58 protein-coding genes (2 of these 58 only partly in view) are annotated in these 56,200 nt (G+C 57.9%); 20 read left to right on the plus strand and 38 right to left on the minus strand.

From position 1 onward, the window contains the following. The 18 genes from EP166_RS20390 to EP166_RS20475 form a co-directional block, all read right to left on the minus strand. A protein-coding gene (locus tag EP166_RS20390; RefSeq protein WP_164744039.1) for an EAL domain-containing protein crosses the window boundary here: on the minus strand, positions 1-5 show its 5' end (the start). It extends 2,692 nt beyond the left edge of the window; the window shows 5 of its 2,697 coding nt (coding positions 1-5); its start codon is at positions 3-5; its stop codon lies off the left edge, out of view. Positions 6-94: 89 nt separating this feature from the next. After that, positions 95-1,123 (minus strand): tripartite tricarboxylate transporter substrate binding protein, encoded by a 1,029-nt coding sequence (locus EP166_RS20395; protein ID WP_127560589.1) that lies wholly within the window; start codon positions 1,121-1,123, stop codon positions 95-97. 99 nt (positions 1,124-1,222) lie between these two features. After that, the gene (locus tag EP166_RS20400; protein ID WP_127560591.1) at positions 1,223-2,458 is read right to left on the minus strand and encodes a type II secretion system F family protein; all 1,236 of its coding nucleotides are present in this window, start codon (positions 2,456-2,458) and stop codon (positions 1,223-1,225) included. After that, positions 2,451-4,202, minus strand: coding sequence for a GspE/PulE family protein (locus tag EP166_RS20405; RefSeq protein WP_127560593.1), 1,752 nt, complete (start codon positions 4,200-4,202; stop codon positions 2,451-2,453). The genes EP166_RS20400 and EP166_RS20405 overlap by 8 nt, the downstream gene beginning before the upstream one ends. Further along, entirely contained in the window at positions 4,203-5,036 is an 834-nt protein-coding gene (locus EP166_RS20410; RefSeq protein ID WP_127560595.1) for a tetratricopeptide repeat protein, read from the minus strand. A 6-nt stretch (positions 5,037-5,042) separates the two neighbouring features. Continuing rightward, entirely contained in the window at positions 5,043-6,158 is a 1,116-nt protein-coding gene (locus EP166_RS20415) for a tetratricopeptide repeat protein (RefSeq protein ID WP_127560597.1), read from the minus strand. Continuing rightward, positions 6,155-7,069, minus strand: a complete 915-nt coding sequence (locus tag EP166_RS20420; RefSeq protein ID WP_127560599.1) for an ExeA family protein — start codon at positions 7,067-7,069, stop codon at positions 6,155-6,157. Before EP166_RS20420 ends, EP166_RS20415 begins: the two co-directional genes overlap by 4 nt. A gap of 15 nt (positions 7,070-7,084) precedes the next feature. Then, positions 7,085-8,689, minus strand: coding sequence for a pilus (MSHA type) biogenesis protein MshL (gene mshL, locus EP166_RS20425; protein ID WP_164744040.1), 1,605 nt, complete (start codon positions 8,687-8,689; stop codon positions 7,085-7,087). A 4-nt stretch (positions 8,690-8,693) separates the two neighbouring features. After that, positions 8,694-9,047: a hypothetical protein gene (locus EP166_RS20430; RefSeq protein WP_127560602.1), complete on the minus strand. Its 354-nt coding sequence runs from the start codon at positions 9,045-9,047 to the stop codon at positions 8,694-8,696. Beyond that, positions 9,040-9,681, minus strand: a complete 642-nt coding sequence (locus tag EP166_RS20435) for a hypothetical protein (protein ID WP_127560604.1) — start codon at positions 9,679-9,681, stop codon at positions 9,040-9,042. Before EP166_RS20435 ends, EP166_RS20430 begins: the two co-directional genes overlap by 8 nt. After that, the gene (locus EP166_RS20440) at positions 9,678-10,307 is read right to left on the minus strand and encodes a hypothetical protein (RefSeq protein ID WP_127560606.1); all 630 of its coding nucleotides are present in this window, start codon (positions 10,305-10,307) and stop codon (positions 9,678-9,680) included. The genes EP166_RS20435 and EP166_RS20440 overlap by 4 nt, the downstream gene beginning before the upstream one ends. After that, positions 10,304-11,248, minus strand: coding sequence for a type IV pilus biogenesis protein PilM (locus EP166_RS20445; protein WP_127560608.1), 945 nt, complete (start codon positions 11,246-11,248; stop codon positions 10,304-10,306). The genes EP166_RS20440 and EP166_RS20445 overlap by 4 nt, the downstream gene beginning before the upstream one ends. Positions 11,249-11,616: 368 nt before the next feature. After that, a complete protein-coding gene (locus tag EP166_RS20450) occupies positions 11,617-12,081 on the minus strand; it encodes a tRNA (cytidine(34)-2'-O)-methyltransferase (RefSeq protein ID WP_127560610.1) in 465 nt (154 codons plus the stop codon). A gap of 27 nt (positions 12,082-12,108) precedes the next feature. Continuing rightward, positions 12,109-13,323 carry a UbiH/UbiF/VisC/COQ6 family ubiquinone biosynthesis hydroxylase gene (locus EP166_RS20455; protein ID WP_127560612.1) on the minus strand — a complete coding sequence of 405 codons (1,215 nt, stop codon included), beginning with the start codon at positions 13,321-13,323 and terminating at the stop codon, positions 12,109-12,111. Beyond that, a complete protein-coding gene (locus EP166_RS20460; protein WP_127560614.1) occupies positions 13,323-14,564 on the minus strand; it encodes an FAD-dependent monooxygenase in 1,242 nt (413 codons plus the stop codon). The genes EP166_RS20455 and EP166_RS20460 overlap by 1 nt, the downstream gene beginning before the upstream one ends. Positions 14,565-14,641: 77 nt before the next feature. Next, on the minus strand, positions 14,642-15,487 hold the full coding sequence (locus EP166_RS20465; protein ID WP_127560616.1) for a carbohydrate ABC transporter permease: 846 nt from the start codon (positions 15,485-15,487) through the stop codon (positions 14,642-14,644). A 10-nt stretch (positions 15,488-15,497) separates the two neighbouring features. Next, positions 15,498-16,412 (minus strand): carbohydrate ABC transporter permease, encoded by a 915-nt coding sequence (locus tag EP166_RS20470; RefSeq protein WP_127560618.1) that lies wholly within the window; start codon positions 16,410-16,412, stop codon positions 15,498-15,500. Positions 16,413-16,539: 127 nt separating this feature from the next. Further along, on the minus strand, positions 16,540-17,793 hold the full coding sequence (locus EP166_RS20475) for an ABC transporter substrate-binding protein (RefSeq protein WP_127560620.1): 1,254 nt from the start codon (positions 17,791-17,793) through the stop codon (positions 16,540-16,542). Positions 17,794-18,131: 338 nt separating this feature from the next. Here EP166_RS20475 and EP166_RS20480 point away from each other — a divergent pair, with 338 nt between their 5' ends. From EP166_RS20480 to EP166_RS20495, 4 genes are all read left to right on the plus strand, one after another. Continuing rightward, a complete protein-coding gene (locus EP166_RS20480) occupies positions 18,132-19,349 on the plus strand; it encodes an ABC transporter substrate-binding protein (RefSeq protein WP_246026369.1) in 1,218 nt (405 codons plus the stop codon). After that, positions 19,346-20,098 (plus strand): response regulator, encoded by a 753-nt coding sequence (locus EP166_RS20485; protein ID WP_127560624.1) that lies wholly within the window; start codon positions 19,346-19,348, stop codon positions 20,096-20,098. The genes EP166_RS20480 and EP166_RS20485 overlap by 4 nt, the downstream gene beginning before the upstream one ends. After that, on the plus strand, positions 20,095-21,564 hold the full coding sequence (locus tag EP166_RS20490; protein ID WP_127560626.1) for an ATP-binding protein: 1,470 nt from the start codon (positions 20,095-20,097) through the stop codon (positions 21,562-21,564). Before EP166_RS20485 ends, EP166_RS20490 begins: the two co-directional genes overlap by 4 nt. A 130-nt stretch (positions 21,565-21,694) precedes the next feature. After that, complete coding sequence (locus tag EP166_RS20495; protein ID WP_127560628.1) at positions 21,695-22,177, plus strand: YbhB/YbcL family Raf kinase inhibitor-like protein; 483 nt, start codon at positions 21,695-21,697, stop codon at positions 22,175-22,177. A 21-nt stretch (positions 22,178-22,198) separates the two neighbouring features. On the opposite strand, the gene EP166_RS20500 is transcribed toward EP166_RS20495, so the two are convergent. The 7 genes from EP166_RS20500 to EP166_RS20530 all read right to left on the minus strand — a co-directional run bounded on the left by EP166_RS20500 (position 22,199) and on the right by EP166_RS20530 (position 29,682). Continuing rightward, a complete protein-coding gene (locus EP166_RS20500; RefSeq protein ID WP_220432663.1) occupies positions 22,199-24,418 on the minus strand; it encodes a beta-glucosidase in 2,220 nt (739 codons plus the stop codon). Between the two features lie 24 nt (positions 24,419-24,442). Then, positions 24,443-25,315: a phytanoyl-CoA dioxygenase family protein gene (locus EP166_RS20505; RefSeq protein WP_246026368.1), complete on the minus strand. Its 873-nt coding sequence runs from the start codon at positions 25,313-25,315 to the stop codon at positions 24,443-24,445. A gap of 20 nt (positions 25,316-25,335) precedes the next feature. After that, complete coding sequence (locus tag EP166_RS20510; protein WP_127560630.1) at positions 25,336-25,995, minus strand: glutathione S-transferase family protein; 660 nt, start codon at positions 25,993-25,995, stop codon at positions 25,336-25,338. Then, positions 25,988-26,371, minus strand: coding sequence for an MmcQ/YjbR family DNA-binding protein (locus EP166_RS20515; protein ID WP_127560632.1), 384 nt, complete (start codon positions 26,369-26,371; stop codon positions 25,988-25,990). The genes EP166_RS20510 and EP166_RS20515 overlap by 8 nt, the downstream gene beginning before the upstream one ends. 128 nt (positions 26,372-26,499) lie before the next feature. Beyond that, entirely contained in the window at positions 26,500-28,386 is a 1,887-nt protein-coding gene (gene dxs, locus EP166_RS20520; protein WP_127560634.1) for a 1-deoxy-D-xylulose-5-phosphate synthase, read from the minus strand. Between the two features lie 165 nt (positions 28,387-28,551). Then, complete coding sequence (locus EP166_RS20525; protein WP_127560636.1) at positions 28,552-29,436, minus strand: polyprenyl synthetase family protein; 885 nt, start codon at positions 29,434-29,436, stop codon at positions 28,552-28,554. A 12-nt stretch (positions 29,437-29,448) separates the two neighbouring features. Continuing rightward, positions 29,449-29,682, minus strand: a complete 234-nt coding sequence (locus EP166_RS20530) for an exodeoxyribonuclease VII small subunit (RefSeq protein WP_127560638.1) — start codon at positions 29,680-29,682, stop codon at positions 29,449-29,451. Between the two features lie 294 nt (positions 29,683-29,976). Between EP166_RS20530 and pomA the strand changes: the two genes are divergently transcribed. From pomA to EP166_RS20545, 3 genes are all read left to right on the plus strand, one after another. Beyond that, positions 29,977-30,729 (plus strand): flagellar motor protein PomA, encoded by a 753-nt coding sequence (gene pomA, locus EP166_RS20535; protein ID WP_127560640.1) that lies wholly within the window; start codon positions 29,977-29,979, stop codon positions 30,727-30,729. 18 nt (positions 30,730-30,747) lie between these two features. Continuing rightward, on the plus strand, positions 30,748-31,713 hold the full coding sequence (locus EP166_RS20540) for a flagellar motor protein MotB (protein WP_127560642.1): 966 nt from the start codon (positions 30,748-30,750) through the stop codon (positions 31,711-31,713). A gap of 433 nt (positions 31,714-32,146) precedes the next feature. Beyond that, positions 32,147-33,220 carry a TRAP transporter substrate-binding protein gene (locus EP166_RS20545; protein ID WP_127560644.1) on the plus strand — a complete coding sequence of 358 codons (1,074 nt, stop codon included), beginning with the start codon at positions 32,147-32,149 and terminating at the stop codon, positions 33,218-33,220. Between the two features lie 50 nt (positions 33,221-33,270). Here EP166_RS20545 and pfkA read toward each other — a convergent pair whose 3' ends face one another. The 4 genes from pfkA to EP166_RS21205 all read right to left on the minus strand — a co-directional run bounded on the left by pfkA (position 33,271) and on the right by EP166_RS21205 (position 36,027). Beyond that, on the minus strand, positions 33,271-34,233 hold the full coding sequence (gene pfkA, locus EP166_RS20550; RefSeq protein ID WP_127560646.1) for a 6-phosphofructokinase: 963 nt from the start codon (positions 34,231-34,233) through the stop codon (positions 33,271-33,273). A gap of 350 nt (positions 34,234-34,583) precedes the next feature. Then, the gene (locus tag EP166_RS20555) at positions 34,584-35,288 is read right to left on the minus strand and encodes an SDR family oxidoreductase (protein ID WP_127560648.1); all 705 of its coding nucleotides are present in this window, start codon (positions 35,286-35,288) and stop codon (positions 34,584-34,586) included. Continuing rightward, on the minus strand, positions 35,285-35,710 hold the full coding sequence (locus tag EP166_RS20560) for a DUF3429 family protein (protein ID WP_127560650.1): 426 nt from the start codon (positions 35,708-35,710) through the stop codon (positions 35,285-35,287). The genes EP166_RS20555 and EP166_RS20560 overlap by 4 nt, the downstream gene beginning before the upstream one ends. After that, on the minus strand, positions 35,707-36,027 hold the full coding sequence (locus tag EP166_RS21205) for a DUF6482 family protein (protein WP_164744042.1): 321 nt from the start codon (positions 36,025-36,027) through the stop codon (positions 35,707-35,709). The genes EP166_RS20560 and EP166_RS21205 overlap by 4 nt, the downstream gene beginning before the upstream one ends. A 116-nt stretch (positions 36,028-36,143) precedes the next feature. Between EP166_RS21205 and EP166_RS21210 the strand changes: the two genes are divergently transcribed. The 7 genes from EP166_RS21210 (at position 36,144) to EP166_RS20590 (ending at position 40,842) form a co-directional block, all read left to right on the plus strand. After that, positions 36,144-36,893 carry a ParA family protein gene (locus EP166_RS21210; protein WP_164744043.1) on the plus strand — a complete coding sequence of 250 codons (750 nt, stop codon included), beginning with the start codon at positions 36,144-36,146 and terminating at the stop codon, positions 36,891-36,893. A 166-nt stretch (positions 36,894-37,059) separates the two neighbouring features. Next, a complete protein-coding gene (locus EP166_RS20570; RefSeq protein WP_127560654.1) occupies positions 37,060-37,686 on the plus strand; it encodes an RNA polymerase factor sigma-70 in 627 nt (208 codons plus the stop codon). Between the two features lie 26 nt (positions 37,687-37,712). Then, complete coding sequence (locus EP166_RS21845) at positions 37,713-37,913, plus strand: hypothetical protein (RefSeq protein WP_484336711.1); 201 nt, start codon at positions 37,713-37,715, stop codon at positions 37,911-37,913. A gap of 320 nt (positions 37,914-38,233) precedes the next feature. Continuing rightward, entirely contained in the window at positions 38,234-38,599 is a 366-nt protein-coding gene (locus EP166_RS20575) for a BufA1 family periplasmic bufferin-type metallophore (RefSeq protein WP_127560656.1), read from the plus strand. A gap of 72 nt (positions 38,600-38,671) precedes the next feature. Then, entirely contained in the window at positions 38,672-39,538 is an 867-nt protein-coding gene (bufB, locus tag EP166_RS20580) for an MNIO family bufferin maturase (protein ID WP_127560658.1), read from the plus strand. Beyond that, positions 39,531-40,298, plus strand: a complete 768-nt coding sequence (locus EP166_RS20585) for an HvfC/BufC N-terminal domain-containing protein (RefSeq protein ID WP_127560660.1) — start codon at positions 39,531-39,533, stop codon at positions 40,296-40,298. Before bufB ends, EP166_RS20585 begins: the two co-directional genes overlap by 8 nt. 4 nt (positions 40,299-40,302) lie before the next feature. Continuing rightward, positions 40,303-40,842: a DoxX family protein gene (locus tag EP166_RS20590; RefSeq protein WP_127560662.1), complete on the plus strand. Its 540-nt coding sequence runs from the start codon at positions 40,303-40,305 to the stop codon at positions 40,840-40,842. Here the strand turns inward: EP166_RS20590 and EP166_RS20595 are convergent. Beyond that, a complete protein-coding gene (locus tag EP166_RS20595) occupies positions 40,817-41,614 on the minus strand; it encodes a class II glutamine amidotransferase (RefSeq protein ID WP_127560664.1) in 798 nt (265 codons plus the stop codon). The genes EP166_RS20590 and EP166_RS20595 overlap by 26 nt on opposite strands. 141 nt (positions 41,615-41,755) lie before the next feature. On the opposite strand from EP166_RS20595, the gene EP166_RS20600 reads away from it, so the two are divergent. Further along, positions 41,756-42,439: a TVP38/TMEM64 family protein gene (locus EP166_RS20600; protein WP_342775667.1), complete on the plus strand. Its 684-nt coding sequence runs from the start codon at positions 41,756-41,758 to the stop codon at positions 42,437-42,439. Between the two features lie 120 nt (positions 42,440-42,559). On the opposite strand, the gene EP166_RS20610 is transcribed toward EP166_RS20600, so the two are convergent. Next, the gene (locus tag EP166_RS20610; RefSeq protein ID WP_220432664.1) at positions 42,560-44,539 is read right to left on the minus strand and encodes a family 14 glycosylhydrolase; all 1,980 of its coding nucleotides are present in this window, start codon (positions 44,537-44,539) and stop codon (positions 42,560-42,562) included. Positions 44,540-44,768: 229 nt separating this feature from the next. Here EP166_RS20610 and EP166_RS20615 point away from each other — a divergent pair, with 229 nt between their 5' ends. Beyond that, the gene (locus EP166_RS20615) at positions 44,769-45,674 is read left to right on the plus strand and encodes a DMT family transporter (protein ID WP_127560666.1); all 906 of its coding nucleotides are present in this window, start codon (positions 44,769-44,771) and stop codon (positions 45,672-45,674) included. 229 nt (positions 45,675-45,903) lie between these two features. Here the strand turns inward: EP166_RS20615 and EP166_RS20620 are convergent, their stop codons facing one another. Continuing rightward, complete coding sequence (locus tag EP166_RS20620; RefSeq protein WP_127560668.1) at positions 45,904-46,365, minus strand: MarR family winged helix-turn-helix transcriptional regulator; 462 nt, start codon at positions 46,363-46,365, stop codon at positions 45,904-45,906. Between the two features lie 187 nt (positions 46,366-46,552). Between EP166_RS20620 and EP166_RS20625 the strand changes: the two genes are divergently transcribed. Beyond that, positions 46,553-48,478 carry an FAD-binding monooxygenase gene (locus tag EP166_RS20625; protein ID WP_127560670.1) on the plus strand — a complete coding sequence of 642 codons (1,926 nt, stop codon included), beginning with the start codon at positions 46,553-46,555 and terminating at the stop codon, positions 48,476-48,478. 132 nt (positions 48,479-48,610) lie between these two features. On the opposite strand, the gene EP166_RS20630 is transcribed toward EP166_RS20625, so the two are convergent. The 4 genes from EP166_RS20630 to EP166_RS20645 all read right to left on the minus strand — a co-directional run bounded on the left by EP166_RS20630 (position 48,611) and on the right by EP166_RS20645 (position 52,646). Next, positions 48,611-49,570, minus strand: coding sequence for an ABC transporter substrate-binding protein (locus EP166_RS20630; protein ID WP_127560672.1), 960 nt, complete (start codon positions 49,568-49,570; stop codon positions 48,611-48,613). Beyond that, entirely contained in the window at positions 49,567-50,478 is a 912-nt protein-coding gene (locus EP166_RS20635; RefSeq protein ID WP_127560674.1) for an ABC transporter substrate-binding protein, read from the minus strand. The genes EP166_RS20630 and EP166_RS20635 overlap by 4 nt, the downstream gene beginning before the upstream one ends. A gap of 112 nt (positions 50,479-50,590) precedes the next feature. Beyond that, the gene (locus EP166_RS20640; RefSeq protein ID WP_127560676.1) at positions 50,591-51,484 is read right to left on the minus strand and encodes a (2Fe-2S)-binding protein; all 894 of its coding nucleotides are present in this window, start codon (positions 51,482-51,484) and stop codon (positions 50,591-50,593) included. 262 nt (positions 51,485-51,746) lie between these two features. After that, positions 51,747-52,646 carry an SDR family oxidoreductase gene (locus EP166_RS20645; RefSeq protein WP_127560677.1) on the minus strand — a complete coding sequence of 300 codons (900 nt, stop codon included), beginning with the start codon at positions 52,644-52,646 and terminating at the stop codon, positions 51,747-51,749. 178 nt (positions 52,647-52,824) lie between these two features. Here EP166_RS20645 and EP166_RS20650 point away from each other — a divergent pair, with 178 nt between their 5' ends. Together EP166_RS20650 and EP166_RS20655 are read left to right on the plus strand one after the other, a co-directional pair. Next, the gene (locus tag EP166_RS20650) at positions 52,825-53,211 is read left to right on the plus strand and encodes a winged helix-turn-helix transcriptional regulator (protein WP_127560679.1); all 387 of its coding nucleotides are present in this window, start codon (positions 52,825-52,827) and stop codon (positions 53,209-53,211) included. 151 nt (positions 53,212-53,362) lie between these two features. Then, positions 53,363-54,541, plus strand: coding sequence for a M24 family metallopeptidase (locus EP166_RS20655; RefSeq protein ID WP_127560681.1), 1,179 nt, complete (start codon positions 53,363-53,365; stop codon positions 54,539-54,541). Between the two features lie 47 nt (positions 54,542-54,588). On the opposite strand, the gene EP166_RS20660 is transcribed toward EP166_RS20655, so the two are convergent. Then, positions 54,589-55,521: a LysR family transcriptional regulator gene (locus EP166_RS20660; RefSeq protein ID WP_342775668.1), complete on the minus strand. Its 933-nt coding sequence runs from the start codon at positions 55,519-55,521 to the stop codon at positions 54,589-54,591. 133 nt (positions 55,522-55,654) lie between these two features. Between EP166_RS20660 and EP166_RS20665 the strand changes: the two genes are divergently transcribed. After that, positions 55,655-55,861, plus strand: a complete 207-nt coding sequence (locus EP166_RS20665) for a hypothetical protein (RefSeq protein WP_127560683.1) — start codon at positions 55,655-55,657, stop codon at positions 55,859-55,861. Positions 55,862-55,928: 67 nt separating this feature from the next. Here the strand turns inward: EP166_RS20665 and EP166_RS20670 are convergent, their stop codons facing one another. Next, a protein-coding gene (locus EP166_RS20670) for a LysR family transcriptional regulator ArgP (RefSeq protein ID WP_127560685.1) crosses the window boundary here: on the minus strand, positions 55,929-56,200 show its final stretch. The gene runs 616 nt beyond the window's last position; only the last 272 of its 888 coding nucleotides appear in the window; the start codon falls outside the window, past its right edge; the stop codon is at positions 55,929-55,931.

Below are 56,200 nucleotides of genomic sequence, written 5' to 3' on the forward strand. Positions count from 1 at the left end.
TTCAATTCAAGAAATCGCCTTTTCACTGAGCCATTGGCGCTAAGCGTCGAATGCTTTGGCATTCATACCCCGGTTGGCGTGTAAGTTGGGATGTTCAGTTTTCATCGGCTTCACCATACTCCTGAATCAGCCAGCGATAGTTGTCAACTTGCTGTTCAAAGTAGGACTGCAACCGGGGCTCATCCCAGAAGGTGATGGGCAGGCGAACCCGTTCGGTGGCTTGAATAAACCGGGGGTCTTGCGTTGCTTTGGACAGGGCGGCGGACAGAACACTGACCTGGTCGTCCGGCGTATCGGCGGGTACCACCACCACCCGTGGGTTCTGCATCGACACATCGTAGCCGAGCTCGCCGATGGCGGGCGCGTTGGGGTAGCCAATCAGTCGTTCATTAACGAGACCCATCAACACGACCATTTCACCCGATTCGGTGTACTGGGTGTGCGTTCCGCCACTGAACGCAAAGTCAACGTCGCCCGCCAGTACCATGGGTGCCATACCAGCCCCTCCCGTGGTGGGCACGATACGCAATGGGATGCCCTCTCGACGGGAGATCATATTGATGACAAAGCGATCCTGTGAAGTCTGGGAGGCGACCGTCAGTTCGTCTTTCCCGCGGGCGTAGTCAAGTAACTCTGCCCAGGTGCGATATGGCTTGTTACCACCGGTGACCAGCGCCGACTGATCCAGTGCCAGTGCCGACACATAGCGAAAACTGTTCAGATCGAAGGAAGCGTCGGTTACTAGAGGGGTAAAGGTATAGGGTAGGGATGAGCCAAACATCATCAGGTAACCCTGGTCGGTACTGCTCGCCACCAGGGCGGCTGCAACACCACCGCCAGCACCTGGCAGGTAGAGTCGCTCTACCGGTTGTCCAAGCTCGTCTTCCAGCACCTCAGCCAGGGCCTGTGCCTGAATGTCGGTGCTGCCGCCCTGGTTGAAACCAATGACCATGGTGAGTGGGCGGTTGGGGAAGTCGCCTGCGCTGACACCCGGCAATACGCAGAGGATCAGCAGGCTGATGATCAGGCTCTGGGCCGCTGGCATCAGATCGTTGAAGAGATGGGAGAGTGTTCGGCGTCTGTCTGGAGATACCCGGGTGTGATTAGAATCGAGCTCACTCATACATCAATCCCCGTCTATCCCTGAGTCGTGTCGGGTACATCCCGACTCAGTCAGTTTAGGAGTGAGCCCTGTGTTTGTCTAGCCTCGGGTACGGGGCTGCTAGCCGAAAGCAGCACCCAGATCCCACATGGGCAAAAACACGCCCAGGGCCAGCACCAGCACCATTATGCCCATAAACAGCAACAAGATCGGTTCAATCGCCTCGGCCAGTCGTTTCAGATCGTATTCGACTTCCTGGTCGTAAAAATCGGCGATGTCGACCAGTAAACCACCGACATTGCCGGTTTCTTCGCCAACGGCGATCATTTGCAGAATCAACGGATTGAACAAACCGCTGGCCGAGGCCGTAGACTGCAATGATTCACCCCGTTCAATACCCGACATCATGCCTTCAATGCCCTTGCCAATGTACTTGTTGCCGACGGTCCGGCTGGCCACGCTCAGTGCCTGCAGCAGCGGCACCCCGGCCTCTAGCATCATGGCGAAGGGGCGGGCAAACCGGCCCAGTGCAATGCGTTCATAAATACCGCCCATCAGCGGAAACCGCAGTATCTGACGGTCCCATGCCAGCGCCCCCTGAGGTGTCTTTTTCCAGCGTTTGAAGGCGTATACCCCGAGTACAACCAGACCCAGCAAGTAGGGCCAGGTGCTGATCATGATGTCGGAGCTGGTGATCAGGATGCGGGTTGGCAGGGGCAGGTCAGCGCCCAGTTTGGCGAACACGCCAGCGAAGGCCGGAATCACCATAAAGTTGATGACCAGCATCGCCAGGGAGATGGCGGCAACGACAATGATGGGGTACCGGGTTGCCGAGGCGATGCGTTTCCGTGTGTCTTTTTCCAGTTCCAGGTGGCTGACCAGTTGTTGAAAGGCGGTATCGAGCCGGCCGGTGGATTCGCCCATGCGAATCATCGCGATGAACAGGTCGTTGAATACGTCCGGGTGGCTACGAAACGCCGTCGACAGAGGAGAGCCCTGAGTGAGAATGCGCGCCACATCGCCGAGCACGTCGCCCAGGCGTGGTGACCGGGTGGCATCGGCGAGGCCGTTGATGGCCCGCATCAGCGGAATCCCCGAACGCGACAGTGCGTACATCTGACGGCAAAACATGATCAGTTCGTCGATGCTGACTTTGGCCTTGCGCTGGGTATAGCGACCGAGGAGGGCCGACACATCAATGTTTCGGGACGAGGGTTTTGCCACCGGTTCGATGCGGGTGGCGATGATGCTCTGGCGTTTCAGCAATTGCAGCAGGGCGCTTTGTGACGCAGCCTCCAATTGCCCCTCCACCTGACGCCCCTCCGCGTTGCGGCCCTGGTAAAAATACTCAGCCATGGTCGGCCACCAGATCATTCAGATCGATGGTGATCTTGAACACTTCAGACAGATCTGTGATGCCTTCTACCGCGTACTCAAGCGCCCATTCCTCCATGGGTTTGAACTGAGCGTTGGCGCGTGCCGCGGCGACAAAGGCATTGTGATCCTGATCGCGCAGTGCAATCAGCATGGCCTCGTCCAGCTCCAGCCACTCGTAAACACCGACTCGCCCCCGGTAACCCGTATTGTTGCAGTGATAACAGCCGGTTCCCCGGTAGAAGGTCTGTTGCGAGAAACGGCCATCCGCCAGATTGTTGAGCCAGAGTTGCTCGCGGACTTCCGGCTGGTAGGGCTGGCGACATTCTTCACAGACCTTGCGCAGCAACCGCTGCGCCATGATGCCGCGCAGGGCCGATGCCACCAGATAGGATTCAACGCCCATATCGGCCAGGCGCATGGCGCTGGAGACGGCATCGTTGGTGTGCAGGGTGCTCATCACCAGGTGGCCGGTCAGGGCCGCTCTGACGCCGATAGAGACCGTTTCCTGGTCGCGCATTTCGCCGACCAGGATGACATCCGGGTCCTGGCGCAGGGCCGACCGTAGAATGCTGGCAAAATCGAGGTTGATGCGCGGGTTTACCTGCACCTGGTTAATGCGCGACATGCGGTATTCGATCGGGTCTTCGGCGGTGATGATCTTCCGGTTGGGCTGGTTCAGCAAATTCAGCGCGGAATACAGCGTGGTGGTTTTACCGCTGCCGGTTGGGCCGGTGACCAGAATCAAACCGTGGGGCCGTTCGACCATCAGTTCGAATCGCCGGCGAATGGCTTCGGGCATGCCCAGCGCTTCGAGCGATTGCAGACCGGACGACTGGTCGAGTAAACGCATCACCACCGACTCGCCATACTGCACCGGCATGGTGGACAGGCGCACGTCGATTGATTTGCTGTTAACGCGAATGTTGAAGCGACCGTCCTGTGGCATGCGTCGCTCGGAAATGTCGAGGTTTGACATGATTTTAAGCCGCATCACCAGTGCCGAGGCAACCCGCTTTTCCTTGATAACCTGTTCCTGCAGCACACCATCGACGCGCATGCGAATGCGAAACACCGACTCATCGGGTTCAATGTGCACGTCGGAGGCGTTAACCGCGACGGCGTCTTCAAGCAAACTTTGCAGCAATCGTACGACCGGCGCGTCTTGCAGGTCGCTGTCGTCGGCCAGGTTGGCCAGGTCGAAATCACTTTCGCGCAGTTCACCTTCCAGTTCGACTGCGATGGATTCGATTTCGCCGGTACGCCGATACACCGAATCCAGAGTGGCCAGCAGCTCGGCTTCGCGCACGATGGCGGGTTTGACGTTCTTCTTCAGCCGTTTTTCGACTTCATCGATGGCCATCAGGTCCAGCGGGTCGGCCATACCCAATAACAAGCCGTCGGCGTTGTCGGCGAGCAGCAGGCAACGAAAGCGCCGTGCCACTGACTCGTCCAGCCGCTGCATCACATCCTGCTTGAGCTGGAACTGGCGCATTTCGATGAAGGGAATATCCAGGTGCTTCGACAAGGTAGTGAGCAGTTTGTTTTCCGGGACCAGCCCCATGTCGACCAGCACGCGGCCAATTTTCTTGCCCGTGTGCTTTTGTTCCTGCAGCGCCAGACCAAGCTGACCCTCTGAGATCAGTCCGGCCTCGACCAGCAGGTCACCGAGTCGAATTTTCTTGCGGCTTTGTGGTGTGGTGTCCAGGGTTCGGGATTCAGTCATTTATCCAGCCAGTATCGATGAGCGTTGTTGAGCGAATTGCTGCAATTCGGGATCGGTGTTCAGTGCGAGAAACGTCTGATAGTTCTGTTTGGCGTCCATGCTCAGCCGGGCCCGCTCCAGCGACAAGGCCAGTTGCATGTGCCAAATGGGTTTCACCCGGGGCAGACAGGCGAGTTTCTGAAAATGATTGATGGCCAGCAAGTGTTTACCCAGTGCCTGTTCGGCGATGGCCATGTATTCCACCAGCGGAAACACCGTCGGGTTAAGCTTGAGACCGGCCTGACAGCACTGAATGGCGTCTTTAAAATGCTGGCATCGGCAATAGTGCCAGGCCAGCAAAACGAAGATGCGCATGGATTTCGGAAATTCCTCCTGTGCATCAATCATGAACATTTCGGCTTCCTGAACCTGGTTCATCCGGGCCAGTTCATAGGCCATGTCGGTTACCTGTTTTTCATCGGTACTGGTATCGCGAAACGACTTCAGGTTGGGCGTTGGTATGGGCAGGTTGACGCCAATGTCGATCAGCTCGATCTGGTCGACCGGCACATCGTCTTCGCTGATCCGATAGCGGGTAGAGTGGGCCTTGGGTTTGATAACCTTGTGGCGCCGGCGTGCTTCGGCCAGGCGGCGCAGCACTGAATCGGCTTTAGGAAAAAGGTCGTACTGCAGAGCAATTTCCATAATGCCGGAAAGTTTGATCAGCCCGGCCAGAATGAGCCTTCTGCCCAGTTCCCGTTCATCGTCTTCTTTGTCCAGGGCGAGGTAGTGTTGCTCCAGAGCCTCGGGATTCAGATTTGAATGGTCTTTTAACAGTTCATACAACCGGTTCATGTTGTGTTACCCCGCCAGCGCCCGATAACGCTCTGTCGCAAAAGCCGTGAGCCGTGCGTTATGTGCGGAAAACTGCTCCAGATAAGTTTGGTACAGAAGCCGGGCTTCCGCCAGCCTGCCGCTGTTTTCCAGGTTGATGGCCCAGTGCAGCCACCACTGTGGGTTGCTGGCTTCTTCCCGTGTCAGGGCTTCGAATACCCGCGCCGCGTCCGCATAGCGCCCGCTTTGCTCCAGAATGAGGCCACGCAGGCCGAGGGCCTCGTTGCTCTGCAAGCCGATCAGCAAAGCTTCGGCCTGTTCCGCACCCCCCTGGTTCAAATACAGTTTGGCCAGCCAGATGCGTGGTTCTTCCAATTGCGGCTCGCGGTTGATCCAGGCACGCAGCCGTTGTTGAGCCTGCTCCAGATTCCCCTGCCCAATAGCCGTTTGCACAGCCTGGCGTGCGCTGGCGTGCTGGGGGACCGCTGTGGCCACGCTGCTGGCCGACTGCGCGGTCGTCGCTCCCGGTCTGGCCCTGGCAGTACCTGCGGGGTCAGTCGGGGTATCGGCTGGTTCAGGTAAAGCTTCAGTTTTGGCCGGTGTTGGAGCGGGAGACGGGGGACGCGCAGCCGGCGGGTCGACGGCCATCGGCCCGGGCGTTGGCTGGCTGACCGTTGCCTCGGGTTCCTCTACGGTGGCAGGCACCGCAGGGGTGACCCGTGGGCTATCGGCGTTTGTTGTGGCTGGGGCGGGCGCACTGTCGGCTTCCGCAGGTTCCGGTGCTGGCTGCGGCTCTGGCGTCTGGTCAGCCGATTGTTGGTTGGACGCTGCTGGCGAGGCCATTGTCGTGGTTTGCACCGGCTCAGGCGCAGGCTCAGCCGCAGCCAGCATGGGTGTATTAGCCGGCGCTGCCAGGCTCTCCTCGGAGGGGGCTGCCTGGGCCGGGGCTGGTGGCAATAACCCGGGTGTCGAACGCCAATGTGGCCAGGCAAGCACGACCAGTGCCATCAGCAGCGCAACGAGCGTGATGATCCACCAGAACACACCAGCGCGTTTCGTGCTTCGCTGCAACGGGTTGTAACCGCTGCGTCGGCTCTGGCCCGGTGCAGCCGATTGGTCGAGCGCCTGGTGCATCAGGCTCATAGCAGGCTCCAGACTGAGACAGCAGCGAGCAGAAGCACGGCGGCCATGGTGGCCAGTGGTGCTACCCGGGCTGTTAGCCGGGGCGTTTCTGGTTTGCTATCGCGCCAGGCCCGGTCAAAGTCAGCCGGGTTCACCTGACGTCGCTGGTCGGCATAGGCCGATAACAAGGCCTTGTGCGTCAGTACATTGATCATGCGTGGAATCCCGCCCGAGAGCTGGTGCAGGCGTTTGATGGCCCGGTCGGTGACCAGCGTCGGCCCGTTGTAGCCACTCTGGGTCAGTCGGAAGTCAAGGTACTGGCGAATGGCGGTGCGCGACAGGGGTTTCAGATAGTGAGCGAAAGTAATGCGTTGACGCAACTGACGGAACCGGTTCTGATCGAGCAATTCATCCAGTTCGGGCTGGCCGAACAGGATCACCTGCACCAGTTTCTGCCGCTCGGTTTCGAGGTTGGTAATCAGACGCAGGGCTTCGAGCGTAGCCGGGGGGAGAGATTGAGCTTCGTCGACTACGATGACCACGCCGCGTTGCTGCTGCGCCAGGTCCAGGATTTTCTGGTTAATGTGTTCCAGCAGGGCGGCGTTGTCGGCTTGCAGCGGCGTCTCCAGCCCCAGTTCCTGGCCAACAGCGCGGTACAGCCCCACGGGGGAGAGCATGGGGTTGGGGATGTAGACGCTGTGAAAACGCTCGCGCGCGGCCTCGTCGTCACTGAGGAAACGCAACAGCCGCCGGCACAGAATGGTTTTCCCGGTGCCCACGTCGCCGATGACTTTCAGAAACCCTTCGCCGGTGTCGAGCACGTGTGTCAGCAGTTGGTAGCACGCCTCATGATCGTCCAGGCGCACAAACAGGGCCGTATCAGGAGACAGGCTGAACGGCGGCTGCTTGAGTCCAAAGTGGGCTTCGTACATGGCCGTTGGCTGCCTTTACATCCGGTTCAGGACGCGGTCGAGATCATTACGGGTGGTTTCTTCATCGTAGACCACCGGTTTCAGCAGGATAACCAGTTCGCTCTTTTCCTGGGATTCGCGGTTCTGACCGAATAGAAAACGCAGGCCGGGCAGTTGCGACAGGCCTGGCAATCCGGTAGCGGACGCCCCTTGACGCTGTGACAGCAGACCGCCGATGACAACAATCTGACCGCTGGAGGCGCGGATGATGCTGTCGGTTTCGCGAATGCTGGAAAACGCCAGTGGCAAATCGAACTCGGTTCCGCCTACGGTAATAACTTTGGTGCGCTCAACCACCTCGGTAACCGAGGGCCGCACGTGCAGAATGACGTTGTTTTCCGCACTGATTTGTGGGGTGACATCCAGCGCTATGCCAGAGAAGAACGGCGACAGGGTGAATTCAGGAGAGCTGGAACTGGTATCGTCGTCGTCATTGTCGCGTGAGCTGACCTCGGTAACAAAGTACTCGTCGGTGCCGACTTTAATGACCGCTTTCTGGTTGTTCACGGTTGAGACCCGGGGGCTGGACAGTACCTGAACATCGCCCTGGTTTTGCAGCAGTTGCAACATGGAATTAAAGTTGCCGTCGCCCACGCTCAGACTGAACACACCACCGATGTCGCCGATGCCGCTGAGTGGGTTGGCACTGAGCCCGGCGCTGGAGTCGGTACCCACGGCGATCAGGTCGTTGGCAAAGGTGTTCCAGTTAATGCCGGAGCGAAATTCGTTGTTAAGCGTTACCTCAACCACCTTGGCTTCAATCACCACCTGGCGTTGCAGGCTCAGTTGCGCATCATCCAGGAAGCCGGCAACGACCTCGTGCTCACGTGGCGTGGCACGAACCACCAACAGCCCGGACTGGGCATTGACCACGACCTGACGATCTTCCGTCTGATCCAGCAGCCCCATAATGGTCGTTTCCATGCCTTGCCAGAAATCCGCACTGGTTTCGGTTGCGACGCTGCTGCTTTGGTTGTTGGTGCTGTCCTGCTGGCTGATTTGCCCACCGCTGACCGTGGTGTCGGAACGGCCTGAACGGGCGACGTTCAGGTAGTTGAGACGGTAGATGCGAGTGGCAATCTGGTTGGGCAGCACGCGGAAACCGTAGTCGGTGCGCTGATAGTCGTATCCATAGATGTCGCGTACGGCTGACATCACTTGATCGAGGGTAACGGAGGTCATGTTCAGTGTCAGCGTGCCGGTAATGCCCGGGTCGACCAGAATGTTCACGCCCTGGGTGGTACCGAGATCGGAAAAGAAGCGGGTTAGCGGTACATCGGTCGCCTGAACATCAAACCGCTGTCGGGTACGGGGCGCCTGACTGAAGTCGAGCAGGTCGCTGCTCAGTTCCGGCGGTGCCGTTACCGGGCTGCGTTCCGGTGCAGGCTCGGAAGCCTCACTGAGTTCCTGTTCCAGTACAGACCGGTTGTCGAGTTCCGGTGCCCTGGTCGGTTCCCGGGGCTCTGACATCGAAGCACAGCCGGCCAGGCCCAGAGCGACGACCAGCGCAGTGACGCGTGCGCTGTAGGCAGCGGCGCTTACCGGGTGTTTGGCAATCCAGTTAGGAAGCGGGTAGGGCACTGGGTTATTCCTCATCGGTCGGGGTGATGGCCAGGGTGCCGGCCTGCGGTAATGTCAGGGTTCGGGTACGGTTGCCGCGTTGCAACAGGACCCGGTCGCTGCTGATGGCCATCAGTTGGTATTGGTTAAGGGTGTCGTTAACGGTAAGCCACTGGCCATTGATGACGGCGTAGGCCTGCTGATCCAGCCGGTAGATTGAGCTCAGTCTGAAAGTCGGCTCGGGCTCGGGCCGGGGGGCCGGTGCTGACTGTGGCTCGGGCCGGGCGGTGTCCGGGCGCATTGGGTCGGCCTGGGTGCTGGTGGCGGTGAGCAGCAAGGTGAGGCAGAGCGTTATGAAACCCCTGAATAGACTAGACATTTAACCAGGCCTCCTGATCACTCAGCGTATGAACTTTCAGCCGAATTCGCAGTTGCGGATACTGTTCGGTTTCGACACTGAGTTCATCCCAGAACAGCCGCCAGGGTAGGGCTTCGATGGTGGTCAGGTAACCGGTCAGGGCATCAAAGTCGCCGGTCAGCTCAATGTCGAGCTGGTGTCTGAACAACTGGGCCTCGCCGCTGTCGTCCTCGGCCAGAGGCTGGGCGGGCAAGGCACCAAAACGAACCAACGTCAGATCGCTGCTGCCCAGCAGTTCGCGCAACAGGGTGGCCATGGTGTTCGGTGGAATCAACGCCTCGGTGATGCCGGTGATGCGATCGTTGAGTTGCTGAACCTCCCGGCGCAGCCGTTCATTCTGGCTGCTCAGGGTCTGCAGTTGCGGGTTGTTGCGGGCCTGCTCCAGCGCCAACAGGGCGTTCTGGTTGTCGGTGCTCTGAACCTGCAGCTGGGTGATCTGGTTGCGCACGGCGCTCTGGTCTGTCCAGCCCAGATACCACAGTACGCCGTAGCTGATGCCAGCCAGCAGCATCACCATGCTCACCAGCAAAATGGCCCGCTCCCGAATCGACAACCGGTCGATGAGCAGGCGCAATTGAAACAGGGTGGCGTTCATCGGCCTGGCTCCCCATTGTTCAAGGCGGCGTCAACACTGGCCGAATCGGCCAGGGAGAAGCGCCACAGGGTGTCGTCATCCGGGGTTTGTTCGATGTTCAGGTTCTGAATACTGATGCCGCGAAACACCGAGCCTTCAAGCTGGCTGAGATAACGGGGCACCAGGCCCGGCTGACGGGCATAGCCGGCCAATCCGAGGCTTTGCTGGCTGTTGCGAAGTTCGATGCGACTGAGCCAGAGGCCGTCAAAATCGATAGCCGACAACTGCGTCAGCGGGGTCGAAAAGCCGCGTGCCGATGCGCCCAACTGGGTCGCCAGGCCGCTGTAGGCGGTTTCGCGCGCGTTTTTCTCCCGGGTGAGTTCAGCGTTCTCCTGAATCAGGGCCGCTTCGGAGTCCAGTTGTGGATTTACCGATCGCGCCTGCTGCAAAGCCTGCTCACTGCGCGCGGCTCTTTGCTGCCAGTCGGCCAGTTCTGATCTCAAGCTGTTTTGCTGCTGCCAATTGAGTGCGATCCAGCCGGCTGAACCCACTAGCGCCAGCATTAGCACCGCTGCAAAAGCGGGCAATTGCAGGCGGCCGTGGCCAGGCAGCATGTCTGCCTGCATCAGGTTGATATGGCGAGTCATGCGGCGGTCTCCCGAAAGGCGGCACCCAGCGCCGGTGTCAACTCAACCGGCCAGTCGCTGTCGGTGGGTGTCATGATGAAATCTTCCGGATGCAATAACGTGAAGCGGGTATCGAGTTTGGTGCCCAGCGACTCGCCAATGGCCGGGTCGCCAGGCCAGCCCAGTAAAGCCACATCGCTGATGGCACCCAGGCCCAGTTGCGCCTCGTAGTAATCAAAGGAGCGTCGAATTTCGAGCGACAAGGAGTCGAGTTGTATGTCGCTGTTGCCTTCCAGTTCCAGCCCTTGTTCACCGTCGGCGGCCAGGCCCAGATCGGAATAGCCGATTTCGAACTGGCGACTGAGCACAATTTCCTGGTTGAACAGCAAAATGAGACGGCAGCGGTCTGCTTCCATAAACAACAGGCCGCTCTGGTTCCGCTCCAGCGTTCGAATCGCGGTATTGCGCAAGGCGAGCTGATCGATGTCGATGCATTCAATGCGCAGGCCACGCCGGGCCATGGCCATGGCCCAGTCGGCCAGAGGTTTCTTTTCAGCAGCGATGACAAACGCCATGCGCAGGCGGCCACGATAGGCTTCTGTGGGCAGCAGAATAACGTCGATACTGGCGTCGTCGAGATCGTAACTGATCAGTTCGGCGGTTTTAAAACGCAGTGCAGCGTCCATCTCGGCGGCGGGCACGTCCGGCACATCGACCAGCAACATCTGGTAGGCCGGGTCGCTGAGCAGAAGGTTTAGCTGGCCGCGGCTGTGTTTCGCTACCCAGTCCGCCAACTGTTCGGCTTGCAACAAAGGGGTGTCTTCCGATCGCCACAGGCTGGTCCTAACCTGAGAAATCCCCTGGCGGGAGCGCTCAAGGACCAGCAGGCCGATGCCTGTCTCGGAAAGGTAAACCCAGGTTTGCTGGCGCGCAGGCCTTTTTCGCCGTTTTATGTCACCCAAAAGTTGGCATCTCCGCTCGTTCGCTGTTTGAGTCTAGCAATAACCGTGCGCATTGTTCTGTCATATTGAGCATGTTGTTGTTGGTATTCAGCGTCGTTTGCTGAGGTCTTTGCCTCTGAACAGAGCACTCTGGCCTCTGAGATTGCTAACCATCACCGTGGCCGCCTGGCAAGATGATACAGGCTGTTGTTTGTTGGTCATGGCATGAATTTGATAATTGCGTCACATTCTAGGGGAACAGAAGTCAAATGTAACGACAGTCCGTTCAATGAATGGGGGCTGTCGTCAATTTCGCGGCGGGTGAAAGTTCGGTAGGTGACGTAAAGTGTCAATTATTTGCTGCGCGGGTCGCTGCGGCGGGCAGCAGGTCATTGACCCCCCGCAAACCCCTGCTGACGCCAGGCTTCATAACTGACCAGCGCCACGGCGTTGGAGAGGTTCATGCTCCGGTTGTTGGGCAGCATGGGAATGCGCAGGCAGTGTTCGGCAGGCAGCGCCTCGCGGATATTGGTGGGCAGCCCGGCCGTCTCGGAACCAAACAGCAATACGTCGCCTGGTTCAAAGCGGACATCGGCGTAGTTGCGATGGCCCTTGGTGGTAAAGGCGAAGACGCGTCGCTCACCCATGGCTTCAATAAAGGCGGCGTAATCGGGGTGGCGGGACATGCGCGCCAGATCCTGATAATCGAGCCCGGCCCGACGCAGCTTCTTCTCCTCGAAGTCAAACCCCAGGGGTTCAATTAAATGCAACTGGCAGCCGTTGTTGGCCACCAGGCGCATGATGTTGCCGGTGTTGGGGGCGATCTGGGGTTCGTGCAGGGCGATGTGAAACACGGTGCATCCTGTTAGGTTGGGAGAGAACTACTCTGGTTTTGCTCGACCCAAAGCGGTACTGATCAGCGGTCGTTTTGCCAGGGGGAGCCGGTCTAACTGGCTCATACCCCAGTTACGGCTCAATACGGCCAGTGGATGGGCGCTGCCGAACAGTCGCTTGAACCCTTCCATCGCCGCCATAGCGGCCAGGTTGTGACCCTGGCGCTGGCGCTGATAGCGACGCAGTGTGCGCTCACTTCCCGGGTCTTCGCCGCGCCGATGTGCCCGCTGCCATTCAGTGGCCAGTGTCGCGGCATCCTGAAAACCCAGGTTGACGCCCTGGCCTGCCAGCGGGTGCAGCGCATGAGCCGCATCACCCACCAGCACCAGCCGAGGGGCAATGTACGTTTTGCTGTGCATCTGTTGCAGTGGAAAACTGAAACGCGGATCGCAGTTGGTCAGGTCGCCCAGGGTATGTTCGAAGGCCCGGTTCAGGGCCATGAGAAAGTCAGCCTGGGGCAGGTCGAGCAACGCGTGAACGGCATCGTTGTCGACCGACCAGACAATCGAACTGGCCTGCTGGTCGCCGGTTTCATCCTGCAACGGCAAGAACGCCAGTGGCCCGGTGTCCAGAAACACCTGGTGGGCCACGCCGCGATGCGGCTGCTGGTGGCGCACTGTGGTGACGATGGCCTGTTGCTGGTAGTCCCATTCCCGGGTCGCCATGCCGGCGTCGCGCCGGATCTTCGAGAAGCGACCGTCACAGGCCGCGAGTACCGAGGCTGTGACGGTACTGTCATCGCTCAGCGTCGCCAGAACCTGGTGCGTCTGTTGATCCCAGTGTTGCACTGTCCGGCCCGCGACGAGCGTCAGGCCCGGGGTATGCTCTGCCTGGTGCCACAGGGCACTGACCAGCCACCGGTTTTCAACGATGTGACCCAGGTCATCGGCCTGAACCTCGTCGGCATGGAAGCCAATGCGGCCCTGCCCCTGGCCATCCCAGACCTTCATTTCCTGGTACGCGCAGGCGCGGCCAGCCGGTAGGTGCTGCCAGACACCCAGGCTGGTCAGCCAGTCCTGGCTTTGCCGGCTGATGGCGCTGACCCGGGGTGAATAAACCCCCGCGACCGCCGTTTCGGGTTCTGGCAAGTCCTGCTCTACTACGATAACGCTCAGCCCCCGGCGGGCGCAGTCAATCGCCAGTGCCAGGCCGACCATGCCGCCACCGACAATCAACAGGTCGTGCGAAGTTTGGGTCATCATCAGGTCAGTCCTTCTGTCGACAGGTTCAAGTCATGACGGGGCAGGGGGGCGCCTTGCAACAAACCCATGCTGGCGAGCGCGAAACCGCGCCCAAGCTGTGGGTGACGGTCCAGCGTGTTCAGGCCAACTGTGCGACCGAGCTGCAACCAGGGCCGCTCTGACCCGAAGCTGCGAACCAGAGTATCGGAAAAACCGGCGGTGATGGCCTGATCGGCCTGAATCGAGGCTGCCAGAGTGCGCAGCGGCACGATGGCCCCGGCGTCTTCACCCTGTATCAGTTGCCGGTTGAGCAACGTGGCTGTGCGCATGACGCTGCGCAAGGCAAGGTTGAAGCCTTGCCCCGCAACCGGATGCAGCGTTGCGGCGGCATTACCCAGCACCAGCAACCGGTGTCGAACCAGCTCGGTGGCGGTGCGTCGTTGCAGCGGGTAGCCGGTCAGCGGGCCGAGTTCGGTGATGCGCCCGAGTCGTTGCCCGAAGCGCTGGTTGAGCAGCGCCAGTCTTTCACGCTCAGTCAGTGCCTGAAACCGCTTTTCCAGCCGTGAAGGTACGGTCCAGACCAGGGCCGAGTAATCGCCGAAGGGCAGCATCGCAATCGGACCGGTGTCGGTGAAGCGCTCGAAGGCCCGGCCCGCATGAGGCTGCTCGGTGCGGGCGGTGGCAATCACGGCGCGCGCCTGATAGTCGCGTACCTCGTGCCCAATGCCCAGTTGCCCGGTCAGCGGTGAGCGTCCGCCATCGCACAGGATAACCAGCCGGGCTGTCAGGCTGTCTCCGTTGTCGAGATGCAGGCTGCTGTCGGACTGCCCGGGTACCAGGTTCTGCACCCGGGTGCCAAAACGCCAGTCGACACCGGGTATGGACTGAACCCCCTGCCAGAGTATTTGCCCAAGGGCAGCATTGCCAATCACCTGGCCGAACGCGCCTTCGGGGTGATCGGCAGCGTCCATTACCTGATACCCGGCATGGCCTTTGTCGCTGACTTCAATCCAGCGAATGGCGCTGGCGTAACGGTCAAGTGGCTCACCCAGGCCCAGCCGACGCAAGGCCAGGCAGGAATAGGCGGCCAGTGCGGTGGCGCGGTCGTCGAAGCTGGGGGAGTGCGGTGCCTGGTCGGTCGGGGTAGGCGCCGGGTCGACCACCACCAGGCGGGCGCCGGCATCGAGTGCCGGTTGCAACGCACGCACCAGGGTCAGACCAACCAGGCCACCACCGACGATTGCGATATCAAAGGGTTTCATAGCGAAGCGGCCTTACAACAGAGGCCGCTGATAATAACAGGGGTGACCGGGCCGGTCATCGGTCACCGTGCGGGAATCTACTTGACGGCCCCCGATGTCAGCCCGCTGATCAACTGCTGCGAGAAGAAGACATAGAGCACGAGAATCGGCAGCACCGCCAGCGACAGCGCCGCGAGCACTGAATTCCAGTCGGTTGCATACTGGCCAATGAACTGCTGCACGCCCAGTTGAATCGTTTTGGTGGCATCACCCGGTGCCAGAATCAGCGGGAACCAGAGGTCATTCCACATCGGTACCATGGTGAAAACCGCCACCGTGGCCACGGCGGGTCTTACCAGCGGCAAAATGATCTGGAAAAACAGGCGAATCTCGGTAATGCCGTCGCACCGCGCGGCCTCTTTCAGTTCGTTAGGCACCTGGCCGATAAACTCGGTCAGAATAAAAATCGCCAGGGGTAAGCCCATGGCGGTATAGACCAAAATCAGCGCCAGGTGGGTGTTCACCAGGTTCAGGCTCACCATGGTCTCCAGAATGCTGACCGTCCCGAGCCGAATAGGCACCATGATGCCCATGGCCAGAAACAGCGCCAGCAGCCGGTTGCCCCGAAACCGGTATTCACTCAGGGCCCAGGCGGCCATTGAACCGAACAGCAGTACCAGAAACAGCGGAATGACCGTCACCAGCAAACTGTTGCCAAAGTAGAGCAGGATGTCGGACTCCTGCAAAACCTTGGCGTAGCCGACCAGGGTAAAACTGCCGGTATCTGGCAGCGAGAGCGGGTCGTTGAAAATCGCAGACCGTGATTTAAAGGAATTGATGATGACCAGCACAATGGGGAACAGCGCAATCAGCGTGTAGCCCAGCAGAGCGAGATGAACCAGGCCCATCCGGGCCTTTTGCTGATACTGAAATGAGGGTGTCATGCGCGGTTCCTTATAACTGGTAGCGTGTCAGGCGGCGCTGAACGAGGTAAAAATACGCCATCACCCCGGTCAGAATTACCAGAAACATCATGGTGGCAACGGTCGCCCCCATGGTGGCGCTGCCCAGTTGCGACTGGTAGCCAAAGAAGGTTCGATAGAAAAAGGTACCCATGATGTCGGTGGAATAATCCGGCCCTGCCAGAGCGCCTTTAACGGCATAGACCAGCTCGAAGGTGTTGAAGTTCCCAACAAAGGTCAGAATGGTGACCAGGCCCAGGGTGGGCAGAATAAGCGGCACTTTGATGCGCCAGAAAATTCGAAAGGGTGATGCCCCATCGACTTTGGCGGCCTCCAGTAATTCATCCGGAATCGACAACAGGCTGGCGTATATCAGCATCATGGGTATGCCGATGAATTGCCAGACCGAGATTAATGACAGGGTGATCAGTGCGGAGCTTTCCTTGCCGAGCCAGGCGTCGAAGTAGTGCCCCAGACCGAGGGCGTATAAAAAGTTCTCCGAAACACCCCACAAGGGGCTCAGAATCAATTGCCAGATAAACCCGATAATGACGACCGACAACAGCGTTGGTAAAAAAATCAGGGTGCGGTAGGTGCGGGCACCGCGCAGACCTTTCAGACTCAGCAGTGCGGCCAGACCCAGGCCAATGGGGTTCTGAACCAGCAAGTGAATCAGAAAGAACTGGGTATTGTTCCACATGGCATTCCAGAATGCCTCTGACCAGACCGCGTTGCCCAGCAACGTGACGAAGTTACTGAGACCGGCGAAACTGCGTTCACCGCTCTCACTGTCGGTAAAGAAACTCAGTCGAAGCGTGTCGAGCAGCGGGTAGGCACTGAAGACGGTATAGATGATGACCGCCGGTGCCAGAAAGAAAATCAGGTGCCAGGGAAATGCGCGTTGCATGAGTGCTAACCTCGGTGTGTAACATGAACCCTATCGAAGACGTAGGCCGGTACCGGACCGGTGAAGGCAGAAAGGTTGTAAAAAGGAGAGCGTCCCCGATGAACGGGGCGCCCTCAAAACAGCCCGATTACTCGGACTGAGGTTCATACCATTGGGCAAAGCCACTCTGGATGCGCTCTGCCGCCTCTTCCGGTGTGATATCACCGTTCAGAACCTGGCTGCTGACAATCCACAGCTCCTGCTCCATGTTGGGTGTGCCGCGATTCATGACCTGGGCGTTTAATCGAATGGTGGAGTCGCACTCGTCGCGCCAGCTGATCATTTCAGCCGCCACCGGATCGTTGACCTCAACCGGGTGGGTCGACAGCGAAAAGAAGCCGGTTACCTCATTGGTGAACAGGTCGGCAAAATCAGCACTGGCGACCCAGTTCAGGAAGGTTTTCGCCGCTTCGGGGTTGGCGGACGCCGGGTTGATGCCAATGCCCATGTCGGTGTGATCGGAGATATGACACTGGTCGCCGGAGGCGGACACAGGCGGTTTGAAGGCACCGAATTCGAAACTTGCCTGATCGTTAAAATAGGAGGTGTCCCAGCTGCCGGTGGGGTAGATGGCGGCTCGCCCGAGTGCGAACAGATTCTGTGAATCACCATAGGTCTGCGATGGATAGCCGCGCCCCATGTAGTCACTCCAGCGTGCCATTTCTTCCCAGGCGGCAAGGTAGGGCGCGTCGGTGAACGTCGCCTCGCCGTTAATCAGCGCCAGTCGCCCTGCCTCACCTTGCCAGAAGTTAGGGCCAATGTTGGTAAAGACGATCTGGTTGGCTTCCCACTGATCGTTGGTGCCCAGGGCGAGGGGGGTGTAACGGGATTCTGACTTGACGGTTTGCAGTACGGCATGAAACTCATCGAGCGTTTCTGGCGGGTCAAGATTCAACTCGCTGAAAATTTCTTTGTTGTAGAAAAAGCCATGAATCACAGACGCCATGGGCAGGCAAAAGGACGTGGCGCCGTCATCGGTACTCCAGGCGCGTTTGGCAAAGTCCTGATAGTGATCCAGCCCTGTCAGGTCATTGAGCGCCATTAAATGCCCCTGGCGGTACAGGTTCAAAGAGACATCAAAGGGGCGACAGGTGACCAGATCACCAGCAGTGCCAGCTTGCATACGAGCGTTCAGAGATGAGTCGTACTCGGTGGGCGACGTCGGGTTGAACCGGACCTCGATATCCGGATGTTGCTGGTTGAACGCCGGTATCAGTATGTCTTGCCAAAGGTCCTTGTCGTCGACACGCCAGCTTTCGATGGTCAGCGTCTGGGCTTCGACGGCAAGGCTTGCAGTCAGTAGCGCCGCGGTCAGCGACAGGGTGGGTTTTAACGACAGCATGGTGCTTCCTCTTCTTGTTGGAATTGAGCGGTTCGCTGGAGCAATGAATCCAGTTTCACGACCTTATGACGAAAGGGCGTCTTACCGGAAACCGGCCTCCGACTGTCGGGTAAGGTTCGCAGGCGCAAACTAACGGTTTGATTTTCAGAGGGTTTTTAACAAAGGTATGCAAACAGCTGTCCTTTCCGAAGCTTGCCATGCAGCCCGAATGGCAGAGTGTGAAAGATGCCGGTAAGAATTTGATAGAAAACGTGGCAACAGAGTAAGGTAAGATTCAGTCGGGTTTGAACAGAATAATAATGATGACTGATCCCAGGGTAACTCTGGCGCCTGCTGTGATGTGGATAATCTTGATCGCCATGCCGACCTGCGCATATGCGATGCAATCCCTCGAAGTGCTGCACTGGTGGACATCCAGCGGTGAGCAGCAATCGGCGACGGTGCTTAAGCAACGGCTGGCAGAACGAAACCTGCTTTGGGTGGATTACCCGGTGCGCGGTGGCGGGGGTGATTCGGCTATGGCGGTATTGAAAGCCCGCGTAATTGATGGCTCACCACCGGGTGCTGCGCAGATAATAGGGCCGGATATCCAGCATTGGGCGCAGCTGGGTTTTCTGAGCCCGCTGCACCATGCGCAACTGGACGATACATCGCTGTTTTATCCGGTCGTCAATGAATTGATTCGGGTGCAGGGGCAGGCGGTGGCCATTCCCTTAAGCATTCATCGCATCAACTGGATGTGGCTAAACCCCTCGGTGTTCGAACAACTCGACATTCCATTACCAACCACCTGGAGTCAGCTGGAATCGTCAGCACCGGTATTGCGTGCTGCTGGCATCATTCCCCTGGCGCACGGGAATGAACCCTGGCAGAACGCGACGCTGTTCGAAATCGTTTTACTGAGCCAGTCGGGTGCGAGCTTTTATCGCCAGTTTTTTATCGACCGGGATGAGTCGGCGTTGACCGATCCGGCGATCGTTGCCGCTTTTGAGCAATTGCGCACTCTGAAAACGCTGATGGACCCGCACATCAATCAGCGTGAATGGCAGCAAGCCAGTCGACTGGTTGCAGACGGGGAGGCCGCTGTGCAGATTATGGGCGACTGGGTGAAAGGCGAATTCAGCGCCTGGGGTCTGGTTCCGGGAGAGGACTATTTATGCCTGCCGGTTCCCGGAACCAATGAGCAACACCTGTACAGCATCGACACCTTTGTGATGTTTCTCGATGAACCCAATGCTGTTCCGATGCCCACCTTTATCGACACACTGTTGTCTCCCGATTTACAGCGCGATTTCAGCCTGGCCAAGGGCACCATCCCGGCCCGAAAAGACGTGCCGGTGACCACCTTCGATGATTGTTCGCGAGCCTCTCATCATGTGTTTGGCCAGGCCAGTCAAAGCGGCATGCTGGCACCCAGCATTGCCCATTCAATGGCGATGTCTCCGGAATCGGAAGATGCCGTTTTCGAGATTGTGCATCGCTTTTTTAACGACGAGCGGATGACGCCCGAGTTGGCGGCTATTCAACTGGCTCAGACGCTGAGAGCACTGAAATGAAAACACCCAAACACATCTACGTGGTGGATGACGACCACAAGATTCGTGAGTTGCTGAAGACCTACCTCGAAAAGAACAATTATCAGGTCTATGCCGCTGCTGACGGCGAAACCTTTCTGGCTGAGTTCGAATCCCGAAGCCGGGAAGTCTCTCTGGTTGTGCTCGATATCATGCTGCCGGGGCAGGATGGGTTCAGCGTGTGCCAGAAGCTGCGGGCTGCGTCTGATGTGCCGATCATCATGCTGACGGCCAATGCGGAAGAAACCGATCGCGTGGTCGGCCTTGAAATGGGAGCGGACGATTACATTGCCAAACCGTTTAGCCCGCGTGAATTGCTGGCGCGAATCAAGGCGATTCACCGGCGTTACGAACCGGCCCAGCCAGCGGGAGATGGCGGGCGCTTTTACCGGTTTCGTCATTACCTTCTGGACTCGCTCGAACGCACTTTGCAAATGCCCACTGGACACACCGTCACGCTCGGTGCGGCGGAATACCAGATGCTTGTTCTGTTTTTGGACCAGGCCGGTCAAGTCTTGTCGCGCAGCTTTCTAATGAAAGCAACCCGGGGGCGAGACCTTGGCCCGCTGGATCGCTATCTGGATGTCCAGATCAGCCGGTTGCGAACCTGCCTGGGCGATGCAGGCCGCTCCGGTCAGCTTATTCAAACCGTGCGCAACCAGGGCTATGTGTTCACCGCTGAAGTGGAACGGTTGAACCAGCGACCGCAGGCGCCGGAGGTGTCGCTGTGAGTCCGACCCGGCGCTGGTTGCCCCGGTCTCTTTTCGCTCGCCTGTTGCTGGTCATGTTGTCGGGCGTTGGGGTTGCCCAGATCATGACCAGTCTGATCTGGGCGGGTCAGCTGGACAGCGACAGCCGCAATCGGGTGTCGGAAAATGCCCAATACCTGGCCATAACCCTGGCGGCGACCATTCGCTACTTTCAGGCATTGCCCGATAACGTGCGTCCGATTGTTATTGACCAGCAACGTGAAGTAGGCGGCAGCCGGTTGTTCATGAGCGTCAATCAGCACCGGTTGGCCAATGAAAGTACGTTCACCGCGCCGTTGAAAGACGCCTTTCTGGCGGCCATTGACGAGCAACTCAGTGCCGACCTGGGGCAGCGTGGTGTTCACTTGGCTCTGGCGTTGCCGCAGGAGGTACGGGTGTACGATCAGCAGGTGCCGATTGCCGACATCCCGATTCGCTGGATTCGTCAGAGTCTGATTCTTGAGCCGGAACCGGCCCCCATTCTCACCGTGCAAGTGCCTATGCCCAGTGGCGATTGGTTGTACCTGGCCACCCTGCTGCCCGACCCCTACATACTCGATAAAAACCGGGTGCTCACGCGCGAGCGCTGGTGGTCTCTGGGGGTGACGTTGATGGCCGTCGGCGTACTCGGCTTCTGGTTTGTTCGCTGGCAAACCCGACCGCTACGGCGACTGGCCGACGCCGCCGACTCCTTTGGCCGGGGCGTGGCCCACGAACCGCTCATTGAATCGGGCATGCGCGAGCTCGACGCGACCGCCGAGGCCTTCTCGGCCATGGAGCTGCGCATTCAGCGTTATCTCGATGACCGTGAGCGTCTTTTTGCTGCCATTTCGCACGACCTGCGCACGCCCATCACCCGGCTACGGCTGCAAACGGAAATGATTGACGATGAGGCGTTGCGGCTGTCGCTGGAAGAAGACCTCGAAGAGCTGGATCTCATGGTTAAGGGCGCCCTGCAAACGGTGCGCGATGCGGATATTCACGAAGACCCGAAACCCCTGGAACTGGGAACTCTGATCAACAAGATTGCCAGCGAAAAACAGCTCGGTGGTCACCGGGTTATCGTGCAACAGAAACAACCGGTTGACGTAATGGGCAAACCCCTGGCACTGAAACGCTGCCTGACCAATCTGATCGACAATGCCGTCTTCTATGGAGACCAGGCTGTCGTCAGCCTGAGAATAGAGCACGGGCAGGCGGTTGTGCGCATTAGAGACAGCGGGCCGGGCCTGGGTACAACGGACCCCGTGCAGTTGTTCAAGCCCTATACCCGTTTGGCGCATGGCCAGGCGCGCAATGCCGGTGGTATGGGCCTTGGACTCGGCATAGCGCAAAGCATTGTGCATGGTCATGGTGGTGAACTGAGTTTGCGAGATCATCCGCAGGGTGGTCTTGAGGTCACGGTGCAGTTGCCCTGTGACTATACTGTGCGCATGCGTCATCACTAGAGGGAATGATTCAGAGGCTCCCTAGCTCTGCGACCAAGGTTTGATTGACCTGTGGCCCAGTGATTTGCCAGTGTAGTGGTCCGCGCAGAAACGACTGTCTCTGTTCACGTCAACGTTTGGAGGTTTGCCCATGCCATTTGCCCTGTCGCCCATGACCCTAAGCAGTTCTGATTTTCCAGCCGATGGCGTGATTCCCCGTGACTGCACCGGTGAAGGGGAAGATCGCTCACCCGCGCTGAGTTGGGACAAGGTACCGGAAGGCACCGAGTCGTTCGCCGTTATTTGCCACGATCCGGATGCGCCACTGGTGTCATCCAATGGTAATTACGGTTTCGTGCACTGGGTGCTCTACAACCTGCCGGGGTCGTTGACCGAACTGGCGGCAGGCACTGACCAGGGAACGGCCGGGCAAAATAATTTCGGCCATTCCGGTTACGGTGGCCCCATGCCGCCGGAAGGGCACGGCACACACCGTTATTATTTCTGGGTGCTGGCGCTGGACAGCAACGAACAGTATGCACCGGACCTAACCTTGTGGCAGCTGCTGGAAAAAATAGAACCCAACATCATTGGCATGAACCGGCTGGTGGGAACCTACCGGCGTGAAGGCTGATTAGCCGTCTAAAGGCCGGGTTCAGGCCAGCGCCTGGATCTGGCCCCACTGCTGTTCAAGCGAGCGCTGCACGTCTCTGGCATCGCTTTCCCCGTACCCCATATGAGGAATAAACTGAATGAGCTGGGGAATCGGGAAACCGAGTGCGATGCCATACATCGGGTGCGATGCCGTGAAGTTCAAACGATCCAGTTCGTTTTGCAGAATGGGCGCTGTGCGGCTGTCTGACAACCAGTCCTGAACCGTATCGCCCAGGGTCGGTAGTATCCGGACATCGGTGTCGGATTCGACCGTAACCCAGCGCGTCTGACGAATGTCTCTTGATGAAAACCCCAGGCGCAATTCAAACCGGCCGCTCTCTTCTGCGAAGCCGTTCAGATGAGGCACGTAATAGGCAAAGGCATGGGCATCCAGTTGCAGGGTTACCGTGCGTTTTTCTCCGGGAACCAGCCTGACCTTCCGAAACGCCTTCAGTTCGTGGACCGGCCGCCGGTAGGTGCTGGCTTCGTCGTGAATGTACAATTGCACCACCTCAGCACCCTCGGCCGGGCCCTGATTGGTGATACTGAAACTGACCTGGCGTGCTTCGGGGTGGTAGGTTAAATCACCCAGGGTGAACTGACTGTAACTGAGCCCATGACCGAAGGGGTACTGCACCGGCAGGGCTTTGGTATCGTAGTAGCGGTAGCCGGTGAACAGACCTTCCTGATAGGCAACGGTGGCTTTGGTGCCGGGGAAGGTCTCAAACGTCGGGTTGTGCTCCAGCCGTATCGGAAAGGTTTCACTGAGCTTGCCGCTGGGGTTCGCTTCGCCAAACAAGACCCGGGCCAGTGCTTCACCGCCGCCTTCCCCGCTGAGCCAGGCTTGCAACATGGCCGGTACCTGATGTTCGAACTGGCGAGTCTCGATGGCCGAGCCGGTGTGCAGCACCAGGGTAACGTTGGGGTTGGCGTCGGCGATGGCGCTGATCAGCATCAGGTGATCCGGGGCCAGTTTCATATCGGCGCGGTCGAAGCCTTCGCTTTCCATTGAGTCGGTCGTCCCGGTCAGCAGAACCACACGGTCTGCCCCTGTGGCGGCGCTGACGGCGGCGTCCAGTTGTTCCTGCGTGACCTGGGTTTCGGTGTACCCTTCGGCGAAAATCACCTCGGCACGTTGTTCGATGGCACCCAGCGCCGTACTCAGTTGGTGCGGCGTCATGTGCGAGCTGCCGCCGCCCTGAAAACGCGGGTGGCGGGCGAAGTCGCCAATGACGGCAATGCGCTGTTGCGGTTTCAGGGGTAGCTGGCTGGCTTCGTTTTTCAGCAACACCATCGACTCGACCGCCAGTTGCGTGGCCAGTTCATGGTGGGCTGGCCATTCGACGGTAACGGTTCGGTTGTTGTCCAGCACCTGCTTGATCAGTGTCAGCACCCGCGTGACCCGCTGGTCGAGTTCGGCTTCGCTGAGACGGCCATCGGCCAGGGCGGTGTGGAGTTCGGCATCGCGCTCACCGGGGCCGGGCATTTCCAGATCGAGCCCGTTGATGTGGGAGGCCGCCTTGTCTTTAACCGCTACCCAGTCAGACATGACCAGGCCATCGTAGCTCAGCTGGTCGCGCAGGATGCGTTGCAATAAGTCCGCCGACTGACAGGCGTGCACGCCGTTGACCGCGTTATAGGCGCCCATCATCGTCCACGGCGGGTTCTCGCGAATGACTTTGGCAAAGGGCTCGATGTAGAGCTCCTGCAGAGTGCGCTCGTCGATCTCGGCATTCACCAGAAAACGCCGGGTTTCCTGCTCATTGCCGGCGAAGTGTTTCAGGCAGGCACCCACCCCGCGCGACTGAATGCCGCGCACAAAGGCACTGGCCATGGCGCCCGAAAGAAACGGATCTTCCGAAAAATACTCGAAGTTGCGACCGCCCAGCGGCGTGCGCTTTCCATTCACACCCGGGCCGAGCAGGATGCCCACATCCATCGACTGACATTCTTCGCCAATGGCCGCCGCCACCTGCTCCAGCAAGTCCGGGTTCCAGCTGGCAGCCATGGCTGCCTCCACCGGAAACACGGTGGCGGGCAGGGCGGAATCATCCAGTGCCTGAGATTCACTGAGCCGCACGCCATGTGGACCGTCGGTGAGCGTAATGGCCGGAATGCCCAGCCGCTCTATACCGTGCAGGTGCCAGGCGTCTTTTCCGCACAACAGCCTGACTTTTTCGTCGGTACTGAGTTGGGCCAAAGTGGTGGCTACATCGAACACGAGCGACTCCTCATTCTACGGCGGTTACAGCGAGAAGGTGCCCAGAGTCGGGCGCTGCAACCAGTTTTCGGGTGCATAAGTGATTTGGCCATCGACCACGTGAAAGGTGAGGGCCAGCCGGGATTTTTCTGAGCGATTGGGGGCGCTGTAGTGCGGCAAATGGCCGTGGAACACCAGTAAACTGCCCGCCTTGACGGGCATGGGCGTGCCCGAGGTGTCATCGGGCCAGGGGGTATCGTCCAGCGGTTCCATGCGCAGATCGCGGTCTTCGCGGAAGTAGCGTTCACGCAGGGGGCCGGTGTGGCCGCCCGGCTCGACCCAGAGGCAGCCGTTCTGAAGGGTGGCATCTTCCAGCGCAAACCAGTAGGTGATGACGCTGGTGGGTTCGGTGTAAAAGAAGGTTGCATCCTGATGCCAGGTGACTTCGCCACCAATGCGCGGTTGTTTAAAAATCACCATGGTCTGGTACAGGTGCGGGGCCTGCAGGCCCAGGTCGCGTGCCAGCGCACCAAATTCGGGACGCCGGGCGAAGGCCTTATACACATCATCGAGATCGTGCAGGGCGTGACCGATCTTGTTGATGCTTTGTGCGCGAGGCTGGGTGAGTTCGCCAGCTTCATCGAAGGCTTTTTCTTCAAAGAAGCAGCGAATGGTTTCGGCCGACTCCAGAAAGAAATCGTTGTTGATTTGCGCCCGATCGGTGGTGGAGAACCGGTTGTGCTCGGTCAGGTCGGCCTGCTCGATCAGTTGGTAAGCACGATCAATCAGTTGTTGTCTCAGGTCATCCGGTACCCAGCTTTCCAGCAGCAGAAAACCGTCTTGCTGGTATTGTTTCAGTTGTTCGTTGGTCAGCACGGCAGGTGCGTTGTCAGGCATGGTGTGTTCAAGACTCGACATCAGGTGAACTCCCGTATCCGTCAGCCCTGGTCAGGGACTTCTTCGGCGTCAATGGTTTCGGTTTCATCGCGGGCGGCATCGAGCCAGGCCTGCAGTGACGGTAATTCAAGCATTCGGTCGATCCAGGCGGTGACGGGCTCGGGCGACTCGATGCCATAGCCACGCAGTCGAAAGGCGACGGGTGCAAAAAAAGCGTCGGCAATGGAGAAGCGACCCAGCAGGAAGGGCCCGTCAGATTGCTTCAGGCAATCGCTGAGCAGGGTGTGCATCCGCTCAATATCGGCGCGGGTGGCGGCGTCTGGCTGGAAGCCTTTGACCACGCGACGGCAGTTCATCGGCAGGGTCTGGCGCAAAGCCACGAATGAGCTGTGCATTTCAGCACAAGCCGAGCGACCCAGGGCGCGCAAATCGGGGTTAGACGGCCAGCCGGCCCCTTGCAGAAAACGTTCATTCACGGTTTCGCAAATGGCCAGTGAATCCCAGACGCTGAGCTTGCCGATTTTCAGCACGGGCACGCGGCGATTGGGACTGTGCTGGTCCATCAGAGCCGGCGTTTCAGGCGTGTCGAGCGGGATGCGAATTTCCTGAAAGTTGACTTTGAATTGAGTCATCAGCAGCCAGGCGCGCAGCGACCAGCTGGAATAGTTTTTGTTGGCGATCACGAGCGTGAGGTTATTCATCCCTGGTCTCCGGCTGAGTCGGGCTCAGCAGTTGGGCTTGCTGCTTTTTGGGTAGGGAGCGAACGACAAGCTGGTAGGAGTCGTCGATCCATTCGCTGATCAGGTCCGGATCCAAACCGGCGGTGAGATCAACCGTGTTCCAGTGTTGCTTGTTCATATGATAGCCGGGTGTGACCGCTGTAAAAGCCTCTCTGAGTATCAGGGCATCCTGAGGGTCGCATTTCAGGTTCAGGATGAACCGGTCGCCGATGCCAATCAATCCAAACATCTTGCCAGCCACCTTATACACCAGGGCATCAGGGCCGAACGGGGTTCCCTCCTGGCTGCCAGGCTTGGACTGCATGACCGTGCGCCAGAAATCCAGTGTCTGTGGCATGGTATTCTCCCTGTTGGTCGGCAGTTGGCACTTAGCATGCTGGTTGCTCTAAATTGAATCAGTAAACGCTACAGGCAGCTAAGATTCAATGGAAAGAGACGTTGTGACTGCACTGTTGCCGCAATAGATCAGCTGCCGTTTAGTCGCTGCTCAATCGCTGCCTGAATTCCCGGCGCATTTAAACCAACGCTCGCCAGTAAATCCTGGGGTTTGCCATGGTCGATGTAGGTGTCTGGCAGACCCAGTTGCAATACGGGGGTGGTCAGGCCTGCCTGGTGCAGGCATTCGGTGACTGCTGAACCAGCACCGCCGTAAATGGCATTTTCTTCTACGGTCACGATGAGGTCGTGGCTACGGGCCATGTCCAGAACCCGCTCGGTATCCAAAGGTTTGATGAAACGCATATTGACCAGGCTGGCGTCGAGTGTGTCGGCGGCAACCTGGGCCGGGGCGACCATACTGCCGAAGGCCAGGATGGCGACTTTTTTACCCTGGCGCAGTGTTTCGGCTTCACCCAGGGGCAATACCGTGAGCGCTGTTTCGATGGCAGCGCCAGGCCCGGTGCCGCGGGGGTAACGCACGGCGGCAGGCCCTGGGTGGCGATAGGCGGTGCTAAGCATCTGGCGGCATTCGTTTTCGTCTTTGGGCGCCATGATGACCAGGTTGGGAATGCAGCGTAAAAAGCTCAGATCAAAGCTGCCAGCGTGGGTCGGGCCGTCTTCACCAACCAGACCGGCACGGTCGATGGCGAAGGTGACATCGAGGTTCTGAATGGCGATGTCGTGAATCAGTTGGTCGTAGGCGCGCTGCAGAAACGTCGAATAGATGGCGACGACCGGCTTGGCGCCCTGGCAGGCCATGCCGGCGGCCAGGGTGACCGCATGCTGTTCGGCGATGGCCACGTCGAAATAGCGGTCCGGGAACTGGTCGGCGAAGGCGACGAGGTCTGAGCCCTCGCGCATGGCGGGGGTGATGCCCATCAGGCGGTCGTCGCTGCCGGCCATGTCGCACAGCCACTGCCCAAAAACGTTGGAGTATTTGGGGCCTGCGGGGGGTTTGGCGGCCGGCTCTACGTCTTTCTTTTCCAGTTTGGTGATGGCGTGGTATTTGATCGGTTCGTTCTCGGCCGGGGTGAACCCCTTGCCCTTTTGGGTGGCCACGTGCAGAAATTGCGGTCCGTTGAAGGTTTTCAGGTTGCGCAGCGTATGCACCAGTTCGATCACGTCGTGGCCGTCTACCGGGCCGACGTAGTTGAACCCCAGCTCCTCAAACAGGGTGCCGGGCGACACCATGCCTTTAACGTGTTCCTCGGCCTTGCGCGCAAATTCGAGAATGGGCGGCAGATTCTGCAAGACCTTTTTGCTGTTCTCGCGCATGTGCGAGTAAGTCTTGGAGGAAAAGACCCGGGAAAAGGTTTTCGACAGGGCGCCGACGTTTTCCGAGATCGACATGTCGTTGTCGTTCAGCACCACCAGCATGTCGGCGCCGTCGTGACCGGCATGGTTGAGAGCCTCGAACGCCATGCCGGCGGTCAGGGCGCCATCGCCGATGACCGCAACGCTCTGGCGCGGGGTGCCGAGCAACCGGTCGGCGATCGACATGCCCAGGGCCGCTGATATGGAGGTGCTGGAATGGCCGACGCCAAAGGTGTCGTAATCGCTTTCATCGCGCTTTGGAAAGGCCGCCAAACCCTCGGCCTGGCGGATGCTGTGCATGCGCTCGCGCCGTCCGGTCAGTATTTTATGGGGGTAAGCCTGATGACCAACGTCCCAGACCAGGGAGGCGCTGGGTGTTTCATACACGTAGTGCAGGGCAATGCTCAGTTCCACAACGCCCAGCCCGGCGCCAAAGTGCCCTCCGGTCTGGCCGACGCTGTAGAGCAGGAATTCGCGCAGTTCATCGGCCAGGCGAGGCAGTTCTTCCAAGGTTAGCAGGCGCAGGTCTGTGGGCGTGTCGATGGTATCGAGCAGGGGCGTGACCGGTCTTGTTTTGGGGATGTGAGTAAAAACCTTCATGAAAATACGCTTTCCTGCCTTCGAGCCTGTCCCTGCTACGGAACCAGTGATGATCGTTATAGTGTGGGTCGTCCCGGTCTGTGTTTGCCGGGCACGGCATTGTAACGGAAAGCCCTGTTCGTCCCTAGTGGTCGTTGCGGGAAGTTCGGTTACCAGAGAACACGATCAGTGGTTCCGGTTTAGAACATAGCTTGTCAGTGCTCGCAGGGGAGATGCCGGGTCGATGCCCAGTTGGTCGAGCGCGGCCAGGGCTGCGTCGGTTTGCTGTTGCGCCTCACGCCGGGCGCCGTCGAGACCGAGCAATTGCACGTAGGTCGATTTGTTCAGGGCTGCGTCGCTGCCCTGGGGTTTGCCCAGAGTGGCCGTATCGGCCGTCACATCAAGCATGTCGTCGGTGATCTGAAACGCAAGTCCGAGGGCCTGACCGAAGGTGGTCAGTGCTGCGCGGGTAGCATCGGGCAAGGGGGCATTGGTGCACAGGGCACCAAGATGCAAGGCCGATTCGATCAGTGCACCGGTTTTAAGGCGGTGAATGCGGGCCAGATCGTCGAGCCCCAATTGTTGTCCTTCGGCCTGCAGGTCAAGCATCTGGCCGCCCACCATACCGGCGTGTCCGGCCTGCCGGGCCAGAATACCGACCATGGCCAGGCGAGTGTCCGCCGTCAGGCCCGGTGACAGACTGAGGTGCTCAAAGGCCAGGCTTTGCAGGGCGTCGCCGGCCAGTATGGCGGTGGCTTCGTCGAAAGCCCGGTGGTTGGTGGCCTTGCCCCGGCGCAGGTCGTCGTCGTCCATGGCGGGCAGATCATCGTGAATGAGGCTGTAGACGTGCATCATTTCCAGTGCGGCGGCCGGATACAGCCAGGTGTCGGGCTCGGCGCTCAGGCTTTCGGCGGCGGCACGCACCAGGGTTGGGCGCAGGCGCTTGCCGCCATCGAGCAGGGAATAACGCATGGCCTCGGCCAGCCGGCTAGCGACAGGCTGTTGCAACTGTTGATTGAGGTGCTGCTCAAGACGCTGGCGGGTATCGTTCTGAAAAGACGCGAAGGTCATTGGGGCTTGGGCTCACTCGGAATCGGTTAACGGGGACAGCTGTTCCTGACCGGGTTCGCCGAGCAGTACCTGCACGGTTTGCTCGGCCTGGTCGAGCGCAGACTGGCACTCTCGCGTCAGCTTAATGCCCTGTTCAAAGGTTTTCATGGCATCGTCCAGCGACAGTTCACCGGACTCCAGCTGGCTGACCAGTGTCTCCAACTGGCCCATTTTGGCTTCAAATGTATCGGTTTTTGGGTCGGTCATGTCGGGGTCCTGGGCTGTGGTGGTCGCGTAAGGTACGAGGGCAGGCCAGAGGGGTCAACCATTTGGCGCCAGCCGATACTTTACACTCTGCTGATATTCTTTTCCCGAAACGGGCGTTTTACAGTCAAACAATGATCGTGCCTGCCGATATACCGGTTAAGATGGACGGAACGTCCTTGATAGCCGGGGTTGAAGCAGGCCTGTAGAGCACGCTGTTCTGCCAGACTCTTGCTAGACTCTTGTTAGAATAACAGGATAGACGATTCAACGGGACCAGACCGGGAAGCTTACACTGTGGATTTAGCGATGATCATTGGCCTCATCGGGGCCTTTGCGATGGTTTTGATGTCGATGTTGCTGGGTGGCAATTTGGGCATGTTTGTTAACGTACCTTCCATTCTCATTGTGTTTGTCGGATCGACGTTCGTAGCCATGTCCAAATTGACCCTGGAGAAATTTCTCGGGGTGGGGAGCGTCGTGGGAAAAGCGTTTTCCTTTAAGTTGGTGACGCCTGACGACATGATCGATGAAGTGGTTGAGTTAGCCGATGCGGCTCGCAAGGGCGGGCTGTTGTCACTGGAAGGGCGTGAAACCAGCCATGAATTTCTCTCCAAGGGCATACAGTTGCTGGTTGATGGGCATGACCCGGAAGTGGTCAAACAATTGCTCAGCAAAGACATGAAAATGACGTCTGCACGGCACGAAGAAGGGACGAGCTTTTTCACCGCACTGGGTGATGTCGCGCCGGCCATGGGTATGATCGGGACGCTGATTGGCCTGGTGGCGATGCTGGCAAACATGGATGACCCGAAGGCCATTGGCCCTGCTATGGCCGTGGCTCTGCTGACCACGCTGTACGGATCCTTGCTGGCAACGGTTGTCGCGATACCCATCGCCGATAAACTCCGCTTCCGGGCAATGGAAGAGGAGCGCATTCAAAAGATGGTCATTGACGGGCTGCTGTCCATTCAGGCAGGACAAAACCCGAGAATTATCGAGTCCATGCTTAAGAGTTACCTGCCGACCTCCAAACGCGGAGCTGAATGACATGGCGGTGGTCATCTGATGAGCGACGAATTCGAAGACGACTGTCCCGAATGCGAAAAAGGGCTGCCTGCCTGGATGGCCACTTTTTCTGACTTGATGGCACTGTTGATGTGCTTTTTTGTGCTGTTACTGTCCTTTTCGGAGATGGATGCGCTCAAGTTCAAGCGCCTGGCCGGGTCTTTGCGCAATGCGTTTGGTGTCCAGGCCGAACTGCAGTTCAATGATGTGCCCAAGGGCACCAGCATCATTGCCCAGGAATTCAGCCCGGGCCGCCCGGAGCCGACGCCCCTGAACGTTATTCGCCAGGACACTGTTGATGACTTGCGCGACTCACTGGAGGTACTTTGCCAGGATACGACCCTGATGCAGGAAGAGGCTGAAGGTGAATCCGGCTTGCAGTCACGCCAGGTGCGGGTGTCGGACGCAGAGGCACAACGCCAGGTGGAAGAGCAGGCAGAGCGGATAGCCGAGGCCCTGGCTGATGTCATTGCCGACGGCATGCTCGATATCGAAACGATTAATCAGACGATCATTATTCGGGTGCGCGAACAGTCTTTCGGCGCGGGAACCGACTTTGTTGCCGATGAATACCTGCCCATTCTCGACCGCGTTCGGGATTTGCTGGTGACCGTACCCGGCACCTTGTCCATCGAAGGCCACACCGACAATATTCCCATTGCGACTGCACGCTTTCGCAGTAACTGGTTGCTCAGTTCAGCCCGGGCCTTATCGGTTGCCGAATACCTCTGGGCCGCTCCGGAGATGAGTGAAGACCGCTTTACCATCGTTGGGCACGGCTCAACCAAGCCCATTGCCAGTAACGATACGCCGGAAGGTCGTGCTACCAATCGTCGGGTAGAAATCATCGTGCGCCAGGACAACCCGGATTTTGAAGGCGAAGTAACCCCGGAAGACGAACAGGGTGAGAATGTCGATCCTGGCGATCCATCCCTGTTTGGCCTGGACCCGGCTGACATCTTCTAACCTGACCACTCTGGTTTAAGGCGCCGTCAGGCTACCTTCAATGGCTTCGGTATGGCGCGTGTGACTGCCATCGATTTGACTTTTTAGCGGTGTTTTTTCACCGTTTAACGCGTCAAATTGATGTCGATTTGCCAGAAGGTTCTGTCTCAATGGATGAACATGGCTAGATAGTGTGAGCTACCTCTCGTTTTCGGTATGGAACGCTGCGTCCATGATCAGGCTCGTCGTACCCTGTTAAGGGTCACGGTAACCTCCAGGGGGGTGGGAAATCAGTGCCAGCCGGCCTATGTTCTCACGCCTGCCCGTTTATCTGAATCTGTCGCCATCCCGGCAATGCCTGGATAGCACCGGTCACCTCAAACAACAATGACGACTGTGTCACTCTCCAGCCCGTGCTGTTGATGGCCTGTCTGCTGTAAGGAGCGTTCAAACTATGAAGGATAGCAACCACCGGTTCGCTGTGAAGCCGGTAAAGCGCCTGCCTCTGATTTGCCTGGTCGTAACCAGTCTGGTCAGCCTGGTAAGTACGGCTCAGGCGGAGGAGTTCCAGTTTCGGTTGCATCACTTTTTAGGCCCGGATTCTCCGGCTCAGAAAGTCTTGCTGGAGCCATGGGCCGAGCGGATTCGCGAACAAAGTAACGGCCGCATCGATATCAGTATTCATCCGGCGATGTCGCTGGGCGGCGCACCCCCAACCCTGCTGAATCAAGTTGAATCCGGTGAAGTGGACATGGTGTGGACGCTGGCCGGTTATACACCGGGCCGCTTTCCCCGTACCGAGGTCTTCGAGTTGCCTGCGGTGCATTTTCGCAGCGCCTACGCCACCAACCGGGCCATTTTTGCCAATTTTGATTTGATTGAGGCCGACTACCGGGGTGTAAAGCCACTGCTGGTGCACGTGCACGCCGGCAATGCGATTCAGATGGCCAATCAGAATGTGACCGACCCCTCTGATTTGCGCGGTCTGACCATCCGAACCCCCTCCCGTACCGGTGGCTGGCTGATCGATGCCTGGCAGGCCGAGCAGGCCGCCATGCCAGCGCCCCGCATTCGGGATGCTCTGGCTGATGGCAGTATCGATGGCGCTCTGATCCCGTTCGAGGTGTTTTCCTCAATCGGTCTTGAAGGGCTGGTGGGTCATTCGACAATAGGGTCCGACGGCAGCCGCTTCGGCACCTCGGTGTTCCTGTTTCTGATGAATCAAAGTCAGTTCGATGCCTTGCCGGCCGACCTGCAGCAAGTCATCGACGACAACATCGGCATTGATTTTGTGAAGGAGATGGGTCTCGCCTGGGATGATCTGGAGGTGCCTGGTCGTATGGTTCAATATGAAAATTTAACCAAATTGCCGGTCGATGAGATCTACGCCTTTGAAGACCTCAGCGAGCAGGTCGTGCAGCGCTGGATTGAAGACGTCTCTGCACAGGGTATCGATGGTCGTCAACTGGTGGATGAAGCGCGACGCTACATCGCCCGCTATTCCCGCATTATCACCACGCTCGAATAACCGCCCAGCACGCGGCATCCCCGGGGGGATTCCTTCCCCCGGGGTAGCCATCAGGCCAGCAGTTTGGTCAGGTCGTACAGATCCTGTTTGAACGGGCGGGGCATGTTTTCAATGGCATCGATGATGTCATGATGCACCAGCCTATTGCTTTGCAGTCCGACGCAACGGCCGCCGTGACCCTCCATCAGTAATTCCACTGCATAGGCTCCCATTTGGCTGGCCATAACCCGGTCGAAGGCGCAGGGTACGCCGCCTCGCTGAATATGCCCCAGAATGGTAGCCCGGGTTTCGAGACCGGTTCGCGCTTCGATGCGCTTGGCCAGCGCACTGACGTCGGTCACGTGCTCGGTGATAGCGATGATGGAGTGTTTCTTGCCGGTGATGACGTTGTTGGCAACGGTCTTGATCAGCGATGCCTCGTCAAAGCCTTTTTCGGGCACGATGGTGTATTCGGCCCCACCACCGATAGACGCCATAATAGTCAGGTCACCGCAGTACCGGCCCATGATTTCGACAATGGATATGCGATTGTGTGACGAGCAGGTATCGCGCAACCGGTCGATGGCGTCGAGCACGGTGTTCAGCGCCGTGTGAAAGCCAATGGTGTAGTCGGTTCCGGCGACGTCGTTGTCGATGGTTCCGGGCAGACCAACGCAGGGGAACCCCATTTCGGTCAGCCGCTTGGCGCCCATGTAGGAGCCATCGCCGCCGATCACGACCAGGGCGTCGATCTCGTGTTTACGCAGGTTGTCGATGCACTCGCGCCGCACCGATTCTTCCTTGAATTCCGGAAAGCGGGCAGACCCCAAAAAGGTGCCACCACGATTGATCATGTCTGACACGTCCTGGCGTTTCAGCGGTTTGATCCGGTCGAGATGCAAGCCCAGATAGCCATCCCGAATGCCATAAACCTCCAGATCCTTAACGATGGCATTGCGTACCACGGCCCTGATGGCCGCATTCATGCCAGGCGCGTCGCCACCGCTGGTTAACACTCCGATTTTTTTAATCATGGCTGCACAACCTATACAGGCTCCGGCTCACCGGGTTCGTACAATGAATTCGGCCAGCGAGCCGGACAATAGAAGAGAGTTCACTCAGCAGAATGTAACAAAATTACAGGTTCGGTGGCGAGTTTTTCCCGAAGCGTGTTTTTTATCCGACTGGGTAATGCGGTTTTTGGTTGGGCCAGCGATATGAGTGGCGGCTGCCGGGTAGGTTCATACAGGGAAGTCCGCGGCATGGATGCTGCGGTCTAGGCCCCATGGATGGGTTCACGCCGACCCTGTATGAGCCTACCCGGTGGCCGTCACGGGCCCCTGGCAACAACTGGTATTCGGCGCGATTGGCTGTAAGTACACTTCTACCAAGGTAGTAAACTTCCATCCCAGCTTAAAAAAGCGCCACTGTCTTTAGGCTGGGCGTTGTCGATTAGCTGAGCCAGCCGCTGCCCGGTGTAATCCGGGCTGTGTAGCTGGCCTTCGGGCAGACGCTTTTGAAACGGAGCCGACAGCCTTGAATCGGTGGTGCCGGGGTGGAGGGTCAGCAGGGTGCTTTGCGGCAGGCGGTGACGCCATTCGATGGCAGTGGTGCGTACCAGCATGTTGAGGGCGGCCTTGCTGGCCCGGTAGCTGTACCAGCCGCCGAGCTTGTTGTCGCTGATGGACCCTACCTTGGCTGATATCACCGCCAGGGTGACAGCCTGATCTCGCCGGGCGCGGGTGGTGACGGTAGCGGCCAGTTCGCCAAAGGGTTGGGTGTTGGTGGCGACAGAGCGGGCAAACCAGTCTCGGTCGAAGCGAGTGATGCTTTTTTCGGGCTGATGCTCCGCATCGTGCAGAATGCCGGTACAGAGCACGATGGTCTCGGGCAGGTCGGGCCCCACGGCATCGAGCAGGTCATCGGCCCAGCCCGGCTGCAGCACATTGCAGGGCAGCCAGCGCAGGTGGCTCTGCCCGGCTGGCTCTGACGGGTGGTGCTGGTGGTAGGTTGCTATCCGTTCGCCCTGCTCCCAGGCCGCTAACAGGCCCTGGCCAACACCGCCGCTGGCACCGATGATCAGTTTCATGAAGACACTCCAATCAGAGCGGCGGCCGCAGGCACATGGCTGGCTGCAACACCCCAGCTTAACAAGGTGCGTAGTCGGCGGTAGTCGGGTGTGTAGATGGGGAAAAACCGGTCTTTTTCCTGCCACCAGAGTACCGGGTAGGCAATGCCCAGTAATACCAGAGCGATGCCGGCTGGTAGAAACAGGGCCAGCCAGGCAAGCAGGAAGTAGCCCATGGTGAGGTTGAGTGTGCGCCGGTTTCGCCGGGTATCCTGGCTAGCACTCTGCACCCAGAGGCTGCCGGACAGAAAGCTTAGAATCAGAGCGCTGAAACTGATGTACACCTCAACCCAGCTTGGGTTGATTAACAGCAACAGGGCACCTGCCCAGAAAAACAGCAGGCCACCGAGAGACCAGAACAGCAGGGTTTGGGTGGGTGTCATACGTCAGCCTCCGGGTCGTCGGGTAGGTTCAGGCGCAGCGGCACGCGCAGGGTGTTGTCGGTGTCGTCCAGACCAATCATTTCGCCAAACGCCGATCGATGAACCAGCTCTGCCTGGTCCAGCGGCAATTGCTGCAACAGGCTGCGCACGCCGGGCAATGACTTCAGTTGAAGCGCCCGACCTGCGTCGTCAGTCAGCAGGTGCCCGCGCTTATTGTCGAAGAGGTGAATCTGGTAAAAAGTGCCCATCAATGCCTCCACTTCCGCCAAGTGAAAGCGGGCGTTGTGCTGCCGGGCCTGTTTTAGGGTCAGTGACATTCTGGGTTCCATCAGGGTTGTCGGGGTATCTACGCATGCCTGGTGACTTCGGCTTACTCTGGAGCCGTTGGGATTATCGTGGTGTAATCAGGGTTCGGTGTTCAGGAGCCAGAACTATGAAGGTTGTTGCGGTTCACAGCCAAAAGGGCGGGGTGGGGAAGACCTCGATCACGCTGAATCTGGCTCATGAAGCCATGACCTATGGGTTTGAGACCCTGGTCATTGATCTCGATGCACAGGGGTCAGCCACGTTTCTGCTCGGTCAGGGTAATGCACCTAAACTGCGCGCCAAAGATTGGCTCAATGAACAAATTGACTGGAACCAGTTTATTGAAGCCACCCCCTATGACGGTGTTTTCATTCTTCCGGCGCGCAAGGGGTTGCGTAAACTCGATCGCCTGATGAGCGATGCCGTTTCCGACAAACACCTGAAGCAGCTGCTTAAATCACTCAAATCGCAGTTTGATCTGGTATTGCTCGATTGCCCCCCGGGGATCAATACCGTCACCGAACAGGCCTACCGCGCCGCCAACCTGGTGCTGGTGCCACTGACCCCGACGCCGCTGTGTTTGCAAAGTTATGCCGATCTGGCCGACTTTACCCGCGACATTAAGACTGACCCGAACAGAATGGCCCCCTTCTTTAATCGGGTTAACCAACGCCTGGCGTTGCATCGCCAGTGCCTGAAAACCTTCGCAGCCGGACAGGATTCACCGCCACTGGGCTGGGTGCGCTCGACGACACTGATGGAGCAGATGGCCATGAACAAACGAGCTGTAACCGACAGTCATCCTGAGCACCCGGTCTCCAGAGACCTCAGTGAGCTGTGGAAAGCCATTGTCCGCCGACTGGACCTGCACCATTAGCCAGTGGCTGACAGCAACGTCTAGGTTTTAACAGCAAACTGTAAGGAAAGTGTCGGTTGTACGACAAAGTCACATCATCCTTGTAGTCTTTGCTGTCTGAACCCTGAACCGTTCGTTGCCCGGCCGGTTACAGGCAAAAACACCAAAAACATCAGGGAAACGATCAATGGGAGAGTCCGTGCTGCCCGGGGAGGCGCCGGTTGAACAGTCAGCCGCGAGCCACTTAACCGACCCCGTATTTCTCGACGACTTGCGCCGGCAAATGCTCAAATTTGCTGTTCTGCAACTCGATAACGAGGCCCAGGCCGAAGATGCGGTACAAGAGGCACTGATCGGTGCCCTGAAGAACGTGGCTTCGTTCGAGCGAAAGGCAGCTTTGAAGACGTGGGTGTTCGCCATTCTGAAACACAAGATTACAGACCTGTTGCGCTACCGGCAACGCTGGGTGGATGTGGAAAAACCGTCGGATTCAGCCGATGACGAAACCCTCCCGTCGGTGTTCGACACTCGGGGCTTCTGGCATCAGGAAGATCGCCCTAATCGCTGGGCACAGCCGGTTGAAGCGATCGACGACGCTCATTTCTGGCGGGTTTTTGAAGTATGCCTTGAAGACCTGCCACCGGCACAGGGGCGGGTGTTTATGATGCGGGAATTTATTGAACTCGACAGTGATGAGATTTGTCAGTCGATTGATATCAGCGCCAGCAACCTGCATGTATTGCTACACAGGGCTCGGCTACGACTGCGCCGCTGTCTGGAAGAGCACTGGTTTTGTGAGGAAGCAGCGTCATGATGAATTGTGAACAGGCTACCCGGTTAATGTCGGATGGTCGCGAACGAGATCTGACGATTCGCGAGCGGGCGGCGATTAAAATGCACAACTTGTTGTGTGTCGGATGCAGGAATTTTAACGTTCAGGTGCATGACCTCGGTCGGATAGCGCGACGGTATGCTAAAGAACAAGGCGAGGAAACCACAAACAGCATCCGCGACTCAACGGGTCCCAGCAGTAAAGAATAGGGGGCTGTGAATCGGTTTAATGGCCGTGATTGCCGACCGGTTGGTCGAGGTAGTATTCAGGTTAATGGTCTGCCCGGCTCTGGAACGGATGCAGACCGGTGCCTTTACTGCTTACCAACGCCCAGTGAGGTTCGCCGCCGCATCGAATAGACCATCAATGACGTTATTTTTCAAAGAGTCCGTCTTTCTTTCCCAATCATTGTAATGAATTCCCCCTGCGCACGACTGAACAGTACGAGAACCTGATGTCACTGTTGACTCGGTTGCTGTCCGACTAACCCGAATAATGGGTATTGATAGATCAGCCAGGGGGAAAACCTATGAAATATACAACGTCTATTACCACCGCACTGCTTGCCGGTTCCGTTATGGCCATGTCTGGCCATTCAATGGCGAAACCGAATGATGGGTTGTCGATTGAATCAAACGCACCGGCAAACGTTCAGGAGAATTTCCAAAAGTGGATGGCCGGTGAACGGGTTGCTGGCCGTAATGACAAGTGTTTTGGCATCGCACTGGCGGGAGAAAATGACTGCGCTGCCGGTCCGGGCACCAGCTGCGAAGGGACAGCTACCCTCGACTATCAGGGTAATTCCTGGACCTATGTACCACGCGGTACCTGTGAATACATAGTGACACCCGATGGTGCAGCAGCGTTGTCTGCGCTGGATCGTAATATACCCTGAGCGCTCTGCAACGGGCTGGCCGGAACAGACCGATCAGTCCGTTGCAGCGTTTAGACATCACAGGTAGTTTGCATGTCGTTTCCTGAACAAAGACCCGGTTTCCACGACACTGTGGCGGCTGGTGTCAGTCTCAAACCCCAGCATTTCGAGCAGGCGATGGCCAGTCGCTTGCGCGGAATCTGGTATGAGGTGCATCCGGAAAACTATTTGATGCAGGGCGGACCGCGACGTCGCGGCTTGCGGCAAGTAGCCGCGGACCGCGACATCAGTTTTCACGGCGTCGGTGCTTCACTCGGTGGCCCGGATCTACCGGACGCCGATCACCTGAAAGCCATTCGTCAACTGGTTGATGACATCCAGCCCGTTCGGTTGTCGGAGCATGCCGTTTGGTCTTCGATCGATCAAACCTATCTCGCAGAACTGTTGCCACTGCCCCGAACCCAGCCAGTATTGTTGAACCTGGTCGCCGGTGTGGATGTCTATCAGTCTGCTATGGGTCGAACCATTTTGATTGAGAATCCGACCAATTATCTGACGGTTCACAGCGACATGGATGAAGCCGATTTCCTGTTGGAGGTGTCAGATCGGACCGGTTGCGGGCTCTTGTTGGACATCAATAATCTGTATCTTTCAGCGCACAACGTTGGCATTGATCCAAAGGCTTATATCAAGGCACTGCCACCAAAAAAAGTCGGGGAGATTCATATTGCCGGTTTTGATGCCGATCCGCAGTTTGGCCATCGCTTGTTGATCGACAGTCACGCCTCTGCCGTGGCTGACCCGGTCTGGTCGTTGCTCGATTATGCGCTGACGCATCTCGGTCCCAAGCCCGTATTGATTGAACGTGATGCCAACCTTCCGGAATTTTCGGTACTTGAGCAGGAAGTGCACAGAGCGCAACGTATGCTCGACCGTCTAAGGGAGCTTGATCATGCATGACCCTTATCGCGGCTTGGGTGATTTTGTGCTGAATGGCCAGGCGGATGGGTTGCATCAGGTGTTTTCCGGCCCGCAGCCAGAACAGGTCGCTATCCTGTATCGCAATGGCTACTTACGAGCCTGCCGCGAAGCGTTGCAAGCTCGCTTTCCGGCAGTCGCGTCAGTGATGGGAGACGTCGAGTTTCGCAAAGTGTGTTCTGCCTATGTGCAGGCGTCGCCGCCCAGGCAGCGAACCCTGACCAGGTATGGCGTCGATTTTCCCGACTGGCTTTCTACTGAAGACTGTACACAAGCAAACCCGGGCCTGGTTGATCTGGCGCGGCTAGATGGTGCCTGGCTCGATTGCCTGTTTGGCCTGGATGAAAGCCCCCTAACCTCGTTGCAATTGAACCAGCTTATTCAATCGGGCGGTGGTTTTCCGGTGTCATTGCGGCTGCCGCGCAATGCGCGTGTGGTCGCGCTGGGTTGTTCGGTGTTCGATGTTTGGATGTCCATTCGACAGGGAGAAGGCGGCGTAGCGCTACCGACTCAACCGGAGCCCGGCCATGCCTTGTTCTGGCGTCCGGATATGACGGTGTTCAGCCGCCAGCTCGATGCCTGGGAAGCCCGTTTTTATCTGAGTTTTCAGGCGACCGATAGCCTGGACGAAGCGGCTGAACATTTCCTGCCGGCAACAGCAAATGATCGTGATGGGCCGATTACCCTGGAAAAGTATTTTGCCCGGCTTATTGAGTCTGGGTTACTGATCGTTGGAGACTAGAGCGATGAGCATTGTGGTGCGGGTCCAGCAGGGGTATCAACGTGGCACACGGCTTTTGTCGATTTACATGGAGCCCTTGGGGTTGCTATTGATGCGGTTGCTGGTGGCGCGTGTCTTTTTGCAGTCAGGCCTGTCGAAATGGCATGGCTGGTTTGACTTTAACGACACCAAATACGATTTGTTTCTCTACGAGTTTTTCTGCCCGGATCCGGTTCGACCCGGTGCCTTGCTGCTGTGTGATCCGGTAACGCTCGATTACCAGAGCGGGTCCCTCACCGTCGAGTTGATTGAATCGCTGGCCTTACTTGCCGGTATTGCTGAGGTGGTTTTGCCCGTTTTGCTGATTGTGGGTCTGCTGACTCGACCGGCAGCGCTTGGGCTGATCGCGATGACGCTGTTTATCCAACTGGCGGTGTTCCCAACCTGGGGTCACTGGTGGAACCCGGCTGCCTGGTGGTTTGTGGTCTTGTTCGGTGTGTTTGCCGTAGGTCCTGGTGCGTTATCGCTCGACCGACTATTCAAGCTGGAGAATCGGCGGACGTGATCTGCTTGCCGCGATCAATCACTTCGCCTTTGCGCCACATTCGCCATTCATGAGGCTCATAACGGTCCCAGCGCTCGTCCACCGTCAACGGCTCGGTGGCAATCACGCTGACCACATCGGACGGGGTTGTGACGGTGCCAAAGTCGACCGTAACATCGGCGTCCTGCAGGCGGGCGGGGCCAAAGGGGGAGCGTCGGGTAATGGCCGCCATTTTCGTGGTGCAATAGGTGAACAGCCAGTCACCATTGCTGAGCAACAGGTTGAAGACCCCCAGCTTTGAATAGGCATCGCTGTGTTTTACCAGAAACCGGGTCAGGGTTGTCAGGTCGACATCTCGGTCCAGCGAAGAGCGGATGGCGTTCATCAGATCGCAAAACAGGGCTTCGCTGTCGGTTGTCCCCACGGGTTCGTAAATACCCGGGCGGGGTTCGAACTGGTTTAGCTGGCCATTGTGTGCGAATGTCCAGTAGCGGCCCCAGAGTTCACGCTGGAACGGGTGGGTGTTGGCCAGGCAGACATCACCGACATTCGCCTGGCGAATGTGGCAAATGGCAATTTCGCTTTTGATCGGGTGCGTTTGCACCATGCGTGCAATGTCGGACTGGGCGCTGGCCCGGCTCTCGTGAAACGTCTGGACACCCCGGCCTTCATAAAAGGCAACGCCCCAGCCATCCTTGTGTGGGCCGGAGTCGCCGCCGCGTCGGGTGAGTTCGGTAAAACTGAAGCAGAGATCGGTTGGGGTATTGGCACTCATGCCCAAAAGTTCACACATGACGGTCGCCTTTCTGCCATCAAACAAGGTGGCTGAAGTGTACCAGTTGGCTGATGGCCCGTCTTCTTCAGGGGCCTTTGAAGGACCTGAGCTGATTGCAGGAAGTCGAACCCAATACATGTTAAAAGAGAGAAACAACTCGTGAAAAAGAAAGTTTCGATTGTTGTCGTGATTGCCATGGCCATCATTGCGTTTTTTGTATTCGACTTGCAGCAATGGCTGACGCTGGAGGGCCTGAACGCAGGCCAGGCTCAATTTGAAGCCTGGCTGAATGAACACCCGGTCTTGGTCAGCGCCGCCTACTTCGGGATTTATGTGATAGTGACTGCCTTGTCGCTGCCGGGTGCCACCATCATGACGCTGGCCGGCGGCGCCTTGTTCGGGCTTGCCTGGGGTCTGTTACTGGTGTCTTTTGCCAGCACGCTGGGAGCAACACTGGCGTTTCTGGTGGCCCGCTATCTGTTGAAAGATGCGGTACAAGCCAGGTTTGGTGAGCGTCTCTCGGCGATCAACCGGGGTGTTGAAGAAGAGGGTGGTTTTTACCTGTTTACGCTGCGTCTGGTGCCCGCCTTCCCGTTTTTTCTGATCAACTTGCTGATGGGCCTGACACCGATCAAGGCCTGGACTTTTTATTGGGTGAGCCAGTTGGGCATGCTGGCAGGTACGCTGGTGTATGTTAATGCAGGCACCCAACTGGGCCAGCTGGAAAGTCTCTCGGGCATTCTGTCTCCCAGTTTGCTGATTTCATTCACCCTCTTAGGTCTGTTTCCGCTGGTGGCCAAAAAGGCAATGACACTGATCCGTGCACGGCGAGCGGCGGGCTAATGCCTGGTTTGAATGGTGTCAGTGTGGCTGACAGTCGTAAACAGGTGGGAAAGGGACTCCTGAACGGCAAAAAAGGGGCGCTAGTCGCCCCTTTAGACGATGGAATGCTGCTGATAACAATCAGAAGTCTACGAACTGTACGCTGTTGCTGTTCCGCTCGAACACATTGATTTTACCGCACTGCGCCATGTGGTTGCCCGAGTTGTAAGGGGTGCCACTCTGGCTGATGTTGCCTTCCCAGCCGGGCCCGTTTGAGATGTAGCTTTTCAGTTCAAACCAGCCGTTGACGGTGTTTGCGCAATCCATTTGCACATCCAGCATCCAGTAGTGATCGCCGTAGGTGTTCAGTGCCGATTCGCCGTAGCCATCGACCGGTACGGTGCGCAGTGGCCCCCAGCTGGATGGCCAGTTGCTGGTGGTCCAGTCCATGGCGGTGCCTTCGGCACCAGCACCCTGGTTGGCTTCAAGGCCATACCAGTCGAGGTACAGGTCGCCACTCTTCCAGGAAGCCGTAGTGCCGTTCAGCAGGTTGTTGTGCTGAATGCGAATCGCACACTCGGTGTTCCAAGTCTGGCAATTACGGCCGAGGCTGGTGTTTGCATGGTTGTGATCGATGCCGCCGCGAATGAACATGTCTTGTCCGGCATCCGTAGGGCCGTACATGAAGATCACCGTGCGCTGGAAGTCGCCGGATTCCTCCACCTGCAAGTAGTTATTGATGAATTGTTCATAGCGGTACTGGCCGGTGCCACCGGTAGCTACCTGATTGATCCGCAACACCGTCATGCCGCTGTAGCTGGCGTAATCGAAGGCGTTCTCGATGTTGTCCCAGCCCGTGTCGGTGGTTGCACCGCCGGCCAGCGCGTTTTCGCCCTTGATCGGTACGCCCTGCGCTTCGGCTTCTTCGGCCACCCAGAACACCAGCGTTTGCGCCAGCGACTGGCCGTTGCCGTTGGGATCATCGTTCATTTCAAGAGCGGTAAAATGCAGCACGATACCGCGCGGTTCGTTCTGGTAGCTCGCGGCCACACCGACAATATCGGCATAGCCATGGCCGGTTGCCGGGCTGTTGAGGTCGATGTCTGAAGGAATCAGACCGGCCGCAATTTCTGCGCTGCGCCTGGTGTTATCAGTGGCCGACATTTTCCAGTGAATACCCGGAATCTTCATGCCCAGTTCAATGTCGGCGAAGGCGCCGTCGAAGCCGGTGAGGGCTGTGTCCATCATGTTGTAGCCATGGCCCATCAGGCTGTCGTGGTACCAGCGCACGAAATCACGGCCGTATTGAGTGTTGAAGTGCTCGCCATTGGTGACAAAGCTACCCGCGTTAGAAGGCGGGTTAATGTCGCTGACCTGGCCGAGTGAAAAGCCCCAGGCATTATTAACCCCCGAAAGACTGCCGTACTTATTGACCGCCCAGTTGCGAAAGTCCGACTTGGCTGGCTCGCTGTATGACTGAAAGCCACCGCGGGTTGGGTAACCGGTGCCGGTGTCGTGACTGTTGTAGGAGGGGTAGCGCAGTTCGCCCGCTGGGCCCATCGAAATGTTGATTTCGTCAATGTCGCTGGCCAGGTAACTATACCGCGCCTCGAAGGCTTCCATGAATTCCTGATACTCGCTGAGCACGTAGCTGTCGGCCCATAATGAAACAGTTTCAACGGATTCGTTGCCTTGCTCGCTCTTGTAGCGCAAGTCGGAGGCTGGTACCGGGTAGTGGTTCCAGATCCACCCCGGAATCGGGATGTTGCAGGTATCGCCCACATTACCGCCGCATTGGTGAAACGACATGATCGGTACGATATCCAGGCCTGCGTTGGTGATGCGACCGAATAAATCGTCGTAGTAGCTCCAGTCAAATTGCTGGTCACCGGCGCCTTCGACCTTGCCCCACCAGACATCGACCGAGACGGCCGTAACCCCCATGGCGTTGGCCGTGGCCATCTGGTTTTCAAAGGCGCCGTAGTTGTCGACTTCCAGCGGCGCCATGACGTTAGCGGATTGCGCCATGTCGGCCAGTGCCGGTGCGGACACTGCGCACAGGGCGAGAGTAGCGCCCAGGGTACAGCTCAGGAGCGAACGGGAACGCTGCGTTGCGTGCATGATGATTACCTCTTTTTGTTGTTGTCGGTGAATGGATTAATGAGCCTAACTGCCGGATAAGCCAGCCTGAAGTATCCACATTCGGCGTGCGCTGTAATCCACTTGGGGGGCGTAATTTGAGGGGGGTTGGGTATTGGAAGGGTGGCCGGGCTCAGTGGACTCCCCGGCAGCGCCCGGTTATTGTGGCCATCCGTTCTCGTTCCATCTGCCTGATTGCGTTGAGGAAACCATGCCGCTGTTGTATTTCCTGGCCCCGCTGGGGACTGTACTTATCTGGTCCGGCAACATGACCATCAATCAGTTGACGGTTGGGGCGATCGCACCCAGTAGCATCGCCTTTTTACGCTGGTTGCTTGCCTGGCTGATTCTGACGCCCCTGTTTCTGCCCCAGGCCTGGAAACACCGGGCGACGATTCGCCGCGAATGGCCCAAACTGGCCTTTCTGGGGTTGCTGGGCATGGCGCTCTGGCAGGGGCTGGCCTACGTGGCGGCCGAAACCACCTCGGCCACCAACATGGGTATTCTGGCGGCCATGGTGCCCTTGCTGACCGTGTTGCTCAGCGCCCTGATTCTGCGCGAACCACCCACCCGGGGCGGTATTCTGGGTGGGCTGGTTGCCCTGATCGGTGTGTCGGTGTTGCTGGGTCGGGGTAACCCTTTGGTACTGTTTGATTTGAACGTAGCGGCGGGCGATGCGCTGATGGTCGTTGCCGCCACTTGCTACGCCCTCTATGGCGTGATGCTCAAGCGCTGGCCTTTCGATCTGCCCCCCTGGGTATTGCTTTATGCCCAGGTCTGCTTCGCCGTGTTGTTTCTGTTGCCGGGTTATTTGCTAGGGCCGATGACGCCGGTAGATGGCAGCAACGTCTGGCTGATTCTCTACGCGGGCATTCCGGCGTCCATTATCACCACCTTCCTGTGGATGCGCGCCATACGCCAGATAGGCGCCAGCCAGGCCAGCATCTTCATCAACCTGATGCCGCTGTTCAGCGCGCTTATTGCCATGGTGTTTCTGGGGGAACGAGTGGCCTTGTTTCATCTGGTCGGCGGCGTTCTGGTGCTGGCCGGTGTGGTGATGGCCCAGACACTGACGCAGCCGTTCAGAGCACCAGTACGCTCCGGGGATCCGTTTTGAACGGTGCGTACAGCTAAAAAACTCAAGTTTCGGAATTCGCGGTTGGCTTTGTTGCCAGTCGCTCGCACTGGCCACCAGGTAGGGCTATCGAGGGTCGGCGTAAACCTGTCCATGGCGGTCCGACGATTCGGGCCTGTTGCTGCGGACCACCCTCGATAGCCCTACCTGGCATCCAGTGCTAATCCTTTGCTAGCGAACTCCGAAACATGAGTAAAGAATCCACCTACTGTCACTCGGCTTCTTTCAAGGGAGCCCGGCTCATCTGGTTAACCCCGGCTGTCGCTTTCTGCAGCAGCCTGACGAATTCCGCCTGCTCTCTCTCATCGAGGCCACTGAGCACTTGCAACTGTGCTTCCTCTACCACAGGCGCTAAGCGGTGCAAGGTGGTTACTCCCAATTCGGTCAGCTTTAAAACTCTGGCTCGGCGGTCTGTAGCGCTGACCTCCCTGACCAGATACTGCTTTTGCACCAGTCGGTCTACCACGCCTCCGATGGTGGTTCGGTCATAGGCGATCAGGCCTGCCAGGGTCACCTGGTCGATGCCCGGCTGGGCTTCTATTTTTGCCAGGGCCGCATACTGTACGGGTGTGAGGTCGAAGCCCAGTTCTGCGACCCGGGCGTGAAAGATGGCCACTGATGCCTGGTGGTAGCGGCGTATCAGGTGCCCGGGCATGGTGTTGACGTCGGTCATTCAGGAACTCTCATTCAGGAACGCCCATTAAGGCGATAATTGACAAGCATACTGATGATCAGCATACTGACTATATTGTTTTATAGATCAAGACACAGGGTGTCGCCGTCCGCTCAGTCTCGTTGTGAGGCTGAACACGGGTCCAAAAAACCACAGAGAAGCCGAGAATAGGCGTTGGGGAGGGGGTATGCAATTTCATCTGGATGGGTTCAATGCCGGAGATCCGCGGGTGCAGGCACCGTCAGAGTCGGCGAAAACCAACCCTCAAACCGATTCCCTGCCCGAGCAGGTCGATGTGCTCATCGTTGGGTGCGGACCGGCCGGGTTGACGCTGGCCGCCCAACTGGCCGCCTTTCCGGATATTCGTACGCGCATCATCGAACAAAAAGAGGGCCCGCTGCAGCTGGGCCAGGCCGATGGCGTCGCCTGCCGCACCATGGAAATGTTCGAGGCCTTTGGCTTCAGTCGGCAGGTGATGGAAGAGGCCTACTGGGTTAACGAAGTGACCTTCTGGAAGCCGGATACAAAACGTCCGGAACACATCGTACGCAATGGCCGGGTGCAGGATACCGAAGACGGGTTGTCAGAATTCCCGCATGTGATACTGAACCAGGCGCGGGTGCATGATTTTTATCTGGAGGTTATGAAAAACAGCCCCAGCCGGTTGGTACCGGATTATTCACGTAGCCTGGTGGACGTTGACGTTGACCGAACGGCAACGGATTACCCGGTAACCGTGCGCGTTGCCAGAACCGATGGGGTGCATCTGGGGCAGGAAGAGTGCGTTCGGGCACGCTATGTCGTCGGCTGCGATGGCGCCCGCAGTGCGGTGCGCAAGTCGATCGGACGCGAGCTGCGTGGCGATTCGGCGAATCAGGCCTGGGGCGTCATGGACGTTCTGGCCGTGACGGACTTCCCGGATATACGGCTCAAAGCAGCGATTCATTCGGCCACCGAGGGCAATGTGCTGATTATTCCGCGCGAAGGCGGTTATTTGGTGCGGCTTTATGTGGAACTCGACAAATTGAACGAGAACGAGCGGGTTGCCAGCCGGAACATTACTGTGGATCACCTTATTGCTGCGGCGCAGCGGGTGCTGCATCCCTACACGCTCGACGTAAAGGAGGTCGCCTGGTGGTCGGTCTATGAGATAGGGCAGCGCATCAGTGACCATTATGACGACGTGGCCGGACGCGGTGACGACGCAGCCTTGCCACACGTATTCATTGCGGGCGATGCCTGTCATACGCACAGCCCCAAAGCCGGGCAGGGCATGAACTTCTCGATGCAGGATACCTTCAATCTGGGCTGGAAACTGGCCTCGGTATTGCGCGGCCAGGCTGCGCCGGAACTGCTACACAGTTATTCGGCTGAACGTCAGACAGTGGCTCAGGAGCTGATCGACTTCGATCGCACCTGGGCCAGAATGTTCAGCGACCGGCCCAGTGAAGGCGGTGAAGGCGGGGTTGACCCCAAGGCGTTTGAGCAGTACTTCGTCAAGCAGGGCCGGTTTACCGCAGGCACTGAAACGCATTACCAGCCATCGATGATTACAGGCGATTCGACGCATCAGGCACTGGCGGAAGGCTTCACCATTGGCAAGCGGTTTCATTCCGCCCCGGTCGTCCGCCTGGCGGATGCGCGCCCGCAGCATCTTGGGCACGTGGCCAAGGCTGATGGCCGCTGGCGCTTGTACGCCTTTGCTGGCAAGCATGACAGCGGCGGCACTGAATCAGGTATTAGAGCACTGTGCGAGTACCTGACCGACTCACCGGCTTCACCGTTGCGGCGGTTCACCCCGGCGGGTTGTGATGTTGATTCGGTCTTTGATGTAAGGGCTATTTTTCAACAGTCGCACCGCGATCTGGTGCTCGAATCGATGCCTGCCCTGTTGTTACCGCGCAAAGGCCACTACGGGCTGCAAGATTATGAAAAAATATTCTGTGCAGAACTGAATGGCGAACAGGACATCTTCGATGTGCGCGGGATCAACCGCGCACAGGGCTGTCTGGTCATCGTGCGTCCGGACCAGTATGTCGCCCAGGTGTTGCCGCTGAATGCCCGGCAAGGCCTGGCAGACTTCTTTGATGGATTCATGCTGCAACCGTCATAATGGAACCGACAGAATAGGCCCGGCTTTGTGCCATTGCACCGGTGGTCGCTCTACCGTCCGTTACTCAATAGACGGTACCACCGGCGTAAAACCGCTCAGGGGCTAACTGGGTATTGGGCAGGGCACTGCGACTCAGTTCCCTGCGCTGAAGTCTAATGTTCCCATTGCGGTTGTCACGGCATAAGCGATCATCGTCAGGCCAACGTAGGAGGTCGCCCAGCCTTCCTCGCGCGGGATGACGACAAGTCGGTGGTTTTGACACGCGGTCAGTTGGGCGCAATACCCTGGAAAGGCACCCTGAAGTTCGGCGTGCGCATCGGCGGGTGTCTCTCCCCGGTCACTCCGGTAGCTGACAAAAATCACATCTGCATCGAGTTCGGGCAAGCGCTCGACGCTCAGTTGCTCAGACGTGCCCTCTGGAATGCTGTCGATCAAATCCGGAAACGCAAAGCCAGCGTCCCGCAATACTTTGCCGAATGACGAATAGGGGTTCCAAACAGACAGATTGCCGTTCTGTGCATGAAAGGCACTGACCACTCGGCGCTGCTCTCCAGTCACGCGTCGAAGTTGGGCGATCTGTGCCTCATACCGTGCCTTGAGTTTATCCAGTGTGCCCGTCTTTCCGGTTATGTCAGCCAGCAGGTCGAAGAGTTCGAAATCACCCCGCACACCCGTGCGGGTGTCAATCACGATCGTGGGGGCGATGGCGGCCAGTTTGTCGACATCCGCTTGCTGCCAGGTGCTGGTAATAATCAGGTCTGGTCGAGCACCCATCAGCATTTCCATATCAACCGGGTTGTGGCCGAGATCAATAATGTCGCTGGTGGAGAAATCCTGCCCGGTTAACAGAATGCCTGCTCTGATCATTGCCGATCCAGTGGCGCCGGGGCGGCCATGGCTGGCCACAACAGGAGCCCCCAGTTCAAGCAGAGGGACGGTCAGCTCGATATCATGCAAGGCGGCGATGCGCTCGGGGTTGGCGGGGTAAATCACATCGCGCCCAAGATCGTCGGTGAAGCTGCGCATGTCCTGCGCAACAACCGGGGTGGAAAGCATCGTGAAGGTGGCGAGGGCGATGATCAGTCGTGTCATCGTAATAACCCACTATTAACCACATCATCCAGCATGGCGTTTAAGGCCAGCAGACCGCGGGCACGGGACCAGTTGCTGCGGTCAAACCGATACACTTTGTTATTTTCTACAGCCGCTAACGAGCCCCACAAAGGGCTTTGTTCCCATGCTGACAGGGGGTTTTGAGTCACCTCTTCGGTGGCTTCGAGGACAATAAGAATATCCGGATTTAAAGCCAATAAGCCTTCAAAATCGACATTGGCGGAAATGGCATTGGTAGCAGGGACAACGGCATTGTCGAAACCGAAATCACCCAAAATGCTGCCCATAAAGCTGGTGCCACCGTGCGCTGTAAACCCGCCGGGGTGGGATACTGCAATCACTATGCTTTGACCTTGGTTCTGGTTTGATGCGCGCACGTTTTGGTAGCGCCGTTGGTGCTCGGTCAGTTGGGTGTCGGCCAACGGACGCTCGCCCAACAGGTCGGCAATTTGCTGGTATTGGTTCAATATGTCTTCGTAACTGCCCCGCAAACTGTTGAACACCAAGGTGGGCGCGATGGCGCTCAGATGGGGGTAAAGGTCGGTATGGCGTGTTAGGTCAGCCAATATCAAATCTGGGTTGGCAGCAGCAATGGCTTCTAAATCCGGTTGGGCGCGCGTGCCCACGCTGGGAATGCCTGCCATGTGCACTTCAAGAATCGGTAACGGTAAAGCATCGCGGGACACCGCCACAGGTTTAACGCCAAGATTGAGTGTGGCGTCCATGTAGCTGAATTCCAGAGCAACCACAGCGCTGACTTGCCCCGGCACGCAGGTGGTACCCAGTTCGTGGTTAACGGCCGTTGTGTTTTCCGGGCACGCAGTGGCGAAAGCAGGCAAGGCACTGCTCAGAGTGATCGCAGCGGTGATGAGCCATTTTTTTTTCATGATGTTTTTCTCTGTATACGTTACTTATTCAGCAACGAGGTTGCGTTTCAGGGGTTTTTTTCATCGTTTTCATCATTGGTTCTGATTGATTCCCCGCGAGAAAATTTGCCCTTTAAGCTGACTGAGCGTTGTGCTGTTGTTCCAGGTAATTGCCCAGGCGTTCGTCACGCTCTTCTTTTGGTAACAGGACACAGGTTGAACAATAGGTAGCTGCATCGCTGGTGTAATAACGGCAGCAACCGCCCCGGGCGCGAAAGTGCTGTTTTGCCAGAACGTTTTCCGGCGAGCGTTCGTCTTTTAGGGTGATTTCGAAAAAGCCGGTTTGCCGGTTGAACAGCGGGGAGCCCCGCTGCTTTATCAGTGCCAGGGCTTCTTCCCGGGCGTGTTCTTCCACACCAGACTGCCGACCGATATTCAGAAAAGCGACGGCCAGTGCATCGGCTACCAGGCGCCATTGTGCCGCCTTGCTCAGACGGTGGGTTTGATAGAGTCGGTCGATAAGCGGTTGAAAGAGGTGTTCAATTTGTTGGCGCAGCAGATCCCGCAGGTCAGCCTGGCTACTGACCGGAATGGCATGGTTAATTAAGGTACGGGGGGCGTAGGCCCAGCAGTCGGTGCCGAGCAACCGGACTTCCAGTGAGTTGTAGGTGCCGCTTTCTCCGTTTTCTTCCCAGTGAACCTCGTACTCCATAAACGCCAGATTATCGCTTGCCAGAGAGGGCACACTGCCTTCGCCCAGGTACAGTGCCGCGACGGCCGTCAGTAAGTAGTAAGCGGTGTCGCCAACCAGGAAAGCGACCTGGCCTTTGGCGTCAAGGCCGGGGCATCGCGCGGCTTCATAGCGCATCAGGGCAGTACGCCATTCACTGTGTTCGGTCGTCAGTTCATCGAACCGGCAGCCATGCTTTGGCTGAGTGCCATAGCTTAACTTAAGGCCCTCAAAGCGGCTGCTGAGCGCATCGATACAGTCTGAGAAGGATGCAGGAGTGACGGTCATTGTGGTCATGTGGGTCACTGACGGTCCAAAGAAGATTCTGCGTCAGCCAAGTCAGGCAAACGCTGCTTTACGCAAACAGTAATAAAAATGCAACTCATTATCAAGTGAAAAGAAGTGACTGGAGGCTTAACGGCTGTTAGACGACAGAAGGACCTTTGGGAGTAGTGCGGAGGATTGCAACGTCTGCTGTATGCAAGGCTTCCTGCCTTGCAGTGAATGACATTCCCTGTCGTTTATAGGTGGCCGAAAGTAGATGCAACAGCGATCGAGGTCAGGACGCTGGTGTTAGGAGCGCCCGGTTCTGGCTTAGCCATTCCTTCAGCGTTTGTGGTTCACGCCCGGTCAGATGGTTAAAGTCACTGGTGACTTCCTCTACGCCGCCCTGGCGGGTGTTGGTATCGAAGCTTGCGAACGCTTTGGCCAATACCGGTGGTAAGCCCGCCTGTTCGAGCCCGGCAATCTTTTGTTCATCGGTGATGGGCACCACTGCCACGGAACGTGCGCTGATGTCGCTGAGCAGAGTCGCCATTTGCGCAGTGGTGAGCGCCTCTTTGCCCGTCAGGGTATAGGTGCGGTTGTTGAAGTCATTCTTCGCCAGCGCTGCGGCGGCGGCCGCTGCCAGGTCGGCGCGGGCAATGTTCGCCACCCGGCCGTCGCCAGCTGCGGTGAACCACTGGCCCGACTCCAGAATGTGCCCGGTTTCCATCAACAGGTTTTCGAAGTACCAGCTGTTGCGCAAGATCGTCCAGCTCATTGAGCTTGCGGCAATGAACTCCTCAGTTTTCAGGTGGTCACCGGCAAAGGTAATGGATGAACCCCCGGGCTTGGGCATGGAGGTGTACAGTATATGCCTTACCCCAGCCTGTTCTGCAGCGCTGACAGCCAGCTTGTGCTGAGCCAGGCGTTTGCCGGTTTCCGCCAGTTCGTCGGTGCTAACGAGTAACAGGCGGTTCACCCCGTTGAAAGCCGCGCTCAGAGTTGCCGGGTCGTCGAAATCCGCCTGGCGTACCTGAATGCCCTGGTCGGCGAGCTCTTTCAGGGACTCTGGGCGTCGGGTCAGCGCGATAATTTGGTCGGCTGGCACGCCCTGCTCCGTCAGTAAGGCATTGATGATCAGTCGGCCCAGCTGGCCTGATGCGCCAGTGACGGCTATGGGGTAAGTGTCGGTCATGGAAAAGCCCTCGTGTGTTGCAAAAATAAAGGTTATGTTTACCTAGTAGGTTACTTTATAATACCGCCTTTCCCGAGCGGCGGAAGTAGGGTGCTGAAGGTCACCTGGTTACTGCCAGGTAACTCAGTGACAGGTCGTGAGATATCATTGAAATGATGAATAACGGTGGTGAGACCCGATGGGCAAACGCAAACTGGAACACGAACCCCTGAATCGAAACTGTCCGATCCGGGATGTGCTTGATCGGCTGGGTGATCGCTGGACGGTGTTGATCATGATGACCCTGGGCGACCAGACGCTCAGGTTCAGTGAGCTGCGCCGTCAGATCGTTGATATATCACCGCGCATGCTGGCGCAGACGTTGCGTCATCTTGAACAGGATGGGCTGGTGCTGCGTGAGGTGTACCCAACCGTCCCCCCCAGGGTGGAATACAGCATGTCCGATCTGGGCCATTCCTTTTATGAGCACCTGCAGCCCATGGTGCAGTGGGCCGACAAACACCACGATGAGGTACGTCAGGCTCGGGCCAGCTATATTGCTCAGGAGGCTTACCAGGCGCTTTAATGCCACTACCCGGGTGCCTGGTGTGCAGTTGCTGTTATCCGGCGGAGATTAGTTTGAATCCGGTCGTCAAACTCGCTGGCATTAACCGGCCAATGGCTGGCACAATCGAGGCAGGTGGGCAAGCCGATAACGGTTAAAGTGGAGGTAGTTCGTGAAGCTGGCATTTACCAAAAAGGAATACCTGCAGCGCGTTAAAAAGGTGCGGCGGGAGATGCGAACACGTAAGGTCGATATTCTGATTGCGACTGACCCCGGCAATATGAATTGGCTAACCGGGTATGACGGCTGGTCGTTCTACGTACACCAGGGTGTGGTGATTCATGTCGATCAGGAAGAACCCATCTGGTTCGGGCGCCGCATGGATGAGAGCGCAGCCCTGTTGCGCTGTTTCATGAAGAAAGAAAACCTGACCAGTTACCCGGAAGAGTACGTTCAGAACCTCGAAAAACACCCGATGACCTGGCTGGCCGAGCACCTGTTTATTGAGAACGGCTGGAACGGGGCCACCATCGCCACCGAGATGGATAATTACTACTACACCGCTGATGCCCATCGCTCTCTGCGCCTGGCGTTGCCGGAAGCCCGTTTTGTCGATAGCCATAATCTGGTGAACTGGTGTCGGGCCATCAAGTCGGCGAAAGAAATTGAGTTCATGAAGATCGCCGGCAAGATCACTTCGAAAATTCACCAGCGCATTCTGGATGTGGCGCGGGTGGGCGTGCCCAAGAGTCACGTTGTCTCGCAAATTTACGAGACGGCGATTGCCGGTGTCGACGGTTACAGCGGCGATTACCCCTCTATTGTGCCGTTGCTGCCCTCTGGCAAAGAGGCTTCAGCGTCTCACATTACCTGGGATGAACGGCCGTTTCGAGCGAATGAAGGGACCTTCTTTGAAATCTCAGGCTGCTACAAGCGCTACCATGCGCCCATGTCGCGCACGCTCTATATGGGCAAGCCCAGCGCCCGCTTTCTGAACGCCGAGAAAGCCCTGCTGGAAGCCATTGACGCGGGGCTGGAGCAGGCCAAACCCGGTAACCGGACGTGTGACATCGCCAATGCGGTGAATGCCACCATGTTGAAGTACGGCATTGATCGTCAGGGGTCCCGCTGTGGCTACCCCATTGGCGTTAGCTACCCGCCGGACTGGGGTGAGCGTACCTCCAGCTTGCGCGCTTCGGATGAAACCGTCTTGCAGCCGGGCATGACCTTTCACTTCATGCCCGGTATCTGGCAGGACGACTGGGGCATCGAAATTACCGAAAGTATTCTGATCACCGAAACGGGTGTTGAGATGCTATGTGATTTCCCGCGCCAGCTGTTTGTGAAATAAAACGGAGCTGACCAGGAAGCAACTCCCTCGTCTGGTCAGCGTTGTTTCTAGAGTGCCGGGTAGCCCGCCATTCGCGCGGTCTGCTCGCGTACCGCACCGGTCATGAAATCCATCAGCGATTGAATGCGCGAGACGCCGCGCAAGTCCGGGTGCATCAGAAACCAGAGCCCGTAGCTCAGTTGCGGAATTGGGTCCGATAACTGAACCAGTTCGGGCTCACCATCGGCCAGATAACAGGGCAATACCGACACCCCAACTCCCGCTTTTACGCTGCTGAGCATCCCGATTAACGTATCGACCCGGAAGGCGCATTGCCCATCGTAGCCCTGTTCGGCCATCCATTGACGCATGGGCTCGTCAAACAGGCGCGACCCGGGGCCGACCCAGGGCAGTTGATGTAAATCGAAGGCGCTGGCGTCAATTTGGCTCTTGTGACCATAGACAGCCATGCCGATATCGGCCAGTTTGCGGCCGATCAAATGCTCCGGCGGTGCGTTGGAGGGGCGAATGGCAACGTCGGCTTCGCGTTTGGTGAGGTTGAACAACTGATTGGACACGGCGATGTCCAGCGTGACACCCGGGTAGTGTTGCCGGAACTCACCAAACAGCGGGGCGAGGAGGCCGGCCATCATGGAGTCTGTGGTAGTTACCCAGACGGCGCCGGTCGGTTGCAGGTCCCGACCGACGATACGGCGTTCCGCCTGCAACACAAACTCTTCCATTTGCCGGGCTGTTTCAGCCAGCTCCTCGCCCGACGGAGTAGGGAAGTAACCAGAGCGCGACCGTTCAAACAACATGACACCCAGCCGCTTTTCGATCTCTCCCAGGCGTCGGAAGACGGTCGCGTGGTTCACCTGCATCCGGCGCGCCGCTCCAGACAGTGAGCCGCTTTCGGCAATGGCCAGAACCGTTTCAAAGTCGTCCCAGTGGATCTGGTAGGGCCCGCCCTGGCGTTTTATGTGCGTTTTAGCTTGTGCGATTTTGCAAACTCCATTTGGCTTTTTTGGGAATTACTTTGCGAATAGTCTCAGCGTAGCATACTCACATCGTCAGAGAAGGCCCCGCAGTCCATTCAGTTGGGTCGTTAATTCACCGGCAATAGGAGGTTCCCTTATGAGCCAGACACATTTTGACAGAGGCACGCTTTTTCAGGCCTATCGCAGCGCTTTTTTACTCGGGACGTCCTCCGCCCGTCTTTCGGAGCCCTCAAGCATTCCCGAGCGGTATCGTGATGCCGGAGATCGTATTCGCAGTGATCGGGTTGAACTCGATGCCCGCAACGCCAGGGCGCAGTGGCTGAAGCGTGTCTTCAAACGCTAGGCACACAAGCAGTTTCAAGCGGAACGTCACTGTAGACAGCTCGGTTTGGCCGGGCTTTTTTTCGGGTTTACCCGGTGCTGCCTGCGCTGGGCAGTAACACCGTCGCAGCATGGGCGCTAACGGCTTCACGAAGGTGTGCCATCGCACTGCTCTCTGTTTGCCAGTAGTGCCAATACAGGGGTACATCCAGATGGTAGGAGGGGCTGACATCGACCAGATCACCGCGGTTCAGATACGGCTGAACCTGCAGTTCCGGAAGCATGCCAAAGCCCAAGCCGGACAAGGCCATTTGTACAAACCCCTCAGAGGAGGGGCAACGATGGATGCGTTGCGGCGGAG

Origin of the sequence: Saccharospirillum alexandrii (assembly GCF_004000275.1) — a bacterium.
Lineage (GTDB): Bacteria > Pseudomonadota > Gammaproteobacteria > Pseudomonadales > Natronospirillaceae > Saccharospirillum > Saccharospirillum alexandrii.

Coding starts and splice junctions, on each gene's coding strand:
- EP166_RS20560 (WP_127560650.1), bottom strand. CDS start 35,710: ATGACACCCACCCAAACCCTGCTGTTCTGGTCTCTCGGTGGCCTGCTG.
- EP166_RS20595 (WP_127560664.1), bottom strand. CDS start 41,614: ATGTGTGAACTTTTGGGCATGAGTGCCAATACCCCAACCGATCTCTGC.
- EP166_RS20405 (WP_127560593.1), bottom strand. CDS start 4,202: ATGACTGAATCCCGAACCCTGGACACCACACCACAAAGCCGCAAGAAA.
- EP166_RS21210 (WP_164744043.1), top strand. CDS start 36,144: ATGAAGGTTGTTGCGGTTCACAGCCAAAAGGGCGGGGTGGGGAAGACC.
- bufB (WP_127560658.1), top strand. CDS start 38,672: ATGTCGTTTCCTGAACAAAGACCCGGTTTCCACGACACTGTGGCGGCT.
- EP166_RS20420 (WP_127560599.1), bottom strand. CDS start 7,069: ATGTACGAAGCCCACTTTGGACTCAAGCAGCCGCCGTTCAGCCTGTCT.
- EP166_RS20465 (WP_127560616.1), bottom strand. CDS start 15,487: ATGACACCCTCATTTCAGTATCAGCAAAAGGCCCGGATGGGCCTGGTT.
- EP166_RS20440 (WP_127560606.1), bottom strand. CDS start 10,307: ATGACTCGCCATATCAACCTGATGCAGGCAGACATGCTGCCTGGCCAC.
- EP166_RS20610 (WP_220432664.1), bottom strand. CDS start 44,539: ATGCACGCAACGCAGCGTTCCCGTTCGCTCCTGAGCTGTACCCTGGGC.
- EP166_RS20485 (WP_127560624.1), top strand. CDS start 19,346: ATGAAAACACCCAAACACATCTACGTGGTGGATGACGACCACAAGATT.
- EP166_RS20430 (WP_127560602.1), bottom strand. CDS start 9,047: ATGTCTAGTCTATTCAGGGGTTTCATAACGCTCTGCCTCACCTTGCTG.
- EP166_RS20555 (WP_127560648.1), bottom strand. CDS start 35,288: ATGAAACTGATCATCGGTGCCAGCGGCGGTGTTGGCCAGGGCCTGTTA.
- EP166_RS20395 (WP_127560589.1), bottom strand. CDS start 1,123: ATGAGTGAGCTCGATTCTAATCACACCCGGGTATCTCCAGACAGACGC.
- EP166_RS20665 (WP_127560683.1), top strand. CDS start 55,655: ATGAGCCAGACACATTTTGACAGAGGCACGCTTTTTCAGGCCTATCGC.
- EP166_RS20475 (WP_127560620.1), bottom strand. CDS start 17,793: ATGCTGTCGTTAAAACCCACCCTGTCGCTGACCGCGGCGCTACTGACT.
- EP166_RS20650 (WP_127560679.1), top strand. CDS start 52,825: ATGGGCAAACGCAAACTGGAACACGAACCCCTGAATCGAAACTGTCCG.
- pfkA (WP_127560646.1), bottom strand. CDS start 34,233: ATGATTAAAAAAATCGGAGTGTTAACCAGCGGTGGCGACGCGCCTGGC.
- EP166_RS20625 (WP_127560670.1), top strand. CDS start 46,553: ATGCAATTTCATCTGGATGGGTTCAATGCCGGAGATCCGCGGGTGCAG.
- EP166_RS20575 (WP_127560656.1), top strand. CDS start 38,234: ATGAAATATACAACGTCTATTACCACCGCACTGCTTGCCGGTTCCGTT.
- EP166_RS20525 (WP_127560636.1), bottom strand. CDS start 29,436: ATGACCTTCGCGTCTTTTCAGAACGATACCCGCCAGCGTCTTGAGCAG.
- EP166_RS20645 (WP_127560677.1), bottom strand. CDS start 52,646: ATGACCGACACTTACCCCATAGCCGTCACTGGCGCATCAGGCCAGCTG.
- EP166_RS20620 (WP_127560668.1), bottom strand. CDS start 46,365: ATGACCGACGTCAACACCATGCCCGGGCACCTGATACGCCGCTACCAC.
- EP166_RS20635 (WP_127560674.1), bottom strand. CDS start 50,478: ATGAAAAAAAAATGGCTCATCACCGCTGCGATCACTCTGAGCAGTGCC.
- EP166_RS20585 (WP_127560660.1), top strand. CDS start 39,531: ATGCATGACCCTTATCGCGGCTTGGGTGATTTTGTGCTGAATGGCCAG.
- EP166_RS20455 (WP_127560612.1), bottom strand. CDS start 13,323: ATGATGACCCAAACTTCGCACGACCTGTTGATTGTCGGTGGCGGCATG.
- EP166_RS20435 (WP_127560604.1), bottom strand. CDS start 9,681: ATGAACGCCACCCTGTTTCAATTGCGCCTGCTCATCGACCGGTTGTCG.
- EP166_RS20470 (WP_127560618.1), bottom strand. CDS start 16,412: ATGCAACGCGCATTTCCCTGGCACCTGATTTTCTTTCTGGCACCGGCG.
- EP166_RS20640 (WP_127560676.1), bottom strand. CDS start 51,484: ATGACCACAATGACCGTCACTCCTGCATCCTTCTCAGACTGTATCGAT.
- EP166_RS20540 (WP_127560642.1), top strand. CDS start 30,748: ATGAGCGACGAATTCGAAGACGACTGTCCCGAATGCGAAAAAGGGCTG.
- EP166_RS20480 (WP_246026369.1), top strand. CDS start 18,132: ATGTGGATAATCTTGATCGCCATGCCGACCTGCGCATATGCGATGCAA.
- EP166_RS20415 (WP_127560597.1), bottom strand. CDS start 6,158: ATGAGCCTGATGCACCAGGCGCTCGACCAATCGGCTGCACCGGGCCAG.
- EP166_RS20460 (WP_127560614.1), bottom strand. CDS start 14,564: ATGAAACCCTTTGATATCGCAATCGTCGGTGGTGGCCTGGTTGGTCTG.
- EP166_RS20410 (WP_127560595.1), bottom strand. CDS start 5,036: ATGAACCGGTTGTATGAACTGTTAAAAGACCATTCAAATCTGAATCCC.
- EP166_RS20570 (WP_127560654.1), top strand. CDS start 37,060: ATGGGAGAGTCCGTGCTGCCCGGGGAGGCGCCGGTTGAACAGTCAGCC.
- EP166_RS20495 (WP_127560628.1), top strand. CDS start 21,695: ATGCCATTTGCCCTGTCGCCCATGACCCTAAGCAGTTCTGATTTTCCA.
- EP166_RS20510 (WP_127560630.1), bottom strand. CDS start 25,995: ATGAATAACCTCACGCTCGTGATCGCCAACAAAAACTATTCCAGCTGG.
- EP166_RS20590 (WP_127560662.1), top strand. CDS start 40,303: ATGAGCATTGTGGTGCGGGTCCAGCAGGGGTATCAACGTGGCACACGG.
- EP166_RS20530 (WP_127560638.1), bottom strand. CDS start 29,682: ATGACCGACCCAAAAACCGATACATTTGAAGCCAAAATGGGCCAGTTG.
- EP166_RS21845 (WP_484336711.1), top strand. CDS start 37,713: ATGTCGGATGGTCGCGAACGAGATCTGACGATTCGCGAGCGGGCGGCG.
- EP166_RS21205 (WP_164744042.1), bottom strand. CDS start 36,027: ATGTCACTGACCCTAAAACAGGCCCGGCAGCACAACGCCCGCTTTCAC.
- EP166_RS20615 (WP_127560666.1), top strand. CDS start 44,769: ATGCCGCTGTTGTATTTCCTGGCCCCGCTGGGGACTGTACTTATCTGG.
- EP166_RS20400 (WP_127560591.1), bottom strand. CDS start 2,458: ATGGCTGAGTATTTTTACCAGGGCCGCAACGCGGAGGGGCGTCAGGTG.
- EP166_RS20545 (WP_127560644.1), top strand. CDS start 32,147: ATGAAGGATAGCAACCACCGGTTCGCTGTGAAGCCGGTAAAGCGCCTG.
- EP166_RS20505 (WP_246026368.1), bottom strand. CDS start 25,315: ATGTCGAGTCTTGAACACACCATGCCTGACAACGCACCTGCCGTGCTG.
- EP166_RS20515 (WP_127560632.1), bottom strand. CDS start 26,371: ATGCCACAGACACTGGATTTCTGGCGCACGGTCATGCAGTCCAAGCCT.
- dxs (WP_127560634.1), bottom strand. CDS start 28,386: ATGAAGGTTTTTACTCACATCCCCAAAACAAGACCGGTCACGCCCCTG.
- EP166_RS20630 (WP_127560672.1), bottom strand. CDS start 49,570: ATGACACGACTGATCATCGCCCTCGCCACCTTCACGATGCTTTCCACC.